We start from the raw sequence: 50,909 nt of genomic DNA, 5'->3' as shown, positions 1-50,909 counted from the left end.
ACTGTTGCCGATAAAGAAAATAAGAAAGCCGTTGGTGGTCTATTATTCTCTGTTGCACTAACAGCGTTCCTAACTGGTATCACTGAACCAATTGAATTCACATTCTTGTTCTTGTCTGCACCTCTTTACTACTTCATTCACGTGCCATTAGCTGGTCTATCATTCATGCTAATGGATTTACTTAACGTGAAAGTGGGTATGACATTCAGTGGTGGTTTCATTGACTTCTCATTGTTTGGTATGTTGCCAGGTCTAACGGGTACTGAGAACCATTGGTACTACATTCCACTATTAGGTCTAATTTACGGTCCGTTATACTTCTTGTTGTTCCGTTGGTTCATTCTGAAGTTCGACGTGAAAACACCTGGTCGTAAGGGTAGTGCGGTTGCCGTTGTTCGCAAGCAAGATTACCATGCATCAAAAGCTGCTGGTGGTTCTAATGACTCTCAAGCTGATGAAATGATTGAAGCTCTTGGTGGTAAAGACAATATCGTTGATGTAGATGCATGTATCACTCGTTTACGTATCACTGTTAAAGATGGTGATTTAGTAAAAGACAACCAATACTGGACTGAGCATTTAGGTGCAAAAGGTTTAGTGAAAATCGGTAATACAGGTATTCAAGCTATCTACGGTGCACAAGCTGCAGGCTTTAAAGCACAGATTAACGCTAAACTAGGTAAGTAAGAACGCGAATGGGCTTTACATTGAAATACCGGCGCATCGGTACCTTCATGATTGATATGGCAATTGTGCAGATGTTCGCGATGGTTGGTCGCAACATCTATCTTGGAGTGATTGCTTATATTTCAAAGGGTACAGGGATGACGCTTTCGTTAAACGATAGCATCGCTTTACCGGCATTATTACTGTTGTTTATTGGTTTAATGTTGTTATTTATTGGTGTTTTTATGGGTTATCAATGGATCTGTTATCGCTTATTAGGCACGTCATTATCACGTTATCTACTGAGTGTGCAGGTGGTTTCGACAGATGATAAGCCATTGACGAAGCAACGTTACTTAAAGCGTGAGTTTAATAAAATTTACCTTTGTGTCGCAACGTTGGGGTTATATCCACTTTATTGTGGTGCTCAATATTTGGCTTTTTCAAATCCACCTATGCATGATCGTACCAACCATACAACGGTTGTTGAAAGTTGATTTAATGCGTACTTAACCTTGGTGATAGGTATATAAACCGCAGCTATTTCACATTGTGAAGTGCTGCGGTTTTTTTGATCTAATGATGCTAGTAGTAGTTTTAACGACCGTGAATATTTGCAGTGAGCACTGAGAATGAATAGGTGGCCAAATTTGCAACTGGCATAAAAAAGCCAGCACTAGGCTGGCTATCAATGCAGAGAGTCGGTTTATAAAGAGATAAAGAACAGAATTAAAACCGGTACTAATAAACTTAAAATAAAGCCACTGACAATCGCTATTGGTACACAGCGGATCCCGCCACAGTTTTGAATAACTGGTAAGGTAAAGTCCATCGCGGTCGCGCCAGCATAACCAATCGCAGTGTTTGGATAACGGTTAATTAATAATGGGATCATGATCAGTGCTAGTATTTCACGTAGCAATTCATTTAAGAACGCAGCCCCCCCATAAATACTGCCCAAACCATCACCAATAAGAATTCCAGCCAATGAATACCACCCAAATCCAGATGCCATGGCTAAGCCGTTATTAATTGGAATATCGAGTAGTAGTGCAGCAATAACACCGCCTAACAATGATGTTATTAAGATCACCGTAGCAATAATAACCCCTTTCTTATTGAGTATAATTTGCTTGAGGGTCATGCCGCTATTGCGCAGTTGAATACCAATAAAAAACAGTAGCAGTAGTAAAATATTTTCACTGGCTTGTTCTACCCACGACAGATCAACATTGAGCAGTAAGCCGACGATTAATCCAAGCGCCACCACAACCACTAATTTAGCAGATTCCAACCCCATTTTTATAAGTGGTAATTTACGCTGTACATGCGAGGTTGGCGTTGGCCATAATCGATCAAGCCAAGGTAATGCGAGCAGATTACATACCGAAATAGAGATAAAAAAAGTGAAGGTATATAAAAGGATTTGGCCTAAATTCTGACTAAGATTATCAAGTCCTGCCAAACTTAGTCCCATCAGAGCTAAGATCACTAATACTAAACGGCTGGTTTGGGTATTAATAAACTCAAGGATATTGGTTTTTTTTATTGGGATTAAATACCCCAGCACCAATGGTAGAAAAATCAGCAGAATTCCCGATAACATACTTATCCCTATATGTATAAAACTGCGTTGAAATTGTGGCGAATATAACATAAAGCAGTAGAAAGAATATAGATATCAATGGGGAACAGTAGAGGGAAAAGTGTCGAAAAGTGTATATATATGTGTCAATACGAATCGTCTAATCAATGTATTAGACGAACGTAGAGATCTCATTCAAAAATGGTGAGAGTATTAGATACCGCTGCTATTAATAATCTGTTTTAACTGATCATCAAATTCAAATTGTGACATATTAGTTAATTCATACATTACTTCCGCACCTGCAAGATCTAATTCCACTTCATGCTCATCGATGGCGGTATCGTTGGCTTTAAATAAGAGGAAGTGATGTGCCATACGGGCTATAGTTAAATAGCTCATTTCACTATCATGGTGAGTGGTGATTGGATTGGTTGCCACTGTAATATAATCACTATCAAACCCCCATTGCGTCAGTACTATTTTACTGGCCAATGCGCAGTTATCCTGAAAAATATATTTAGCGATATTAAAATCTAAATAATTACCTTGTTTAATAAAATTTGCATATTCGTTAATCAGTCCAAATAAACCAATATCAGCTAATAGACCTGTTAATAAAGCTTTTTCTGGTTCAAGTTTTAACGGTTTATTACTGTGGTTATGCATTTTTTGGCAAATAAGTGCCATTGTTGCCGCAAATTGACGTGAGTGAAAAGCGCTATTTGTAAGTAATTGGTTACATTCAATGTTTTCAATGGTGGTGTTTTTTAATGAATATATAGTTTGAGCTGTAATGATATCTCTAATTCGAAAAATACCTAAACGTGATACTGCCGTGAGAATATCATGACAGGTAATATTACGCCGATTAAAAAGGGTAGAGTTTGCGGTACGAATAATATTAGCTGTTAATACCGGATCATCAATAAATAAACTAGCTACGTCATGGACTGTTGTTTCAGGGTTTTTACATAACCGATTTAGGGTTAATAGTGTATCTGGAATGGATGGTAAGGTTAATCGGTTATAGCGTGCTGCTTTTTTTATTGAATGACAAAGATTCGACTGAATAGCACGAATATGGTGGTGGTTATTGGGTTCCAGCCAAAAAAAGGATAAATGTGGCATTTAATAATTACAGTGTTAAGAGGTGTTATCAGTGTACGCATTGTTGGCAAATGAACAAAGCAGCAGCTGTTGTTTTTTTGACGCAGTTAACGCTTGATTCACTGATAATGACATTATTTTAATTATTAATTAAGTGATGGTTTGCAACAGTTGTAATAAAAAACGGATTGTCATATTCGCGGTTGGATGATGGATTAAAGATTGTTTATATTTTATATCTATCGGTATTACTTCTAACCATCGTTGGCATACCCAAGTTGCATTGTTATAGCTAGTTTTTTGATAAATATTGCTAATTTCTGGTGTTGATTCAAATAAGAGCTTGAGCTTATCCGCTAATGGTTGGCTATCATGATTGATGCTAATCGGTGCCCACTGTACACAGGGCTCATAGGTGGCAGTCAGAAGATTATCATAGGCCATTGTGAGGGTTGAAACAGAAATTGTGTCTATACCTTCCACGATTATTTCTAATAAGCCACTATCTTGGGTGTTAAAATCGATGATCGATACAGTTGTGGCGATAGCGGGAATATGACTAATTGTCTCTGGTTTATGATTTGGCGCAATCATGCCTAGTGCGAATGGTCGTTTGTCTGTCATAGCCTCTGTTACCATTCGAATATCACACACTCTTGAGATAACCAATTTAAGTCGTCCTTCGGGCAATATATGCTTGCTATGCGGTAATAATGCGATGGTATTCATAGTTTATCCTTGTCGTTTTAATCCGTTTACAAAAAATAATAATAAGGTTAGCACGATATATTTAATTGAGAGCAACTATAAAAAAAAGCTAATTGTTAATTTGTTTCATAAATTTTCGATTAAAAATATGGGAGTAATCTCATATTCGAATGCTTGCAGTATCATCTATTGTTGCTATGAGCATAAAATGGCTCGTCAAATCATTGACACTGAAGATGATAAATATTGGGTATGTTTTTAGTTGTTATGGATAATATCTGGAGCATGAGTTATGGCGTCAATAAAAGATGATTATTTAAATTATTTATCGAAATTTGGACCTCAAGAAAAAAGATCTATGTTTGGTGGTACAGGTGTTTTTATTAACAGTGCTATGTTTGCTATTGTGACGCCGTTCTCGATGTATATTCGTGGAGGGGATGCACTTGACGATAAATTAACAGCTGTGGGTTGTGAAAAGTTTAGACATATAAAGAAGAGCAAAACAGCAACAGTAAATTATTATGAAATTAAAAATCTATTTTTGACCGATCAAGCATTATGTAATCAGTTTGTTGAAGAGTCGATTGCCTTTTCTTGTCGAGATAAACATTTTAAATCTTCTGAATCAAATCGTCGTTTACGTGATTTACCTAATATGCGTTTAACCCTAGAGCGAATGGTAAAAAAAGCAGGGGTGCAGGATGTTGATACTTTTTTTAATGTTGGTGCTGTGAATGTATTTCGTCGCGTGTGTGAACACAATGGCCAAGAGTTAGATCATAAATTATTATGGATATTTGCAGGTGCTATTCATGGTGGTCATTGGCAATTATTGAGCGAAGATCATAAGCAACAGTTATTAGATGAGTATCGCCAACAAACACTATAAATTTATAGCTGACTAATAATAGAAGTCTATTTAGATGATGTAGCTGAGAATAAACAATTTTTTTGTTATGCTAGCAACAATTATGTTGTCGTGGCTAAATTATGCAATTATCGAAATTGTCAGGTTCTATTCTTTCTGGATTACATTGTTTCTTGATTGCCGCTGATCATATGAGTTTTACGCGTGCTGCTGAGACTTTATGTCTAACTCAGAGTGCCGTCAGCCACAAGATTAAAAACCTTGAAGAAATATTAGATGTGCAGCTATTCATTCGGCAACATCGAAAGCTAGTATTGACTGATGAAGGTCAGCGTTTAAAGCAAGTCCTAGCATCGAATTTCGGTGATATTATTCATGAAATTCGTGATTTAAAAAGTGCTGAATTAAGTGGCGATTTGACAATTTCAGTGCCACCAACTTTTGCACAAACATGGTTAGTTCCCCGTTTAGCTTCTTTTATAGATAAATACCCTAATGTACGTATTCATTTAAGAACGCGGAATGATTTAGTTGATTTTCAAACAGAAAGTTATGACTGTGCTATTTATTTTGGTAATGGTGAATACCCTAATTTAGCTGTCGATAAACTACTTGAAGAAAGAATGTTTCCTGTATGTAGCCATGAGTATGCGATTAAATATCAGCTCTATCATCAGCCTGAAAATTTAATTCATTGCCTATTGCTGCATGATGCGGCGCCGTGGGCGAGGGCTGGGCGTAATGATGAGTGGCAATTCTGGGCGCAACATTTTAAGGTTGAATTACCTGATAATGGTTGTACTTTTGATCGGGCTGATTTGGCGATTAAAGCGGCAACAACAGGTATGGGGGTGGCGATGGCAAGACAATCTTTTGTGGCAGAACAACTCGCGAGCTCTCGTTTAGTTTCTCCTTTTGATATGACTGTGAATTCTGCGCACAGTTACTATGTGGTTTGCCGTAAAGATATGCAGACCTCACCTAAAATTAACGCATTTAAAAATTGGCTGTTTAGTGAAATTAATAGTTAATTATTAGTTTGATAGCAATGTTCAAAAAAGGCGCATCACGCGCCTTTTTTTGTTGTCATGCGTTATATGCATTTAATGTTTTATTTTATCAGTTCATTGCCAGATAACTCACCTTTTTCAAAGCTTGATAAGTTTTCTAATGTTGTTTGTGCAATGCTACCCAGTGCTTCTTCAGTTAAGAAGGCTTGGTGACCTGTAAATAATACGTTGTGGCATGATGATAAGCGGCGGAAGACATCATCTTGAATTATGTCGTTAGATTTATCTTGGAAGAATAAATCTTTTTCGTTTTCGTAAACATCGACTCCTAACGCACTGATAATACCACTTTTAAGTGCTTCAACAGCATCTTTAGAATTGAGCAAACCACCACGACTGGTATTAATAATCATCATTCCGCGGCGCATTTTGGCAAATGCTTTGTGGTCAAGCATATGGTAATTTTCTTTGCTCATTGGGCAATGAAGAGTGATCACATTTGCTTGTGCATATATTTCATCGAGTGTGCAATAAGTCACGCCTAATTCAATCGCAATTGGATTTGGATAAGGGTCATAAGCAAGAATATTCATGCCGAGCCCTTTTAAAATGCGAATTGTTGCAATACCGATTTTACCGGTACCGATAACACCGACAGTACGACCGTGGAAGTTATAACCAGTCAATCCTTCTAGAGAGAAATTTGCATCACGTGTGCGTTGATAAGCACGATGAATACGACGATTAAGGCTGAGCATTAGCCCTAATGTGTGCTCTGCAATAGATTCAGGTGAGTAAGCTGGAACAGTAACAACCTGTAAATTTAGCGCTTTTGCTGCTTCAAGATCGACACGATCAAAACCAGCACAACGCATAGCGATAATATTCACCCCTTGCTCGGCTAATATTTTGAGTACAGGTTCGCTAAGATCGTCATTGACAAAGGCACAAATAGCATCAAAACCTTCAGCCATTTTAGCAGTGTGATGATTGAGCTGAAAATCAAAATAAGTGAGCTGTTGATGGAATTTTTTATTTGTATGAGCAAATGATTTTTGGTCATACCCTTTGGTGCTAAAAACAGCTATTTTCATAATATCACTCCATAAACACTGTTTGTTATTCAGTCATTATTAAGTATAAAACGTTAATATCTGACCAACATACACGATTATTATGTGATCACGATAACAACTTTGTTGCAAATAGCAAACCATTTGTATGACAAAATAGCCGCACTAAAATAATGGTTATTGTTATACTGCTGTGATTTAGTGGTTCATGCTATGATTTAGGTTGTTTATTGCAACTTACTTTATTTTGGGATTCAATATGTTGAAAAAAATTCTTGCCGGTGCAGGCGCTGTTGCGATCATTGCTTGTGGGCCACTCGCTACAGGCCAAATTGGGCAGAGTATTTATACTGGAGCGGTAAAAAATTATCATAGCCCTTATATGTCGATCACAACTAAAAGTTTTGAGCGTGGGTATTTATCCTCAAATGCTGTGTCTCGTATTGAGCTTAAAAATCAATTAAAAGCAGAGTTTGCAGAGCAAGGATTACCAACAGTATGGCTAGTAAAGCATCATATTGAAAATGGCTTTCTTGGTGTCAAATCTACCAGTGAGTTTGTGATTGATAAACAAGCAGCCCCATTAGTGAATCAAATTTGGGGTAAAAATGTTGCACCAATGCAAGTGGTTACAGATTCTGGTTTTACTGGAACGACCCACTTTACTCTGACTGTTAACCCAATGGATTATATTCATAAAGAGGGTGGTAGTGCTATCAGCGATAAGTTTGTCGTAACGGGTGAATTTGATCCTGAAAATAGTAAGAGTCAATTTAGTTACAATCTACCTGCATTAACTATCACTACTGCAGATAAAGAAAGCATGGTCGTTAATAATATTAACGGTGAAGGTCAAGGCCAAATGCAAGGTAACTTTTGGATTGGACATCAAAAGTTTAGTCTTGAGAAAGCAAAGTTTACCGCGGCAGATCAGCAGCATCTTATTGCCATTGATGGGGTGAATGTAGCCATGAACAACAGTTTGAGTCAGCCAAGTGGTGAGAAAAAGCCAACAGAAGCAACTCAGCAAGTCACCAATACCAATACTATTCAAGTAGCTAAATTAACCACCCTTGATGGGCAACATTACCAAGATATTGCCTTTAAATTAGCACTTAAAGATCTAAATTATAAAGCGATTAGTCAATTAGCGTCGATGGAACAATCACCACAAGCAGCACAAGATCCGGCGCAAATTAAGCAGGCGATGTTAGCTTTAGATTTATTGATTGCTCATGGCGCAAGTATTGATTTATCACAGCTAAGCGTTAAAACGCCACAGGGAACAGTGAATGCTCAAGTATTACTAAACGTTAAGCCAGGACTAGAGCATGCATCAACCAATCTGACTGCTGTGACTGATCAATTAAGCGGCAATATTAATATTGTTATTCCAGAAGCGTTAGCTGCTAAAGAGCCATTATTAGCGGCCAAATTACCGGTGTTAGTGAATCAAAAAATTGTCACTCAACAAAACGGTAATTATCAGCTTGAGGTGAAAATTGTTGCTGATCAGCTAGAGTTTTCTTCAGGTGCCAAACTACCATTAGCAATGATGGCACTATTACTGCATTAATTTTAATGTAGTACGTGAGTTAGATAAAAACGCTTGCTATTTAGCAAGCGTTTTTATTTATATGAATTAAACAATAATTATCATCGACTTAGGTTTTTTTATTATAAAAATGTTAAAAAATGAAGGTTGATATTTAGTAAAATTAAATATTTAGACTTAACTTAATATTATCAGTACAGGTTTATTTTAATTAAGATTTCAAGGGATTAAACCTGAACGACGACAGAATAACGTACGTGGGGGAAGGTATGGAATCATTAAAAGTAAAAGACTACATGAATGTTCGTCCTGTTACATTTACCGAAACGATGCCACTATCTGGAGCACTGGATAAGCTACTTACGGCTAAACAAATTGGTGGACCTGTGGTTAATGAACATAAGCAAGTGGTGGGCTTTATCTCTGAACAAGATATGATCCATAAATTGCTTAAAGTCGGTTATCACTGCCAAGATAGCCATACCGTTAGTGAGTGCATGCGCACTGATGTATTGACCGTTTCTGGTGAAGATACAATCATTGCGTTAGCTGAAACTATGATAGGGCAAAAGCCTAAAATTTATCCTGTTGTTGACGATGGTCGTTTAATTGGTGTGATTACGCGTCGTGATGTATTAACGGCGATTAGTAATCAAATTGGCGCTTGCTTTAAGCATCCATTGTGATCAAGATAGCAACGAATTTATTAATAATAGAGGCGCCTTGAGCGCCTTTATTTTGGGTTATCATGTGCGTTTTTAATGGCATGGTAATGTTTGTTTGGAGACTCTGTGAACAAAAAAAACACCACTGACAATAATCAAGCCAAATTCTTAACCGGTTCGACGATGCGACATATTATTGTTATGTCAGGCACCGGTGCTATTGGTTTAATGGCATTGTTTTTAGTCGATTTACTCGATATGTTTTTCATTAGTATGTTGGGGCAAATAGAACTTGCTGCCGCGATTGGTTTTGCCGGAACCCTAGTCTTTTTTTCTACCTCTATTTCTATCGGTACATCCATTGCTGCAGGTGCATTAGTATCGCGTGCTTTAGGTAAAAATGATCGTCATTTGGCGCGAATGATGGCCAGTAACGTGATGATTTTTGCAGTATTAATTAGTGCTATTGTGGTTGGTCTAATGCTATGGCAGCTACCATTATTATTGAATTTGATTGGTGCTAAAGGCGCAGTAGCCAAAGCCGCGACTCAATATTTAGTGATTTTATTACCCAGTGCTCCTTTGATTGCGGTTTCTATGTCTGCTGGCGCTGCATTGCGAGGCGTGGGTGATGCTCGAAGCTCTATGGTCGCAACATTAATTGGCGGTGGTGTAAATGCAGTATTGGATCCATTATTTATTTTTGGATTATCAATGGGCATGCAAGGGGCAGCAATTGCCTCTGTTTTTGCGCGATTAGCTGTTATGTGTTTTTCTTTATATGCCGTGGTATATAAACATCGATTAGTTGCTAAACCTGATTTAAGCAGTTTCAAATTAGCGTTACCGACGGTGGCTAAAATTGCTCTTCCAGCGATATTAACTAATACCGCGACCCCAATTGGTAATGCTGTTGTTACCAGTAATATTGCCCAGTTTGGTGAGAGTTTTGTCGCCGGATATGCTGTTATTGGTCGTATCATGCCGGTATGTTTTGCTTTGGTCTTTTCACTATCAGGCGCTGTCGGGCCTATTATCGGCCAAAACTTCGGTGGTGAACGTTGGGATAGAATTAATCAAATATTACGTGATGCAATGCTATTTACCGCAGTGTATTGTGTGACTGTATCGATTATCTTGTGGTTTGGACAAGACTTATTGATCGCAATGTTTAGCCTTACTGGTGATGCCGCTGAAATTGTAGGTGTATTCTGTAGCTTTATTGCAATTACTTTTATCTTTAACGGCGCATTATTTGTTGCTAATGCCGCATTTAATAACCTTAATCGTCCGACATGGTCAACTGTGTTGAATATGGGTAAAGCGACGTTAGGTACGATTCCATTTGTTCTTATTGGTGGACATATTGCAGGAGCGAGTGGTGTATTGATTGGACAAGCAGTGGGCTCGGTGGTGTTTGGTATTATTGGTTTTAGTTTGGTTATTTATCAAGTTAAGAAAATGGGTCTTGCTCATGAACAACAGCCATTGCAGAGTAATGAAATTCTTACGCCATCAGTTCCTGTTGCACCATTTTGTTCTTCACGCACCTATATGGGGACAGAAGATGTGTTGGAAGAAACGTTGGCGACTGAAATGGAACCTAGTAATAATATAACGTCGTCGAAAAAATTCGATTAATAGTTCATATTGAGTGATATTTATTTTTGTGATTTTTGTCACGCTATCAATGTTCACTAATAGTTAAGCGACAATTTTTTGTCGATTCATGATCGCTATTTTATCTAAGTAGCGATTATTTAAGCGATTTTATTGATCTGAGATGATGAAAAAAGCCCCATAGCCAGAGACAATAATAATACTGACAACCATTTGTCTGAGTGGGAGCGTTGCGATTCTTGCAATTGACCACCAGCAACCAATGTTAGTTTAGCCACTTCACTTCACCTTTAGTTTAAGGAAAATAAAGGTGATGGCGTATTTATTGTTTAAGGGAATAATGTTCTATGCGTCAAAATCTTCGCTATATCATACCTATTCTGATCCCATTAATTGTTTTGTTATTACCAGCATCGGCTTTCCCTATTGAAGGGTTAACGGTGATTCAGCAACGTGTTATTGCTATTTTTTTATTAGCAGCATTGTGTTGGGTGATGGAGCCTATTCCCATTTATGCAACGTCCGTTGTTATTATTGTGCTGGAATTATTATTACTGTCAGATAAAAGCCTGTATTTATTTAGGCTTGATCAAGGACAACCTCATTTTGGTAACTTAATGAGTTATAGCGAGATAATGGCGACCTTTGCTAGTCCTATTATTATGCTGTTTTTAGGTGGTTTTTTCTTAGCGATGGCGGCGACGAAATACCGATTAGATGTCAACTTAGCACGAGTGTTATTAAAACCGTTTGGGCATCAACCTAAATATGTGATGTTTGGTTTAATGTTGATCACTGCTATTTTCTCGATGTTTATGTCAAACACTGCAACGACAGCCATGATGTTATCTATTTTAGCGCCTGTTATTACTCTATTTGGAGCAAAAGATCCCGGAAAAATAGCCTTTGCATTATGTATTCCTGTTGCGGCTAATATTGGTGGTATAGGTACGCCAATAGGTACGCCACCAAATGCGATTGCACTAAAATACCTTACCGGTGAAAACCTGATCACCTTTGGTGAGTGGATGTTCTTTGGTGTACCGTTCGTGGCGGTATTACTGGTATTTGCATGGTGGTTGATCAATAAACTTTATCCTGCCACGCAAGCATCTATTGAACTGACCATTCAAGGTAAATTTCTTAAAACGCCAAAAGCAATTACTGTGTATGTGACTTTTGCTGTGACTATTCTGTTGTGGTTGATGGGTTCTATGCACGGCATGAACTCTTATACCGTGGCGTTGATCCCTGTAGCTATTTTCTCTTTAACCGGCATCATCAATAAAGAAGATCTTAAGAAAATATCTTGGGATGTTTTATGGTTAGTGTCTGGTGGTATTGCACTTGGTTTAGCGTTAGATAAAACCGGCTTAGCCAAGTTAATGGTGCACAGTATTCCATTTGATGCGTTCTCACCGTATGTGGTGTTATTGGGTGCGGCAATGCTGTGTTTATTGATGGCGAATTTTATGTCTCATACTGCAACCGCTAACTTATTAATGCCAATTATGGCGGCATTGGGTACATCAATGGTGTCATTAACACCACTAGGTGGTGAAGTGACGCTAATTTTAGTGGTTACTTTTGCGGCATCACTCGGTATGTCATTACCAATAAGTACACCACCGAATGCATTAGCACATGCAACGGGTCATGTTGAGAGTAATCAAATGGCACGGGTTGGCATAGTAGTTGGTGTGGTAGGTGTTGCATTGAGTTTTGTGATGATTTGGGGCTTACAGCTGATCGGTCATATTTAATCAGTTAACACTAAATACTAAATAAAGGATGATGCCATGAATCAACCTAAAGCACTTAGACGGATAATTGATACCTACTTTCAAGATCCTGCGACGACGATTGCGGTTGTTGCGGGCACTGAAGTTTTGCGTCAAGAAGGTTATAACGACCGTCTATATTGGGTTAAAAAAGGCGAGTTATCTGGCTATTTAAAAAGTAAAGAAAATGGTTTGAGCGCTCAAGTGTTTGTGGTTAAAGAAGGGATGTTTTTTGGTGTCCATAGTTTCTTTGCGCAAACATTAGTAGCGTCAACCACCGTAGTGGCCGAAAAAGACAGTGAAATTGCGTGGATTGATTTATCCACTCAAGCGGTTGAACCTGAGCATTACGGATCATTAGCCGAGCAATTCATGCCCGTCATGGTGCATGAATTGGCAACGCGTCAAATGCTAACGGGCATTGCGGCGTTAGAAAAAGAAAAAGCCCTGCAAAAGCTCTATGCTACAGAACAAATGACAACCTTAGGTCAGTTAGCGGCTGGTATTGCGCATGAACTTAATAATGCGATTGGTGTTATCAGTAGTAAAACGGAAAAAATACAAACGGTGATAAGTTTATTTGTTGAGGATAATCAGCCGCAATTGACCCCGTTTTTACAACATGGGATCACTCACGGACAAACCATCAGTTCAGCGCAAGTTCGTGAGCGCACCAAAGTCTTACAGCAGCAATACCGTTTGACACGAGAACAAGCTCGAACCCTTGCGCGTGCATTGCCAGAAGGCGACGTACCCGCTAATTGGCTCGATGATATTGATGCTGCGTTAAATTGTTGGGATAGCGGCCGTGATTTACGTGATATTCGACTCGCTGCGCGACATGCTGCCAGTATTGTGCGTTCGGTGAAGCAATTAGGGGGCGGTGATCATGCACGTATTCCTGATATTGATATTAATGACACATTGCATAAGTCATTGTCTCTATTGCAAAGTAATTTGCGTTACGTAGAAGTGGTATTACGTCCCGCTATTTTACCACCGTTGACTGCAAGTGTGACTGAGTTAGTACAAGTGTGGGTTAATCTGATCAAGAATGCTTGCGATGCAATGGAACATACGCCAGCACCTCAAATTGAAATTGTTACTCGAAGTGTTAAAAACAAGTTATTAGTCACTATTACTAATAATGGCCCAATGATTGATGAAGTGACGCGACGTAAAATTTTCAATCCTAATTTTAGTACTAAAAAAGGCGGATTATCGTTTGGGTTAGGGCTGGGGTTGGCAATAGTGCAACGTATTGTGAATAGCTATGGCGGTACGATTGCTGTGAAAAGTGATCATCAGCGCACAACATTTAGAATCAAATTACCGATAACGTAAAGGACGGTTATTATGGAAAAAATTACGATTATTTGCGTTGACGATCAACGTGAAGTGCTAAGTGCAGTATTAAAAGACTTAGCACTATTTGAACCTTCTTTTTTATTGGAGGATTGTGAGTCTGCGGATGAAGCATTAGCCTTAATGGATGAACTGGATGCTGAAGGTCAGTTTATTGGGGTGGTTATTTCAGATCACGTGATGCCGGGTAAAAGTGGAGTCGAATTATTAACGGCAGTCGCCAATGATAGCCGCTTTATTCATACTAAGAAGGTGTTATTAACCGGTCAAGCGACCCATCAAGATACTATTGCAGCTATCAATCAGGCACGTATTGAAAGTTATTTTGAAAAGCCATGGGATGCAGAAGTGCTGGTGAACTGTGTGCGAACATTAGTGACAGAATACATTTTTGACATGGGGCTAGATTATACCCTATGGGGGGATGTGATTGATAACACAACAGTTTTAAGGCGTTTACACTAATTAAACTCTGCGGGTGTAAAAATATGCTTACTTGCTGATGATAATTATTATCACTTAAAAGTGGTGAATTATCACTATTTATCTTGACCTTGGACTTAACTCAAAGGTTTATAGTGATCAGTAGTAAAATCTCATAGCACCCAAGGAGAACGATGATGTGTGCTCAATGTCATAATAAAAAAGATCATATCCATACAACCAAATCAACGGTTGCTAATAAAGCGACCGTTACTGTTGTTGCCGCGACGACGGAGTGTTGCTCAAGCGTTACCTCTGAGTGTTGCTCTACCAATAAAGACTCAGAAGGGTATGGTGATAACGATACTGAAGGTCCCGCGGTAAGTGGTTGTTGCTCAACATCGGCCAATGATGCTGTTCATAGTGTCACTAAAAAACCAAGCTTTACCATTACTGGTGCTCATGTAGCTAGTAGTAATACCACAGTTGTAAAAAATAACCATCAAGCTGCTGATAATAACGGTATACATAAACATGATCATAGCGAGCATGTTCATAGTGGCCACTGTTGTTCAGCACCTACCATGAGTAAACAACAAGAATTAGCGTTAGAAGCTTCTCTAACCAATAATGCTCACGGCAAAACATTTAGCTGGAAAGTGTTAGGCATGGATTGTCCTAGCTGTGCCGCTAAACTTGAAAAAGCCGTAATATCACTACCTGCAGTCGATACAGCTAAGGTGATGTTTGCCACTGAAAAATTGATTGTTAATATTCATGATAATCAACAAGCAGATGTCGAAACGCTAAAATCTGAAATAGAAAATAAATCTAAACAAACGGGTTTTACATTAGTTTCTACAACCACGAAAACTGCCGACTTACCGACCCAATCTTTTTTAATTCAGCATTTATCAGTGATTATTATCGCATTGATGATGGTGATTTCTTTTATATTAAATAAAACTGTTTCAGCTGAAGCTGGGCTATTAGCCTTTACGTTGACGACAATTGTCGGTTTATTCCCTATATTGAAAAAAGCGGTTGTTTTAGCGAGATCTGGCACACCGTTTTCGATTGAAACATTAATGTCTGTTGCTGCTATCGGGGCGTTATATCTTGGTGAAACAGCAGAAGCCGCAATGGTGATTCTACTGTTCTTAATCGGTGAGCAGCTTGAAGGTTATGCAGCTTCACGTGCACGTAGTGGTGTAAAAGCATTAATGGATTTAGTGCCAGAAGAAGCAACTGTTATTTTAGCTGATGGAACGAAAACCAAACGGGCTGCTGCTGAATTAAAACCGGGTGATGTGATTGAAGTTGTGCCGGGTGAGCGTTTACCTGCTGATGGTCAAGTACTTGATGTTATAGCTAGTTTTGATGAAAGTGCATTAACAGGTGAATCTGTTCCTGTTGAACGTACTCCTGGTGAAAAAGTCATGGCCGGTAGCATGGCCTCTGATAAAGTGGTGCGCTTAACTATTATTTCAGCTCAAGGTGATAATGCGATCGATCGTATATTACATATGATTGAAGATGCTGAATCTCGTAAAGCACCTCTTGAACGTTTTCTTGATAAATTTAGTCGCTGGTACACACCAAGTATGATTTTATTAGCAGCATTAGTGGTTGTGATTCCGCCATTGGTGTTTGGTCAATCTTGGGATGAATGGATTTATAAGGGCTTAGCATTATTATTAATTGCTTGTCCGTGTGCATTAGTTATTTCAACACCTGCGGCAATTACATCTGGTTTAGCGGCAGCGGCACGTCGTGGTGCGTTGATTAAAGGTGGTGCTGCGTTAGAACAACTGGGTCATATTGAAGTGGTTGCGTTTGATAAAACGGGCACGCTAACGGAAGGTAAGCCTGTTGTTACCGACATGATTTGTTGGGATAACGATGACCATAAATTATTACGTCAAGCGGCAGCGATTGAAGCGGGTTCTTTACACCCACTGGCAAAAGCGGTGGTGAATCATGCTCAACAACAGCAGCTTGTGGTTGTTGAAGCAACTGAGCGTGAAACCTTAGTCGGGCGTGGTATTCAAGGTATAACTGAAGGCGATAAGTTCTTATTGTGTGCCGCTGATCGTTTACCACAAGATATTGTACTAACAGATGCGCAACAGCAGCAAGCAACAGCGTTAGAAAATGAAGGTAAAACCTTAGTGGTTGCTGTTCGTAATTTACAACCTGTTGGTTTAGTAGCGTGGCGTGATAATTTACGTGACGATGCGTTAATTGCGATTGAAAAGCTAAATAAGTTAGGCATTAAATCGGTGATGCTTACTGGCGATAATGCGCGTGCAGCAGCAGCGATTGCGAAAGAAATCAATATTGATTACCGCGCAAGTTTATTACCGGCTGACAAAGTCTCTGAAATTCGTAAGTTGAATGACGTACAGAGTGTGGCGATGATTGGTGATGGTATTAATGACGCGCCAGCAATGAAAACCGCAACCATTGGTATTGCAATGGGGGGCGGTACTGATGTCGCACTTGAAACTGCCGACGCTGCCATTACTCATAACCGTTTAGCTGAATTACCGGTAATGATTGAATTATCGCGAGCGACCTTAAATAATATTCGTCAGAATATCGGTCTGGCATTAGGTCTTAAAGGAGTATTCTTAGTGACTACTTTACTTGGTGTGACAGGGCTATGGGTTGCGGTGTTAGCTGATAGCGGTGCCACCGCTTTGGTAACATTAAATGCGCTGCGATTATTGCGTTTTAAGCCAAAGCAATAACGGGATCCATCGACGACAATAATTAGCATAATAATGATAAGCAGAATAGGTAAACACTATTCTGCTTTTTTATTGTATCGTTAATTGGTCGTGTAATCGACAAGCTAAACGTTAGGCGAACGTTGCTAAATTTTTGTGATGAGGTCGATAGGAAAACGTTTTACTGTGATCTAGATCTTGTTAATTTGTAACGAAAAATTTCATTGCTTTCATTTAATGTGATTTAACTCACTAAAAACAGTTTCAGCTTCCGTTATCGTTACAATAGTTTTTGACAGACGTTGTTGTTATGTTGCGTATTACGTTTGCTGTCAAATAATAAAAATTAACGATAATTATCCATCTCTGTGCCTACAACAGAGCGGTTAAATTTAAAGGGTATCATTATGTCTGACAATAAAGTGTTCCACCTAGGTGTTAATAAAGCCGATCTAAATGGCGCTGAATTAGCGATTATCCCTGGTGATCCTGCTCGTGTAGAAAAAATTGCCAACCTAATGGAAAACCCTGAGTTCTTATCAAGTGCACGTGAATACACCGTATACCGTGCGCAACTAGATGGTAAGCCTGTAGTCATTTGTTCTACGGGTATTGGCGGTCCTTCAACTTCTATCGCAGTTGAAGAATTAGCACAACTTGGTGTGACGACTTTCTTACGTGTTGGTACAACTGGCGCTATTCAACCTAATATCAATCCTGGTGATATGATTGTAACTACAGGTTCTGTTCGTCTTGATGGCGCAAGTCTTCACTTTGCACCAATGGAATTCCCAGCAGTTGCTGATTTCACTGTCGCGACAGCGATGAAGCAAGCATGTGATGATGCTGGTGCGACTGTACACACAGGTGTAACCGCTTCTAGTGATACTTTCTACCCAGGTCAAGAGCGTTACGACACATTCTCTGGCCGTGTTGTACGTCGTTTCCAAGGCTCGATGAAAGAGTGGCAGGAAATGGGTGTACTTAACTTTGAAATGGAATCTGCAACACTATTAACTATGTGTGCAAGTTCTGGTTTACGTGCAGGTTGTGTTGCGGGTGTTATCATTAACCGTACTCAAAAAGAAATCCCTGATCACGCAACACTAAAAGAAACTGAAGCTCGTTCAATTAAAATTGTTGTTGAAGCTGCGCGTCAGATGCTTACTAAATAAATATATACGTACTAAATGTAATTAATAGTACAGATATAGACTCTAAAAAACCGATGCTTATTATGAAGTGTCGGTTTTTTTCGTTTTAATTTTATTCGTAACGTGGATGTTATAATGTTGAATGTGAACAATTAATAACAGAAAATAGCCACTGCCATTATTAATTATAAATATATTAATTAGTTAGGAATTTAACCATTCATTTTTATTTAATGTAGAATAGTTCTTCGTTTTACTGAGTGAAATTATAGATATGATTGATTATAAAATTACCTTTCCGAATGGACATCAAGATACTGTGGCATTGCCTATTTCTCCTGTATTACAGATGAAAATTGCTTATTTAGGTGATGTGTTTGTTGTAAGAGATATTATTGCAACAGTGGGTGAGAACACGACGACGGTTACTTTAGTATTAGATGACGGTCAACATCACTCGCAGAAACCACAAGCTGCTGGGATTGTGTTTAATCGACTTGGATAAGTGGTATTAAACAGCATCAAGCGAGAATTAATATTTGATTTAAATAAAAGGCCTTTCAAGAAGGCCTTTTTTGATCACAGTTCTTTTTATAACAATTTATTACGCTGGATTATGTGCTTCGCCGCCGGCACCTTTAAGCCAATCATAAAGGTGAGTATATAGATCACCAAGTTGATCAGGACCAATAATCGCTAAGCCTAAATCTTGTGCGCGGACTAAATCGTGATGACGTAAAGGACGGAAACTGACAAGCATTGCGCGTGCTTGTAAACCACCAAGCAGATCTCGTAATGATTCTAGCTTGTATAACGTATCATCACCATCATCACGCATACCTTTAGTTTTACACTCAATGATATGAAGCTTATTGTTAACGATGGTTGCTACATCAAGTTCATTTCGTACTTCACGCTCACCAATTTTACGATAAACTTGCACACCTAAAGAGTGATCTTGAATGGTTGGCAGTTTATTTTGAATAGCGCGAACAGTGCTATGAACCAGACTTTCTAGCCACTCGCCATTAGCAAATCGACGTGCTTCTTCATGCTTAAATGTCAAAATACCATCATGGTATGTCGCCAGACCTGTTTCTTCTAAATCTGTCAGTAATGTACCGAGTTCTTTATAGCCTTGCTGTTTTTCACTGAGCTCAACATGCAATATTTGTTCTTTACGGCATGTTGTTGCAAGGTAATTAAGTGTTGCTAAGCCTGGGCCTAATTCTAATGCAGAACTCGCCCAACGTTGACCTAATTCCCATAACTGGTCGTTAAGCGATTCTGGCATTGGATTATCAGATAACTCACAGCGAGCACCAAAGATTGTTAAATAGTCAGTAATTTGAATACGATCTTGAACTTGTTGTTGTTCTCGGTCATTAGGGAATAACCAACACATTTCATCACTGAAAGGTTCTATGACGTAGATAGGCCAATGGAAAGAGCGGAAGACTTCATAAGCAGACAATAAGCGGTGACGTAAACCACAACTTGCATTGAACCATACATCGCGGCTGTCTTGTTTTAATTGGTCAGCTAGTTGGTTAAGGCGTTGTCGAATTTGGGTGACATTGATAATGTCGGGAATGATGAAAAATTCAACAATAATGTTTCGTGGAATCAAAATAGAAGCGAGGCGATCGTATTGTTTTTGTTGTTGTTCAGTACCAATAAACACCATTTTATCTGCAGGTACTGCTTCGTCTAATAATGGAGTGATCAGACGGACTGGATCCTGATCAATAATGCCAACGTGAGTAATCATAATAATCCTTAATGCGCCCAACATATTGGGCGTAATATTGTGGTGCGCATTAAATAAAAGAAATGAAAAGGTAAGCGTGCGCAGCACATCTATAAGGTATGTATATGAGGTTTTTTAGTGTGAAATTCAAGTCAAATTTTATAGACTAATTATTCTCATATAAATTTAGCTTGTTACCTATTCATTTATTTCCTCTAATACCCTATTTTTAGTCATTTTTTTTTAGATATATAACGTATTTTATAAAAATGCCACTGCAATTAATGGCATTTTTTGTTGGAAACATAGTTATCAATAATAACTTACATACTTGGTGGTGTCGGTAGTTGTGACGCTAATAACCAAATAGCAAGAACAAAGAATATTAATCCCATGAATTTATGTTGGTTATTGCGGAATTTTTCATTCTTTAATAATGATTGTCCAAATACACCGATAGTCGTTACTAAAAATAGATTAAATAATAACCCTAAAACATTTAACAATAGTCCAAGTACTAGCATTTGCTCGCCAGACGATGTCGCTACGTGCGTAGAAACAAACTGTGGTAAAAACAGTACAAAGAAAATCAGTGCTTTTGGGTTGAGTAAATTAGTAAACACCGCGCGGCGATATAGCGTTGATGCCATTTTATTGCAATGTTCTAGTTCTTGAGGTGCGTCATCAGGATGAGTACGCATACAGTCCCAGCCCATTTTTAATAAATAAGCGCCACCGACTAAACGTAAAACATGCAATGCGATTGGATTCATTGCAATCAGTGCAGATACACCCAGAGCGGCTAAAATTGTTAATAAAATACCTGAGGTAGCGTTACCTAAGCTTGCATAAATACCGACTTTTCGACCGTAAGTTAAACTTGAACTCGCAATGAGTAACATGTCTGGTCCAGGAATAAGCAATAAGGCGATCACGGCAGTGAGGTAAAGCGGTAATATATTTAAATCAATCATGGTAAAAACAAAGTTGGAGTGCAGAAGACTATATTTTACACAATAAACAGTTTCATTCTATGGCTTATAAACAATAGCTGGTGTTTTTTGCTTCATTGTGATGTTCTTGTGTATTAATTGTCTGTTTTTGGTTATTTGAAGGTAGGCTGATTGGTATGAGTACGGGGTTTTAGAACAACAAAGGTCAGCAATATGTAGCGAAATAAAAAACTGATCATTAACAAGTGCTATTAAAGCTCAAATGTAATGATCAGTTAGTGCCTGTTTTTAAAAATTTTTTGTCTGGTTTTTATTATGCTTTATTGCGGTGGAAATGAAATCGCTCATGAAAGTAAGCTTTTAAATGTTCTTCCATGCTGTGGACTTTATTATCAATCGCTTCACATAAAACGGCATCATTGTTCATTGCATTAACGCGGTTAATAACCATTTCTTCAATGGCTGATTTCTGTGCTTCTGTCAGTTGTGGTTGAGTCGTCATTATTGTTTTTATCCTTATTATCACGATGAATCAGTAAAATATATTAATGGACTCATAGTATCGATATTTATTCAAAGAAGGAATATTTGAATAAATTGTTTGCAGATAAAAAGTAATTAAGGCCTATTGCAGGCTGTGATTTATCTCCCAAAATTGGACTTAATCGCCCTCACAGGTAGAATAGCCACTCACAAGATGAGTACGTTTTTTTAAGGCACGGTTATAAATGGGTCATAACGCGATGAGAAGTAATTTTGAGCTATTAGCTCCGGGTGGCGATATAGAGTCGATTAAAGCGGCAATTGTCGCAGGTGCGGATGCTATTTATTGTGGCCTAGATAATTTTAACGCCCGTAATCGTGCAACCAATATTACGTTTGAAGATTTAAACGGTATTGTTCGCGTAGCGCATCAACGTGATTGTAAGATCTTTCTTACGCTTAATATCATGATTTTAGAAAGTGAAATTCCAGCGGTTATTCGACTGCTAAATAAGTTGGTCAACACTAAAATTGATGGTGTTATTTTACAAGACTTAGGGCTATTTCACTTAATCAAGCAGCATTTTCCAACGCTTGATGTTCATGCATCTACTCAAGTTAATAGTCATAATGAAGGTCAGATTTTATTTATGGGGCAGCTTAACGCTAGCCGTGTAAATTTATCGCGTGAACTTAATATTAAAGAAATAAAACATTTAGCGCAGTTTGGTCATCAGCATAACGTACTGATGGAAGTGTTTGTGCATGGTTCATATTGTATTGGCTTTTCAGGCTTGTGCTATATAAGTTCGGCTAAAAATGGTAATTCAGGTAACCGTGGTCGTTGTAGTCAGCCTTGTCGTGATCAATATCAGACAACCGCGGCGGGAAAAGATTACCCGCTTAATATGAAAGACAATTCAGCATTTTCAAATTTAGAAGCCCTGGCAGATGCTGGCGTATATTCATTAAAGGTCGAAGGGCGGATTAAAAAATCTCACTATGTGTATACCGTGGTGGATAATTGGAGTCGTCAGTTAGATAATTATTGCAAGCAGAAGCCATTATTGGCAGATACGCGTGAGTTATATACTGTATTTAACCGTGATTTTTCAAACTCATATTTAATGGGTGATATCAATAAAGCGATGTTTATTGATAATCCTCGAGATAACTCTGTTGATCACTTTGCACAGATTGCTGATGCTAAATCTGAGACAGAAATTCAAGCGGTTAAGCAAAAGTTATATGATGATAAGACTACTATTATTCAAACTGTGGAAGAGCGAATTGCTGATTTAGATATTAGCTTATTAGCCTTAGAGTTGACGATTATTGGTCAGGTAGGACAACCACTGATTATTCGCGTAACAACGCCATTACAGCAGTTTGAAGTAGCATCAACATCGTTATTACGACAGTCTGAGAATACGGTGCTTGATAGTGATTGCTTTGAAAAACGTTTCCGTAGCTTAAATAACGGCGAATACTTGCTAACACCGATGAATTTAACCCAGTTAGCAAATAATGTAGTGGTGCCGTTTAAAGAACTAACGATAATGCGCGATCAGATTACGTGTGTATTAAATGGCAATCAGCCGCTGGTGGAGCCGTTTGAATTACCAAAAGCTGTGCGAGTGCCACAACCATCACTGACACCGTCGTTATCTGTATTGATTGCTAATCCTGCTGATATTGACGCAGTTAGTCAGCCAAATACTGCAGTGTATTATCAATTGCCTGAAGCGATGGCAATGGAAGGGCTAAAGTTAGTTGCTCTGTTCCAACAAAATCCACATTTGATCCCTTGGTTCCCAGCAATTTTGATTGGTGATAATTACCAAGCAGCAGTGACGTTCCTAGAGCAAGTAAAGCCATCACGTATTGTGACTAACAATAGTGGTGTCGGTTATGCTGCACATCAATTAGGTTTGGCGTGGATAGCTGGCCCACAGATGAACATCAGTAATGGTTTGAGTCTTGAATGTTTACAGCAGGAGTTTGGTTGTGTCGGGGCGTTTATTTCAAATGAGATCAAACGTTCTCAGATCAAACCAATAACAGTACCGACTGGATTTGAGGTTTATTACAGTATTTATCATCCAATGATGCTGTTAATGAGCCGTCAATGTTTATTCCATCAAACCGTTGGCTGTAAAAAGAAGCGTTTTGACGATAAATGCTTACGTAAATGTGATAAGTCTGCATCGATCATTAATCTTACTGAAGCATCATTTGTGGTGGATAAACAGCGAGGAGATCATAATGCGCTATATAACCCTGAGAACTTTTTAAACTTGGATATAGTGGCTGAGGTTCAGAATAAGTTTACTGGCTTTATGGTGGATTTACGCGATATTAAAACCGATACCCAACTGACAGTATCAAAAGCGGAATTGACGACATTATTTAATCAGTATATTGCGGGTAATAATGAACTTGCACGTAGTGAAATTGAAGCCGTTATTATTGGTCATACTTGTAATCAGTACACCAAAGGCTTGTAATAAGTTCGTTGAACAATAAGTAAGCTTTTACAATAAAAAAGCCCCGCAGAACATATATTCTGCGGGGTTTTTTGTTAGCTAACTAATAGCGAACTATTAATTACTTTTTAGCGTTGTCTTTTAGGAAATCAAGTACCAGCTTGCGATCTTTTTCGTTTAGACCTGCGCGTGGGAACATACTATTAGTAATACCTTTCCACTGCTTGTAAGTGAAGTCGCTAGGGTGCGGTGCTGCGTGACAAAGAGTACAGCTACCGTAGAATAACTTCTCACCCGGTGACTGAGCAGGACCTTGTTCTGCGGCTACAGCTTTCAGGCGCTTACCTAATTGTAATGACCAGATATCAACTTTAAAGTCTGATTTCACAATCTTAGGCGGCATGTAAGCTTGGTTTGGTGTTTCCGCATCAGTACATTTCTTAAAGTAAGCCAAACAAGTATTAGCACTGGTTGCTTGTGCTAGACCACTGGTTGGTTGACTACTTGTTAGCATGTTGATTGAACCTGAGTTACAACGGCCTTTGCTATCAAGTTGTAGCCATGCACCTTCGTGAATGTAGATAACGCCAGGCATTGCTTCATCAGTGATACGCGCACCAGCAAGCAGAGTACCGCGGTCGTTATATACTTCAACTACATCGCCATCTTTCACGCCACGTTCTTCAGCGTCTTGTTTGTTAATAAGAACGATTTGACGTCCATCAACAGATTCATAGCTGTTTACATCAGCATTCGCCATTTGTGAGTGCAGACGCATCCATGGGTGTGGACTTAGTACGTGAACTTGACCTTTTTTAGCATTACCTAACCATTCAAATGGTGGAATCCATTGTGGCATCGGTGGGCAATCTTTCGCTTTAAATCCAGCCAGTGTTTCACTGTAAAGCTCGATTTTACCACTTGGTGTATGCAATGGGTTTTTATCAGGATCTGCGTAGAAATCACCATGACGAACAAAGTTATTTGCTGCATCAGGTGTTGATACGTGAGTGATACCATTTTGCCAGAATGTTTTAAAATCTTCTGTTGCATCAGAAGCTTCATAAGAAGCTTTAACATGTTGGTACATTGTTTTACCGTCGGTAAATTCTTTATGTACGTTAAACATGAAAGCAAGACGTGAGAAGATTTCGTAGTCATCTAAGCTTTCACCTACAGGCTCAATAACCTGACGCATTGCGTAGATTTTGTTGTTGCTGTAAGTACCGCCAGATGAAATATCATCACGCTCAAGAGTGGTAGTGGTTGGTAATACGATATCAGAGTATTTTGCTGTTGCACACCACCAAGGTTCATGACAAATGATGGTATCAATATTATCGTTCAGCGCCTTGATTAACTCGTTAGTGTCTTGTTGGTGAGACAGTAAGTTATTACCCGCGTTGTAGATAAGTTTAGCTTTTGGCAAGGTGAGGTTTGAACCATCACGGGTATACGCTTTACCTGGGTTTTTCAGCATGTCTGAAACCATAACCACAGGACATGTTTTAGTGATTGGGTTACGGCCTTGTGATAAACCGATAGGCATACGCTTACCAGATGCTGGCATGCCGCCGTTACCATAGTGCCAACTAAAGCCTGCACCTTCACCTGGTTTACCAATTTTACCTGCAATGGCTGCAAAGTTGATAATAGACCAGTGGATCATTTCACCGTGGTCTGCACGCTGTAGTGCCCAACCAGCTGCAATTTGTGTACGTTTAGTTACACATAATTCAGCAAGCTCTTTAATTTTCGCGGCTGGTAAACCTGTAATTTCTTCGGCCCATTCTGGTGTTTTAGCAACACCGTCTTCGTCGCCAATTAAATAAGCAAGGTATTTATCAAAGCCAACGGTATATTTATCAATGTACGCTTTATCGTGTTGGCCTGTTTTATATAAGTGATAAGACATTGCAGTAAATAGAGCAGTATCCGTATTAGGACGGATATTGATCATTTCACTACCAACGGCTTTATCTGTTTGGGTTTGTTGTGGGTTAATAGAGATAAACTTAATCCCTTTAGCCTTAAACGCTTCCCAATGTTTTTGCATTGAGTGATCAGCTACACGGAATTCTACACGGTTTGTTTTCCAAGGGTCACAACCAATAAATAGCACCGCTTCAGTATTTTTTTCAACGATTTCCCATGCGGTTTGTGGAGAGTAAACTTCCATGTCACCGATGACGTGTGGAAGGATAACTTCTGAAGCTCCTGCAGAGTAGTCACCCGCACAAATACTTTGACCACCAATAAGGTTAAAGAAACGACCTTGTAGTGTTTGAGGGCGGTTAACACCACAATGTGACCAACCACCGTATGAAGAACTAAACAGTGCCTCGTTACCGTGTTTCTCAACTGTACGAGCGATACAGAAAGCCGTTAATGCAATCGCTGTGTCCCAATCGACACGGACAAAAGGTTCTTTACCACGAAGATGAGGATTGTGATCGCCTAATGGATCTTCCAATAGTGATTTACGTACCATTGGATATTTAATACGTGTATCGCTGTAAGTACGGCTTAATACACCTTTTGTTAACATTTCTGTTGGAAATGGGTCAACATCGTTAATCGGTTGAACACCAATTAATGTTCCGCTTTTTACGACTGCTTTAAAAGGACCATAGTGTGTTGCAGATGGAATGGTAATTGTATCAGATGCAAATACCTTCCCTGCAGGGAAAAGGGTAAGTCCGTTAGCAGCTATGGCTGTTGCTACCGAACCTTTTAAAAAATTACGACGTGATAGGGTCATGATTGTATTCCGAGACAAACCGAATGATTAACTATTTAAGTAACATAAGCACAACTTAAATAGTAGACGGTATAGTGATCTATTATTTTAGTATTTCTTGATAGGCTACACGGAAATACAAAATATATTAGGTTGCTAAATGGAAAATAAGTTTTCACAAAAAACCATAATAGACGCTAATGTTTAATGTTCAATGTAAATAAGTAAATGGTTAGCACAATAATCAAAATACAATTGATAACTATTCTCGATAGTCGACTATCTGTATAAATTTTACAGTATAATATACCATAAAGATATTGCTATCTTGTTGTTATGATTGCATTTTATCTTTTGATTTAAGCCGTATGGTGTATTGTATTTATTATTGTAAAAGACTATTTAGGTTATTAATATAATTAGTGAACTAACTAATTTTTTTTTTGTATCGTTTTGCAGAAACAACTATGATCAATTGTGATATTAATATTTTTATATATTAATAGCGTCCATTGCCCTGTTAACATTCAAATGTTAGTTTGTGCTTAACATTTTTTTTAACGTTGTTTTGACGTTTAATTCATTTTGGACCATCCATGAAGAAGCTATGGCGTTTTTTAGTAAAGCCAAGTAGTCGCTATTCTGTATTAGCGATTGCTGTTGTCTGTGTGATTATCACATTAGCTGGTGTGTTTACCTTTCACGAATCGATAAAGTTTAGTTCGACTACTGAGTTTTGTACTTCATGTCACTCAATGAAAGAAAACTATAACGAATATAAAACCAGTATTCACTACAAGAATGCTTATGGCGTGCGCGCTGAATGTCGTGACTGTCATATCCCAGAAAATAACCCGATTGCTTTTATGAAAGCAAAACTGGGCGGTGTGGGCGATATCTATAGCGAATTCATCAGTAAAGATATTGATACACCAGCGAAGTTTGAAGCGAACCGTTTACGCCTAGCACAAAATGTGTGGCGTATGATGGCTGAAACAAATTCAGCAACATGTAAGAGTTGTCACTCATACACAGCAATGGATCACGCGAAGCAATCGCCAGCAGCAGCAGCAGCCATGACTGGCGCAGCAGCAAAAAATATGAACTGTATTGAATGTCATAAAGGTATTGCGCACCAGTTGCCACATATTAATAATGACTTCCAAGCAACATTTAAACAGTTAACAATTAACTCTGGTGAAGCGCCTGCAACGAAAACGCTTTACACATTAGCATCTAAGAAATTGTATACCACTGACTCTGCATCAGGCGATGAACAAGGTCAGTTATACCCTGCATCAGAAGTGCAAGTGTTAGGTACAAGTGGCGACATGCTTAAAGTACAAATTACTGGTTGGCAGCAACAAGGTTCAACAACCGGTATGTTAGTACAAGACATGGCGAAGCAGATTCAGACCGTATCACTGAATGCCGATCTACAAAAATCAGCAACTATTCTAAATACAGTGAAAGCTGAAGATGGTCAGACATGGCAGCAACTACAAGTATCAGTATGGATCACACAACGTAATATGCTAGCAAGCATTAAACCAATCTGGGCTTACGGTAAAGAGATCTTAGATGCGAGCTGTGGTCAGTGTCACGCAATTCCAGATCCAAAACACTTAACTGCAAATGGTTGGGTTCAAGGACTGAAAGCGATGCAACAGTACTACATGCTGAATAAAGACGAAGAGCGTACCTTGCTGAAGTATCTACAAGATAACGCAAAAGATGCACCTGCGGCGGCAGGGCAAGCAACTGAGTAAATCACTCGTTGAAAAATAGATAGCTTGCGTTAAACACAACGTCAAGAACCGAAAGGGGATCTGAGAAATCAGGTTCCCTTTTTTTTGTATTATACAGTGTGATGCTCTGTAATTTAGTGAGGGATCTACCATGAAAAAAATGAGTTTAACCTTATGCAAACTCAACAAAGAAAATAACGTAAAATGCATGTGGATAAAGCTAAACAGTGTAGTAAGTTAACATACATTCTTTTGGGCTCTGGACGAGATGGAAATGCGCGATCTTATCAAAATATTGGTGTCAAAGATGAGCTAGTGCGTGGCGGTGAAGTGATAACAAGAAATAATAAATACTATATTGAATTAACCAATGCTTCTTGTTTAGTTGAAAGCATAGTGTAAGAGAGTATTGGTTAAATTTTTATTGATGAATATACAAAAGACTGAATATCACTATTCAGTCCTTTGGTTTATCTCGCTAACTTACCTTATGCAGTCACTTCTTGTTTTTGCACTTGAGGCGCAAGCTGATCTGTCAATTTATGCATTTCAGGTAACATACGGTGGATCAAGTGAAGTTGCTGTAACACCATACGTACCGAGGTGCAGTCTTCATCTCGCCATTGTCCTAAACGCTGATCCAAATTGACATCTAACGCTGGCGCTCTTTGACATGCGTTACCTGATAATTGCGTCGCTAAACATTCTAAGTGAGTGTGAATAATGCGGTGTGCTTCTGACACTAACTGGTGAGTCTTATCATCATCAAGTTGTGTTCTGTGAGCCCCTAATGCCGAAATATAACTTAGCATTGCATGGTTTAAGGTTAAGAAACGGAAACTTTCATTCGCATCAATTTGGTAACGCTCAGGCTCTGCCAGCATATTACTGATTGCCGTATTTAAATGAGCATCAGTATTGTGGGCATCTCGGCGTGAAATACGGTAACTTAAGCTATCACGTTTACCGATACGGTACTGACCAATAATTTGTGCTAAGTAATCTTTATTGGCATTAATTGCTCCAGACATTGCCTTGTGTAAACGCTTAGATTCCCAGTCTGGCAGAATAAAGGTTACCGCTAATACTGCCAGTAAACAGCCAATCAAGGTATCGCCTAAACGAGGCAGAATAACCGCATAACCTTCACCTAGTTGGTTAAAACAGAACAGTACTAGCAAGGTAATAAACGCTGTTGCCCAACCGTATTTAACCATTCTAAACGAGAAGAACAGCACACCAGCCACCACCATCAGCACTAACTGACCTTCTTGTCCCGGAAATAAATAAAGCAGGGGAATACCCGCTAAAATACCGCCAATAGTACCTATCACACGTTGGCGTAATTTTTGGCGGGTTGCACTGTAGTTTGGCTGACATACAAATAGCGTGGTGAGCAAAATCCAGTAACCACGTTGCAAATCGAATACTTGAATACACCCATAGCCGACGGTTAATGCAATCGCCATACGAATAGCGTGACGAAACAGCATCGAATCAGTATTACATTGTGCACTGATACGTTTTACTAACTCTTTAACACCATGGGCTTCGTTATCAGCTAATTGGATATCATTTTCTTCTTCTACATGCGTGGCATCAGGGTTATTGATATTCATTAGCTGACGTTCAACAGTTGCCAAGTTATTAAATAGAAAATCAAGCTGGATCAGCAACATCTTCCACTCAGGCTTATTTTGATCATGTAAATATTGCAGTGAGTCTTGCAGCTCGTTTAATGCTTTGAGGCTCTTTTCATCGTGGGTATAAGATTTTCCCATTGCTAACGCCGTTGAAATATCACGGCATGCAATAGCTTGTGAGCGTAATAAACGTTGAAAACGGAACAGAACATCGCTGCGGTTAAAGTTGGCGGCGAGATCTTGATAGCGATAGTGTGAAGAGCTTGCACGCTCATGAATATCTTGTGCCATAAAATAAATGGTCAAAAAACGATCACCTGTAGTATTGGGTTGTCCACGGCGAGCACGATGCAATAGGGTAGCTTTGGCTATGTTTAAGGCATTTACCACCCGCGCATTTTGGCTTGCTGCTTTTAAACGTAATGGTTGAGGCACTAAATCAGCGACAGGTTCAAAAAGCTGACTTTTATGATCAAGGTAATCAGCACATTCACTAAAGACGTTAGCAAGGCTTCGTTGTACTGGTTGGTTAGGCCACAAAATATGCCATGTTAATGATAAACAGCCATACCAGAATGCGCCGCCAAGGAGTAGCATTGGTTGATACCATAAGTTCACACTATGATCGGCACCAAGCATGGTGTAAACCGCTAGTAATAGTGAAGCAAAGGCAATGCTGGCATAACGTGCCCCCATCGCACCAAGCATAATAAAGCCAAATGTTGAGCAAAATAGACCGATTGCAAAGAAAATGGGGTAGTCAAATAAGACTTCAATAGAAAGAGATGCAATCAAAAAACAAATTAGAGTAATGGCTAGGCCTTTAATGCGGCCGGTTAAATTATCATCAGATTCTGCCAGCGCCGCAGCAATTATGCCAAGTACCAAAGGGGTAACAGCATGGTTTGCCTTGAGGTACCAACATGGTAATACAACACCAACAAGAGCAATAAACACGCGAATAGAGTAATTTATACGATCATTGACCCAGTAGTGGCGAAAGTTTACATGTAAGTCTTTAGTTTGCATGGATATTAACAATCTTCTGATAATAATGAATGGAGAAAACGATAGAATTCTCTAACGTTATAAAAACGTCACTAAAGATAACAGAAATATAGTTATTGCTGATCAAAAAAATTAACGTTACTTCGTGGAATAATATTTAACCAAATAGACGTTTCAATACTATGGCTACACGAGAGTTATTGATATTCTAAGCGACATTATCCCGATAAACGGGTGACAAGTAATGATTCAATCGAGGTTGAGTAACTCGGTTACCGGCCAGTAATGAGTATTACAGCCTAATTAAAGCATGGAACAATTGGTGGAATCACAATGCAATTAAGTGCCAGTCGACTAGCACAATGGTTAGTTCAAGGTGATTATTACAGTATCGCTTTAGACGGTAATAGCTTGGTATTAGATAGTCAGACCACGTCTGATGTTATCAGTTTTGATGACTGGGATGGGTCAGTTGAAATCCATCGCGGTGTATTATGGGGTGCGCTTGAGCTGACGTCTTCTAACCAACAATACTGTTGGACAGTTCATGGCTTGCCTTGGCACGAATGTAAATCTTTCGCTGCATTTTTAGTCCGTAGTTATCAGGATTGGGCACAAAACCGAGTTGATAAACTAGATGCAATGTTGCCTGAAATGCTGCAACGAATTGCATTGTTTTCAAATAAATCAGGCTACTTGCGTCATTCTGAACATCATGAATTACATCAGTTTCTTAATGATGTCTTACAAGATTCAGATCTAAGCCCTGAGCTTGCTGCAACGTTTAGACCCCGTAGTTTTGAAACAATCTCCCCTTGGTTGGGTGAACATCAGGCATGGGTTGAAGAGCATAATCAACAATGGTTAGTTCAGCAATCACAGAAATGGGGCTCATGGTTTGATAGCTTTGAGAAATCGCCATTAAATGAATCGCAACGTAGAGCTGCTCTGATTAACCAAGACTATAATTTGGTATTAGCGGGAGCAGGTACGGGAAAAACCAGTGTATTAGTTGCTCGTGCTGGTTATCTTATTGCTAGTCAGGCAGCAGTGCCAGAAGATATTTTGATGTTATCGTTTGGGCGTAAAGCAGCCGAAGAGATGACTGATAGACTAAAGCAAAAGGTCAGTGATCGGGTTAAAGTTGCCACTTTCCATAGCCTTGGTTCACAGATTATTCGTGATGTTGAACATGATAAACCCAACGTAGCTTCTATTACATTAGATGTACGTGCCCGTAGTGCATGGGTGGCAAGGATGTTAATTGAGCAATGGAATAACTCAACAGCAGCCAGTAAATGGCAACGTCATCTTACTCAATGGCGAGTACCTGGATTTAGTAAAGAAAACTCAATGGAACAACAAGCTGAAAATGAACAATTACAGGCTTGGATATGGCGTCATATTGAGTTGCTTGGTCAGTCGGGCATGAAAAAAGAAGCGTTGCTTGAGGCGATTGTAAATAATAATAATCCAGCAATGCGACCACGAATGAAAAGTGAGTTAACGTTATTATGGCCATGTTATCAAGCCTATTTACAACACTTAAAAGTGAAAAAGCAAATAGACTTTAATAGTATGATTGAGGTCGCTACCGAGTATGTTAAAACAGGTAAGTTTGTCTCGCCGTGGCGTTATATTATGGTTGATGAGTACCAAGATATTTCACCACAACGATTAGCGTTAGTTGAAGCGTTATGCCATCAGAAAGTGACGGGTCATACGACACCAACGTTATTTGCTGTTGGAGATGATTGGCAAGCTATTTATCACTTTGCAGGGGCTGACGTTAATTTAACCACTGATTTTGAAGGCCGTTTTGGCAATAGTAATATTAGTGAGCTTTCAACAACATATCGCTTTAATAGCATGATTGGTGAAGTGGCTAATGTCTTTATTCAACAAAATCCAAGTCAAATTAAGAAGCAATTAACCAGTTTTACTAAGCAGAGTAAGAAAGCGGTCACTTTATTAGCAACTGATTTATTACCACAAGAGTTAATTCGTCTAAGTAAACATTATGAGAATAAGACCACGACTGTGTTGATTCTTGGTCGAAACAATAAGCAGAAACCTGAGAAATTTGAAACTTGGAAAACACAATGGCCGCAGCTTAACTTGAAATACATGACATGCCATTCCAGTAAAGGGCGTGAGGCTGATTATGTGTTTATTGTTGATGTTAATAAGGGGATTTTCCCATCACCGGATCGTGAAACAGGTTTAGCGGCAATTATGCAATCGCGTACTGAAACCTATAATGATGCGGAAGAAAGACGCTTATTTTATGTGGCTTTAACACGAGCGAAAAAGCACGTGTGGGTGTGTGCTAATCCAGATAAAACATCACCGTTTATTAATGAATTAATTGAAGATAAGTACCCGGTTAATAATAAAATTAAACGTACTAAATAAACACGGTTGATAAAATAAAGCTCCGCTATTAAATGTCATTTATGATAGTGATAACTAATAGTGGGGCTTTTTTTATTAAAAATTTGATGCTATGTGCTGATATGCACCACTATTTTTCCTGAATGGGTTTGTTTTTTTAATTCAGTCAGTGCCTGTACGAGTTTGTCAAAAGGGACTATCTTTTCAACCATACTTGATAAGTGTCCATCGGCGACTAAATTACTTATATTATTGCCAATATCAGCAAGGTGACTGATATGCTCTGGCGTACCATGAGCATAGGTGCCCTGTAATGCGACTTCATGAATGCTTAATGCTTTGGTTGTCGCAAGTAACGGCACTTGATCAAATTGATTGGCGATCATGACGATATGACCGTTATAACGAATTAGCGCGCTCATTATGCTACCTGATTGCGCAGATATACAGTCAATAACGCCGTGTAATAGTCTATCTTCGGTCCGGTTTATCAGCTCAAGGGCAACGTTTTGTTGAGGACTGATAACAGCATCAATACCATAGCTAAGTAGTCGAGGGTGATGTTGTCGTTCAGCAATAGCGTAAACATGCGCGCCTGCAAGTTTGGCTAATTGTGCTGCAAAGCCACCGACACCGCCTCCCGCTCCGGTGATAGCAATATGTTGGCCTGCTTCAACTTGTAATTTATCGTGTACCGCTATCCAAGCACTATAAGCTGCGCAGGGTAAGGCGGCTGCATCAGTAAATGAGAGTGTTAATGGAATACGACTCACTGCGATAGCTTTTACACATACATATTCAGCAAAACCACCGGCAGAGCGAGGATCGGCAAAGAACATCACTCTATCGTTAATTTTAAATTGGTGAACATTGGCGCCGACACTATCAATATTACCAGCAACATCAAGGCCTATTATTTGGGGGTAATTCCATGTTGCATAACCCCATTCGGTGAGTTTGTAATCAATTGGATTGAGGCCTACTGCTGCAACTTTTACACAAATTTCATCAGCGGCAGGAATAGGTTTAGTCGCTGTTGTCAGTGATAAGGCTTGCAGCCCATCTGGTTGTTGTAACATCCAAGCTTTCATAGGCGACTCCTTATTAGACTACTTATAACCATATAATCAATTGTTCATTTTGGCTTAAATATATTGTCTAAATCATGATAATAAAAAGCCTTCGGTATTAGCGAAGGCTTAGTGATTTCATTGATTATAAGGCCGAGATAGTTAATCTAGGCGCTGCTTTAGGTAAGCATCGTAATCTGGAATTTCGATAGCAATTTCTTTATCAAGCAAAGGAGACGTGACGATAAAGTTCGCACTGGCACGGTTTGTTGCAACGGGAATATTCCATACCGCAGAAATACGTAGTAATGCTTTTACGTCAGGATCGTGTGGTACTGCATTGAGTGGATCCCAGAAAAAAATCATCATATCGATTTTACTTTCTGATATTAATGCCCCCAGTTGTTGATCGCCTCCCATCGGGCCGCTGATTAAACAAGTAATTGGTAACCCTGTTTCTTTTGCGAGTAAATGGCCGGTTGTGCCCGTTGCATAAAGGACATGATTAGCTAACTTTTGTTGGTGTTCTTTCACCCAGCGCAGTAATGCCGTTTTGCAATTATCATGAGCAACGAGAGCAATGTTCTTTTTAGCTGCCATTGTGCGAGTAGTAGTAATCATGAACGTCCTTTTAATCTCAAGTAAATCTTGATGAAGCTAGGTGATAAGACTTATAAGTATCAAAGACTAGACAGGGTGTAAATCAGATTAGGCTAAAAATTAGTGGTGGCCCATAAATTATTGATATTAATCTTTATAGGCCCCAGTTTATTTAAGGTTATCGGCTGATATGATGGTCATTAACATAGAATGATGGGCGGAACTCAGCGGGTGATAATGAGTTACGAATCACCGTTGCAGGTAAGTGTTGAGGGGTTAAATCAACAATTAATGGTGATATATCGAGTACCATTGGCTTTTTCTCGAGGTAACGCACGGTTTGATCTATTGATAATCGCGCTTGCTCTGCCATTTTATCAGTGGGCGCAAATAAAATTTTATGGCGACGTAAACCACGGTAAACACCATGACTTAGATATGTCGATACAATTTTAATATCGGTAATATGATTAGTACGTAATTCACTGATTGCGACTTCAGCTGCAACGGCACCACCAACAATATAATCAATGTTTTTATAGTCAGTAAATAATTGCTGTAATAAATTACGTTGTAGTTCTTTACTGTTGTCATCCCATAATGTGGTGGCGATCTCAATATCGCTATTGGCTATCGCGGCTTTAAAACCTTTAGTAACAGGTTTAGTTCCGCCACGTAATTGTGGCCCAGGAAGCCAAGCAATACGTACTTTACCAGAACCTTTAGGATGTAATTTAGCAAGATAAGTCCCCGCAGCTTTACCCATATCGTACCAATTAACCCCAACTTTTGCTTTTACATGCTGACGAATATCAGGATCAGAAAAATCAATATTATTGGTCATTAAAAATACCGGAGTATTACCAATTAGAGAGGATAACTTACCGTTATAGGCTTGCGCATCTACCGTGCCTAAAATAATGGCATCAGCCCCCCACTGGTGACAAGCTTTTAGTTGACTCTGTTGTTTATCAAGGTTGCTATAACCGCCAGCTTCAAGCACTTTTAGGGTAATACCGAGTTTTTTTGCTTGCTCAACCATTCCATAATTGATCGACAACCAATAAGAATCTTTTAAATGTGGGTACACTGCACAGACTTTCCACGGTTTTGTGACCGAGGTTAAAAAGGAGTATTGAATTTTTGTCGGTTTTTTGTCCGTTTGAAAAGGAGGTTGATATGAGATCACCTCTAGCGCAAACACCGATTGAGTGGATAAAATCATTAAAATAAAAAATAAAATGCGCATTGTTACCAACATTATTTAGGTCTAAAGCCATATCGCTGGCAAAATAGTACCGTTTTATTGTGTTTGGTGAAATAGCCAGTATTGCACAAGCCATATTTAGCGTGGCAATTCACCATTCTAAACAAGATTTATGAGATAGAGACTATTTATGACGTTTACTCGAAAAGGTATCGGAACCAAATTGTTGTTGGCCTTTTCTGCTATGGCTGGCTTGATGATCATTGCCGTTATGATCGGTGTAGCAGGCTTTTCGTTAGTTGCTCAAACTGAGCGTACCGTGATTAATTCCGCAGTACCTGCTTTAGCTGAAGCGAGAAAATTATCGGATTTGAGTTCGCGGATTATTTTTAATGCTCAAGTATTGGCGAAATCGAAACTTGAATCAGAACGGATGCAACAAGGGCGTGCCTTAACGATTCATATCGAAGCTCTAAATCGCAGTTTACGCGCACTGGAAAAATACTCATTTGATCAGCCGTTAATGGTGAAATTAGAAGGTGATGTAAAGCGCATTGTCGATAATTTAGCTTTACTTGGGTTGCTGGTGGGAAGACAGATAGATTTACAAAGTCAACTGGATCAGTTAACAGCGGCAATGACTAAGGCGACACATCAAATTGATAACTTATCTCAATCGCAAGTGGCGAATGCAAATACGATTGCTGTGGCGAACGTGTCACGGATTTATGATTTAGTCGCCGCTAATAATAAACCGGCTGTTTATAATGCCCTTGATAGCTTAGTTGAAGTCGATATGGACTTATCTGAGCGGTTATTTGAATTGCGATTTTTATCATTACAAGTGATTAATATGTTAGATGAATCTGAACGTATTATTGATATTAAATCGCTAGTGGCATTAAAAACACGCTTTAATAATGCCGTTAATATTATTAGTCATCGGGTTAAATCGGTTGAGGATCCTAGTCGTTCAGAACAGTTAATGAAAGAAACCGCTAAGCTTGAGCGCGGTGATTTACTGTTTAGTGTTGGTGAGCAATTAATTTATGCGAAGCAGGATGTACAGCGATTAGATCAGCAAAATTTAGTGTTATTTCAACAGTTAAATAATACTGTTGATGAAATAATAGCAGCAGCTAATGTCAATACTCAACAGGCAGTTAAGCAAGTTGATCAGACTCTCACCGTTGCCCGTAATACGCTGATTGTCATTTCAGCCATTGGCTTATTAGCATTGGTGTTGATCATGTGGCGTATAGTGTACATGCAGGTTATTTGTCGTATTAACCGTTATAGCCGCGCTTTATTATCGCTAACTCGAGGGGATTTATGTATTCAACTTGATGTTGATGGTGATGATGAGTTAGCGCAAATGGGACGAGCGATTTTAGTGGCGCGTGATACTGCTAATGAGCGTTATAGATTAGCACAAGCAGAAGCTAAAATTAGACAGGAATTACAACAGCATAAAGCGAGTTTAGAACGATTAGTGGCTAAACGAACTGGTGAGTTAGAGCTGATTAATAGTCGTTTAAACGAAGAAGTGTACAATCATTATAAAGCTCGCGATGAGGCAGAAAAAGCCAATCGAGCTAAATCAGCATTCCTAGCAACCATGAGTCATGAAATTAGAACGCCAATGAATGGTGTGTTAGGAACTGCGTCTTTGCTCGCCGATACAGATTTAAGTAGTCAACAAAAACGCTATTTAGATGTGATTAACCGTAGTGGTGAAAACCTGCTTGATATTCTCAATGATATTTTAGATTACTCTAAAATTGAAGCTGGGCATTTAGATATTAGACCAAGCGATTTTGCTTTAAAACGTATGGTTGTTGATGTGTTTAATATGCTTCATGGACGTGCTGTAGCAAAGCGAATTGGGTTTGAATATCATATTGAGCCAGAAGCTGATGCGATTTGGTTTGGTGATGAAAGCCGTATTCGACAGGTACTAGTGAACTTAGTCGGTAATGCGATTAAATTTACAGATACTGGTAAAGTCACCATCAATGTGCAGTCACACCCTGATATGCCTGATGAAATACTGTTCTCAGTTCAAGACTCAGGGATCGGTATTGATACCAGTGAGCAAACGCTATTATTTAATGCCTTCCAACAAGCAGAAGCGGGGCGTAAATCGATTGAAGGTACAGGACTTGGCTTAGCCATCAGTAAACATATCGTGGCTGCGATGGATGGCGAGATTGGCGTTGATTCAGTCATTGGTGAGGGAAGTTGCTTCTGGTTTGCTTTACCTTTAGAACCTGGCGAGGCAGCATTAAGTACCGATGCTAATCAAGTTATTGTACCTGCAGCACATATTCTTTTGGTTGAGGATAATCCAGTGAACTGCATGGTTGCAGAGGGATTTCTGAAGCGATTGGGTCATACTGTGGTTATTGCTGAAGATGGTGCACAAGCTGAGGCATATTATCGTAAAGAGCAGTTTGATTTAGCGTTACTTGATATTAATTTACCGGATACTGATGGTATTACGTTGTTACATCAATTACGCCGTATCGATAGTACTAACAATGCGTCGTGGCAAGAGCCGACCCCGATGGTGGCATTCTCTGCCCATGTATTTAGAGAGGAAGTTGAAATTTATCTCAATGCTGGTTTTTCAGGATTTTTGCCAAAGCCATTGGTTGAGCAGCAACTTATCGAGACGATGAACAGTATTTTAAAAGGGGATAAGCGAGTGGTTATTGAAAAAGGTGCTGGTGAAGAAAAACCACAACTTACAGAAATTGACGAGGCGTTACCCCTTGTAAAAGAATCTGTTTTAGGCAGTGATTTACAAGTACTTGGTGCAGCACAAGTAAAGCAGTTAATTAGCTTATTTGGTGATTCGGCAAGTAAAACGCTGGTAGCGTTACAACAAGCTATTACAAATAATGATTTACCAGAAGTTGCCAAACAAGCCCACACACTTAAAGGTGCATCAGGTACGATGGGACTAATGCAATTACATCAGCTATGTTTAACGTTTGAAAAATCAGCGCAAGAAGGCTCAATAGAGAGCTTAGCGGTTGCACCATTACAGCAAGTGTTTGATGCTTCTGTCGCAGCGTTAGCCACAACCTTTCTTGATGATTAATACTGCTCGCACATCGTGAGATAATAAAAAAGAACGCCGCGGCGTTCTTTTTTATGCCAACAGATTAAGTGTCATAAACGTGCTATGAGGATCTGGTTGATAATCAGCAAAAGGTGGGCATTCAATAAATCCATGTTTAGTGTAAAGCGCACGTGATGGTGTAAAGAAGTCCATTGAACCTGTTTCTAAGCTTAGTTGCTGATAGCCATGCATTTTTGCATAAGTAATAATATGTTGCAGTAATAGTGAAGCTACACCTTGGCCTCGAAATGCAGCAGCTGTTCGCATTGATTTTATTTCAGCCGTGGTTGTGTTTAAGTGCTTTATTGCACCACATCCAGCCAATTGGTGTTGATCCCAGATAGACCAAAAAGTCACATCCTGGTGCTGAAGTTGGGTTAGATCTAATGCATGCACACTTTCTGCTGGTGCAGTGGCATTCATATCGGTTAAGTGTGCTTGTAATAACGCCTGAACTGCAGGCCTTTGTAAGTCATCAATAATGATATTCATAGATGTCGTCATTGGTGAAAGCATTACTTTACGATTAAGTGAATTTTTTACCTAGTAATTTTAGCGATAAAGCTGATTGTTATAATGAACGAAAGTGTGGCTTAACCTTGTAGTGAAGGGAAGTGATGAGGCTGTACAAGGAAGGTAAAAGAGGGGAGGATAAGTTATATAGATCAAAAGTACCGATAAAAAATAACCCCGAGAACAAAGTCCTCGGGGTTAAGGTATCACTTAGAGTAATTAAAAATTACTTCTTAGCGTTACGCTCTTTCTGCTCAGCGATTACTTTTTCAGAAACGTTAGCAGGACAAGGTGCGTAGTGTGAGAACTCCATAGAGAACTGACCACGGCCTGATGTCATAGTACGTAGAGTACCGATGTAACCAAACATTTCTGAAAGTGGTACGTCAGCTTTAATACGAGAACCAGTTACGCCAGCAGTTTGGTCTTTGATCATGCCACGACGACGGTTAAGGTCACCGATAACATCACCAACGTGATCTTCTGGAGTAAATACGTCAACGTTCATGATTGGCTCAAGAAGTTGCGCACCAGCTTTAGGCATAGATTGACGGAATGCGCCTTTCGCTGCGATTTCAAATGCTACTGCAGATGAATCGACTGCGTGGAATGCACCATCAAGAAGCTCGATTTCAACGTCAAGAACAGGGAAACCAGCTAGAACACCAGTGTCCATCATGCCCTTGAAGCCTTTCTCGATTGCAGGCCAGAATTCTTTAGGAACGTTACCACCGATTACAGATGATGTGAACTTAAAGCCTGAACCTACTTCACCTGGCTTCATTACGTAGTCGATCTTACCGAACTGACCAGAACCACCAGATTGCTTCTTATGCGTGTAGCTATCTTCAACTGGCTTCGTGATAGTTTCACGGTAAGCAACTTGAGGTTGACCAACGATTAGGTCTACGCCGTATGTACGCTTAAGGATATCAACCTTAATGTCTAGGTGAAGCTCACCCATACCTTTAAGGATTGTTTCGCCAGTTTCTTCGTCAGTTTCAACTTGGAAAGATGGATCTTCTGCAACCATTTTACCGATCGCGATACCCATTTTCTCAGAACCGCCTTTATCTTTAGGCGTTACAGCAATTGAGATTACTGGAGTAGGGAAGATCATTGGCTCAAGAGTACACTCGTGCTTAATATCACAAAGAGTGTGACCAGTTTGAACGTTCTTCATACCAACGATAGCGATGATATCACCAGCTTGAGCGTAAGTAAGTTCGTTACGGTCGTTCGCTTGCATCTCAACCATACGGCCGATACGCTCAGTTTTACCAGTAGCAGAGTTAAGGATGGTGTCACCCTTGTTTAGCTTACCAGAGTAAATACGAACGAAAGTTAGGGCGCCGAAACGGTCGTCCATGATCTTAAACGCAAGTGCGCGGAATGGTTCGTCAACAGATACTGTTGCAACTTCACCAGTTGGCTCACCAGTTTCTGGATCAGTTAACGGCTGTGGGTCTACTTCTGTTGGAGAAGGTAGGTAATCAATTACCGCATCAAGAACAAGTTGCATACCCTTGTTTTTGAATGCTGAACCACAGAACGTTGGGAAGAAAGTACAAGTACGAGTACCAGCACGGATACAACGCTTGATGTCTTCGATAGAAGGCTCTTCACCTTCCATGTAAGCTTCTAGAAGGTCGTCGTCTTGCTCAAGAGCAGTTTCGATCATTTCTTCACGGTAAGCTTCAACGTCGTCAACCATGTCTTCAGGAACTGGTAGAACTTCGTAGTTTTCTGGAAGACCTGAGTCATCCCATACAAATGCTTGACGGTTTAGAACGTCAACAACACCAACGAAATCATCTTCACGACCGATTGGAAGTGTCATGATAAGTGGAGTAGCACCTAGTACCTTCTTAACTTGATCTGTAACGCGGAAGAAATCTGCGCCCATACGGTCTAGTTTGTTAACGAAGATGATACGAGCAACTTCTGATTCGTTCGCGTAACGCCAGTTAGTTTCTGATTGTGGTTCAACACCACCAGAACCACAGAATACACCGATACCGCCATCAAGTACTTTAAGAGAACGGTAAACTTCAACTGTGAAGTCAACGTGTCCAGGAGTATCGATAACGTTGAAACGGTGATCTTTCCAGAAACAGCTTACTGCTGCTGACTGGATAGTAATACCGCGCTCAGCTTCCTGTTCCATGAAGTCAGTTGTTGACTCACCGTCATGAACTTCACCAATCTTGTGGATTTGGCCAGTTAGCTTAAGGATACGCTCTGTAGTAGTAGTTTTGCCCGCATCAACGTGCGCGAAAATACCGATGTTTCTGTATTTAGATAAATCTGTCATTGTTTTTCTCTATAAACAATTACTGTCACATGTGAGGTCGCGGATTATAGCACTAGTTGTGCTAATCAGAACATAGCCATGTGTAATAAAATAGTTATTCGCTTGCTTTTTGCCCTAGGTAGCATACCTGTTGACGAAGATCCGAGCAAATAACGGTGATAAAAACCAAGATTAGCCGAGGTTGATTATTATTGTAAGTCGATTTGAGGATATTTTAGTGAACTTTTAATGCTGCAGAGTTAAATAGTAGTGATGTTTAAGTGTCAATAAAAATGGACAAAATGGATTTTTTACAGCTTAGATCTGAAAAAATAGTAACTAAGCTGGAATCTATCATTTGTTTCACTTTATGTTTGGTAGTGAGGTAGAATTTAAGTCAGTTCCTGTTTTATTATTTGAGTGTACAAAATGTCTGAAGAAATAGAAGTAGAAGCGCTGGAAGTTGAAGTCTCTGTACAACCAATTGAACTTTATAAAGTGCTTAAAATTGCCAATCTGGTCAGTGGCGGTGGGGAAGCTAAATATGCTATATCCGAAGGTTATGTTGCTGTAAATGGTGAAATTGAATTACGTAAGCGTTGTAAAATCTATGATGGTGACGTGATAGAGTTTAATGGCGAATATTTCGTAGTTATTTGTGATCAACCGGTGCAAGAACCTCAAGTTAGAGAGCAGAAAACATCTCAAGTAGCTGTTATAGAAAAACCGGCTAAAAAAGATAAAAAAACACCAGCGGTAAAAGCTAAAAAAAATAAAGCCACCCCATCAACCAGCAAGAATCGCTCGGTGACTAAAAAAGAAGCAGAAAAAGCCAATAAGAAAGCAGATACAGCAACGGGGCGGAAGCCTATCAGCTTTTAATGTATTGATACTCTATTGATAGGCGTGCAAAGGCACGTCTTTTTTATCACTATTTTATAGACAGGCCTTCAAAGATGATCATTTCTTATCGTCATATACCGATGATGTTATTGGTGGCAGCTACAGTAAGTACCACTTTTTCAGTCAGTGCTGCTCAAATTAGTGCGATATCGACAGCTGAATGCCAAGCGATGACCAAAGCTGGCGTTATGGCTGCGGCGGCACCAGTGCCTTGCCAACGACTTAAAAAAGTTACCTTCAATTACCGTGACTTTACTGGTAAAGCGCATGCCAATGGTCAATTGGTTGTAATGGATGCTGTTGCACCGTATGTGGGAAAAATATTTGATGCTTTATATCAGCAAGGTTTTCCTATACATAAAGCAGTACCTATTGAAATCTATGGCGGTAATGATACTCGTTCGATGACCGCTAATAATACCTCGGCTTTTAATTATCGCCCAGTCGCAGGCACGGGCAACTTATCCTTACATGCTTATGGTGCTGCGATAGATATTAATCCACTGCAAAATCCATTTGTGACGTTTAGTGGTGATGGCAATGCTAAATTCAGTCCAACCCAAGGGACGCGTTATGCCAACCGCGCCAGTTACCGTTTTAGTAAGCCAGATAGTCGAGGTATGGCTGAAGTCGTCATTGATATTTTTGCCCGTAATGGCTTTCAATATTGGGGCGGATTTTGGGACTCTCCCATTGATTATCAACATTTTCAGTTAACCAAAGATATGGCGTTAACCATGAGTAAAATGACGCCTGCGCAAGCGGCATTATTTTTTAAGCGTTATGTCGCATGGTATGAGAGTTGCAGCAAAATGTACCCGACCGCTTATAGCCATTATAAATTCAATGATTACACTGAATATTTAAAAAGTAAGTTATCAGTCAAATCATTAAATAAAGCTTATAGTGCTGATCCAAAGCGGGTGATGAGTGCGATAAATCTTCAACCTGTTCGCTCTGCTATTTGTGTTAAGCGCTAAATTAGCAAGGCATTTATTAATAAGTTGCTGCCTAAGTCATGATTTTTAGTTTGCAGACTTTGTTTTTAATAAATGTGTTTGCGGCTGTGCATGGAGGCTTCTAGGATGGTCGCTAATCAGCATTAATTAACAACGGATGGTTTCAATGGTTAATCAAGTGACAATGGTTGCGCAGCAATTACAATTTTCAGAGTTAGTGCAAGGCTATTGGCGTTTAGCTGAATGGGGCATGACAACACAACAACGATTGGCTTTTTTAGAGCAACACCTTGAATTGGGGATCACCACGATTGATCACGCTGATATTTATGGTGGCTATCAATGCGAAACGTTATTTGGTGAAGCATTAGCATTAAAGCCAAGCTTGCGTCAGCAATTACAAATAGTGACCAAATGCGACATAAATTTGTGTAATACTAAATACCCTCAACGTCGTATTAACCATTATGATACCAGTAAGTTGCATATTACTGAGTCAGTTAATAACTCATTGGCTAATTTACAGATTGAGAATATTGATTTGCTGTTAATTCATCGTCCCGATGTGCTTATGGATGCCGATGAAGTTGCAGCAGCGTTTGCTGAGTTAAAGCAACAAGGAAAAGTGAATAATTTTGGGGTATCAAACTTTGCTCCTGCGCAATTTGATTTACTGCAATCACGACTTGATCAACCTTTAGTGACCAACCAAGTAGAAATTAATCCACTTAATTTTGAGGTGGCACATGATGGTACGCTTGATCAATTGCAAATGAAGCGTATTCGTCCAATGGCATGGTCGTGTTTAGCTGGCGGTGATATCTTTAATGGTAGTAGTGAACAACATATTCGAGTTCGTGCGACGTTAACTGAAATTGCGGCTGAAATTGGTGCTGATAGTATCGATCAAGTTATTTATGCTTGGATTCGTTGTTTGCCATCACATCCAATAGCTATTATGGGATCGGGGAATATTGAGCGAGTAAGATCTGCAGTTGCAGCCCTTAATTTTAGTTTGTCACGTGAGCAGTTTTATCGTGTTTGGGTGGCGTCAAAAGGTCACGGCGTGCCATAAATTATATCAGTATTGTTAACGAGTTTAAAAATGGCAGGCAATACAGCGATTGTTTAAGGCGTATTGCACTGCCGTTGTTGTATCTAGTGGGCTAATTACTTAGTGCACGCTTGCAGGAGTAATAGGTCCTTCTGCGATTGGATTGTTTTTATTGGCGCTCCATTGATACCAACCGCCATCGTAAACACTGATGTTTTTCCAACCGAGAATATGAGCAAAGAAAAATGCTTCTGATGCTCGCCAACCTGTACCACAGAAAAATGCGACATCCTGATCTGGTTTAATGTTCCATTTTGCCCATTGAGCAGTAATTTCATGACCGCTTTTCATAGTTTGATCGGGATTAAGATAATCTTGCATATGGTAAGAATCTGAACCTGCATGCCCCCATTTAGCTCCTTCAATACGGCCTTTAGGCTTAATGTAATCATAACCACTGGTTTCGCCAATATATTCTGGCCATGTACGAACACTAACAACAGATTGTTGATTAACGGGTTTTTTCAACAATGCTTTCACTTGCGCAGTATCGATTAAATATTGTGGGTTTGCTGGAATTTTTTCACCAAATGCAACCGGGGTTTTATTGTAATTAGGTAAATGCTCTGTGGGATAATCAGCTTCAGACCATGCTGTCCAGCCACCATTTAATAATCGCACGTCTTTAACACCTGCATACATTAAGAAGTTAGCAAAGCGTGCAGCCGACATATTATTGCGAGCATAGAGAATAACCGTGGTGTCATAACGGATACCGAGATTTGCAATAACTTGTGCCAATGCTTGGTTGCTTACCTTATTCCACCATGGTTTGGATTCGATAGTGTTGGTATTTACGTATAAGGCTCCAGGAATATGATCGAGTAAATATTTCGCTGGGGGGCCCCATTCTACTTCAACCACTTTATAACCATGCTTTGGTGCATAGCGTGGGTGTTTGCCAGTAATAAGATCATTTAACCATGATGCTGGCACCAGCTGTTGAAAGTGAGGTAACGCAATAAGTTTACCGTGGTAGTCATCGAGTGGTTGATCAATCGTGGTTAGTGAGTGGTAACCTTGATTCTGTAAGGCAGTAGTTAATTGCTGTGCTTTATCTGCTGAGCAATATAAGTATGTTGGCAGGTCAGATTTAAGGTGTTTATCATGCAATAAGGTTTGAAAAGCTGCAGTATCTAACGTTTTTAGCCAATTCGCATCGATGTTAACAGCACCTGAAATGTGGCCTCCATTTTGTTGCTGGGCTTCTGGCCAACCGTTATAAAAATTGCTGTTACGACAATCAATAATTTGCAGTGGTGCTGTTTGTGCTTGCTGCTGAGCAAGTTGTTCAAATGTTGCGGTTTTTAAGGGAGAAGATGGACTGGCAAATGAAACACTTGATGTTAGTAATAATGTCGCTATTGCAGTTATTTTAATGAGCATGATTAAACCTAATCACCTTGGTGATCGTCAAAAACAAGTGCGCATTTTAACGATTTAAAAAGGTAATACAATTGGATTTTGGTTATTTATAAGCTATTCGACTTCTAAGAGCTGTATAAAAATACGATGTTGATATCTATAAAGGAACTATTATGAGTCTTTTGTGTCAGAAATATATTACAGCATCATCGATCGATGAGATATCGTGTTAATGTATTAAAAAGGAACATCTATGAAACGTTTTATCTCTGTATTTATGAGTCTATTTGCTATTTATAGCTCAACAATAATGGCAGCAGAGATAACAACATTAGGTTCTCATGTTATCGAATTACAACAAAAGCCATCTTCCTCATTAACTACCTATACCACCGATCTTAGGCCGAGCAGTAACGACCAATCATTCGATTATTCCTTACCTGTGTTACAGCAGGCTTATTATCAAGGTATTGATTCAATTGGTGGTACTGTTCATTTACGACAAGGCTTGTGGGCAGGTGAACCCTATCAGCCTGGGGGGAATGTGATGCCACAAGTGATGTTATTAAATGATTTGATAGCGATAGGCCCTTTAACTGCGAATAATGATCCTATGGCAGTAGTGTTACTTAATTATTCACCAGGGGGAAGTGGTCAATATTTATATATTGCTGTAATGGCTTATCAACATAATAAGCTCGTTAATATTGCCACCCACTATGTTGGTGATCGAGTGCGTGTTAAAGGATTGATGATTAAAAACCATCAAATAATTGTCGATGTTATACAAGCAGGAAAGAATGATCCAGCTTGTTGTCCTGGTGATGTCGCTCGTCATATTTGGATATTAAAACAAAATAAATTAGTCGAAACTCCCAGCCATCAACCGATCGTGAGATTGACCCCTGCCATATTAGCCAACACTGAATGGCAGCTTGAGAGTTGGCGTTACGGTGATCCGGTGTCAAATAGCAGCAAAATAAGTTTACGTTATATCAATGGTCATTTTGTTGGTATGGTTGATTGTAATAACTATACCATCACGGTTAAGCCGTTATTACCGCCAGGTTCAATTAAGGTCTTAGGCCAACATGCGGCCGTAACAACACGGACGTGTAGCGCTCCTTTAGCTCCACATTACCAAAAACGTTATTTAGAACAATTAACTAATGTGACTCAATTTACTTATTTTGCGGGGAAATTGGCTCTTACATATCAAGTAAATCATCATACCGGAGTGATGATCTTTTCAACACTAAAAAAGTAGCCGTAATTTTTAGCTGTTAGCATGATAATTTGTTCTATTTAAAAAACCGCAGCTGAGTGTTGTCTCTTTTCTCGTTAAAGTATATTTATCTGCGGTTTTTATATGATAGTTATAATTATCCTTTCGCTAACCACTCAAGAATAAACTGGCAAATAGCGTGTGGATTATTTAAATCTAATTGCGGTAAATCACAATCCATAGGTGCGGGGTGATCACTTGCAAACGCCAAAATAGTGTTATCCGTTGGGTAAAGTAATGGTTTACCGTAGCTCGGACGATGAATTTCTATTTTGGGAAATGGTTGATCACGAAAACCTTCAATTAAGACTAGATCTAATAAGTCATGATTTAGCTGACTTAAGCAATGAGTTAATTCAGGATCTTGGCGCTCTGCCTGCGGGTATTCAAAATACAGCATATGACGTGATTTGGTGGCGAGTAAGGTTTGACTGCAACCAGCATGGCGTAAACGATAGCTATCTTTTCCTGGTACATCGGGATCAATATCATGATGACTGTGTTTGAGTAATCCTATCCTTAAATGGTGTTGTTTAAGTAAAGGGATAAGTTGTTCAAGAAGGGTGGTTTTTCCTGAGCCACTAAATCCAGCGAAACCCAGTATCGGTGTAGGAGATGTAATCATTATGAGACCCGTTGATATTGATTCTTTTGCTATTATATACCTTACAAAAGTGAACACCTATTAACAGCACGTATTTATTGATATGTAAGATATTTATCCAAATAAACATGATTTATAACCGTTGAATAAAAAAATTAACCTCGTATTTTTTGGTGATAATGAGCTAACGGTCTACATTTAGCTTGTATTGAGCTTTTTGTTATTAATAAATACTATCAAATTCATAGATACAAGTGATTAATATGATATTCCTAACAGGGAGTGTATATGTGGGCTACGTTAGATTTTGAAGCATCAGGATTATCCGAATTTTCTTATCCAATAGAAGTAGGATATTCATTGCCTAGTGGTATCGATAATAGTTTGTTGATTAACCCTTTATCTGCTAGCGATGAGTGGGTGTATTGGGATGCTTTTTCCGAGTCACATATTCATAAAATCCCCCGCTCTGAATTAGAAACTAATGGTAAGCAAGTGGTTGATGTTTGCCGACACCTCAATGCGGTACTTGGGCAATATGAGTTGGTTTTTTGCGACAGTGAATGGGATTTATTTTGGTTAGGTCGGTTGTATCATGCTGCACATATGCGACCTTCATTTATGCTGACAGAGATTTGTTGTTGGTTAAAGCAACATAATGGTATTGAGCGTGTGCATTTTCAATTAGCGCTTGAGCGACAAGGCCCTGTGCGGCATCGAGCAAGTCATGATGCAAAACAAATTCGTTTGGCATTAAATTCGTTAGTCGGTAATCGTTAGGCTTATTTAGCGTAATCATTGGTGTGTTTGTTATTGGTTGAATGAACAATGGCTATTACAATATGTGTAATGAAAGTATAAGTATATGAGAATGTTAAGTGAAATCTGTATCTAATTATCAGTCATTACTTCGTGTTGCAATGTTTAATATTTCGATGTCTGATACAGAGTCTGAAAAAATATTAGCGATAACCACAGGCCTTAATAATCCACGTTTACGACGTTTAGCTGCCATTATTCAGCATGCTGCACCTGATGTGATACTACTATGTGAGTTTGACCATCTTGGGGCCGGAGGGGATGATGGAGCTTTGGCTAATTTCTGTGATAATTACTTATCTATAGGCCAATATGATCAACATCCTATCGAATATCCATACCGCTTATGTCCTGCAACCAATACTGGATTGCTAACAGAGGTTGATTTAAATAATGACGGTGTCATTTCATTACCTGCAGATGGAATGGGATTCGGCCATTTTCATGGAAATTTTGGATTTGTATTATTGTCTAAGTATCCAATCCAAAATGAAAATATTCGTTCATGGCAACATATGTTATGGAATAAAATGCCTAATGCATTAATTCCCCGTGATTTTTACAGTGATGAAGCCATCGATATATTACGATTATCTTCTAAAAATCATCTTATTGTACCTATTGAATGTGATCAGCAAATAATTAATCTTGTGTGTTGTCATCCGACGCCACCGGTATTTGATGGGCCGGAACGGCGTAATGCCAAACGTAATCATGATGAAATTCAATTAGTTTGCGATATTCTCGATAATGCTGATTATTTAGAAGACGATAGTGGAAATCGTGGTGGTTTAAGCCATGAGCAAGCATTTATCGTATTAGGTGATCTTAATGCTGATGTGGTTGATGGGGATGGTTTAAAAGCGCCGATTAAACATTTGCTTAATCATACTCGTATTTATCAACAAGTGAGTCATGGGCCGTTAACGCCTAAAAGTGTTGGTGGTAGTGAATATCAACCATGGCAGCGACGTAAAGGAAGGAGTAATGAATGGACGCATTTAGGGGGTATGCGTTTAGATTATGTGTTGCCTTCAGCTAATTTAACCGTATTAAGCAGCGGCGTGTTCTGGCCTTCAAAAAAGCACCCATTACGGCAATTGATAGTTGATGATAAAGGTCGCGAGAAGCCAACAGCCGGCTCTGATCATCGTTTAGTATGGGTTGATATAGAATTAAGTTCGATTGCATAACCGCATAATGTCAGCAACGAGTGACGTTATACGTCAATATTATTGCTAACTAAAGATGATCGGCTGTTGTTCTTTCCCCCAAACGTCAATGATAGCTTTGGGGGTTATGCCTACGATTGATAATCGTTTGTTACCTAGGCTATGAAAGTTGATTTCAATTGCGGTAATTTTGCTATCAGGATAATCAAGTAATTCTGGTGGGCTAGTGCTATTTTGTGTCATTAAGCCTTTTGTTCTAAATTGCTGAAACTCACCATTGTCATAATGAATTTTAATTTTATTAACAGTGCCTTGCGTGCAAGTAAGGCGAAGGTGGTTATAGAGTAAGCGCATC

The 50,909-nt window shown here is 39.2% G+C and carries 41 protein-coding genes and 1 pseudogene; 24 read left to right on the top strand and 18 right to left on the bottom strand.

Features of this window, described 5'->3' with window-relative positions:
* Together BTN98_RS07685 and BTN98_RS07680 are read left to right on the top strand one after the other, a co-directional pair.
* A partial coding sequence (locus tag BTN98_RS07685) for a glucose PTS transporter subunit EIIB (RefSeq protein WP_167390203.1) occupies nucleotides 1-687 on the top strand: 687 nt, incomplete at its 5' end.
* Nucleotides 688-695: 8 nt separating this feature from the next.
* Nucleotides 696-1,163, top strand: coding sequence for an RDD family protein (locus BTN98_RS07680; protein ID WP_061000071.1), 468 nt, complete (start codon nucleotides 696-698; stop codon nucleotides 1,161-1,163).
* A 209-nt stretch (nucleotides 1,164-1,372) separates the two neighbouring features.
* Here the strand turns inward: BTN98_RS07680 and BTN98_RS07675 are convergent, their stop codons facing one another.
* The 3 genes from BTN98_RS07675 to BTN98_RS07665 form a co-directional block, all read right to left on the bottom strand.
* Complete coding sequence (locus BTN98_RS07675) at nucleotides 1,373-2,272, bottom strand: LysO family transporter (RefSeq protein WP_061000073.1); 900 nt, start codon at nucleotides 2,270-2,272, stop codon at nucleotides 1,373-1,375.
* A 192-nt stretch (nucleotides 2,273-2,464) separates the two neighbouring features.
* Nucleotides 2,465-3,382 carry an HDOD domain-containing protein gene (locus BTN98_RS07670; protein ID WP_061000075.1) on the bottom strand — a complete coding sequence of 306 codons (918 nt, stop codon included), beginning with the start codon at nucleotides 3,380-3,382 and terminating at the stop codon, nucleotides 2,465-2,467.
* Nucleotides 3,383-3,511: 129 nt separating this feature from the next.
* Complete coding sequence (locus BTN98_RS07665) at nucleotides 3,512-4,090, bottom strand: LON peptidase substrate-binding domain-containing protein (RefSeq protein WP_061000076.1); 579 nt, start codon at nucleotides 4,088-4,090, stop codon at nucleotides 3,512-3,514.
* A 271-nt stretch (nucleotides 4,091-4,361) separates the two neighbouring features.
* On the opposite strand from BTN98_RS07665, the gene BTN98_RS07660 reads away from it, so the two are divergent.
* Both BTN98_RS07660 and dsdC read left to right on the top strand, forming a co-directional pair.
* The gene (locus BTN98_RS07660) at nucleotides 4,362-4,961 is read left to right on the top strand and encodes a TfoX/Sxy family DNA transformation protein (protein ID WP_061000077.1); all 600 of its coding nucleotides are present in this window, start codon (nucleotides 4,362-4,364) and stop codon (nucleotides 4,959-4,961) included.
* 101 nt (nucleotides 4,962-5,062) lie between these two features.
* Complete coding sequence (dsdC, locus tag BTN98_RS07655) at nucleotides 5,063-5,971, top strand: DNA-binding transcriptional regulator DsdC (protein WP_061000078.1); 909 nt, start codon at nucleotides 5,063-5,065, stop codon at nucleotides 5,969-5,971.
* 80 nt (nucleotides 5,972-6,051) lie between these two features.
* On the opposite strand, the gene BTN98_RS07650 is transcribed toward dsdC, so the two are convergent.
* The gene (locus BTN98_RS07650) at nucleotides 6,052-7,044 is read right to left on the bottom strand and encodes a 2-hydroxyacid dehydrogenase (RefSeq protein WP_061000079.1); all 993 of its coding nucleotides are present in this window, start codon (nucleotides 7,042-7,044) and stop codon (nucleotides 6,052-6,054) included.
* Nucleotides 7,045-7,282: 238 nt separating this feature from the next.
* Here BTN98_RS07650 and BTN98_RS07645 point away from each other — a divergent pair, with 238 nt between their 5' ends.
* From BTN98_RS07645 to BTN98_RS07635, 3 genes are all read left to right on the top strand, one after another.
* The gene (locus tag BTN98_RS07645) at nucleotides 7,283-8,599 is read left to right on the top strand and encodes a DUF945 family protein (protein WP_061000081.1); all 1,317 of its coding nucleotides are present in this window, start codon (nucleotides 7,283-7,285) and stop codon (nucleotides 8,597-8,599) included.
* Nucleotides 8,600-8,847: 248 nt separating this feature from the next.
* Nucleotides 8,848-9,264: a CBS domain-containing protein gene (locus BTN98_RS07640; protein ID WP_061000083.1), complete on the top strand. Its 417-nt coding sequence runs from the start codon at nucleotides 8,848-8,850 to the stop codon at nucleotides 9,262-9,264.
* Nucleotides 9,265-9,444: 180 nt separating this feature from the next.
* A complete protein-coding gene (locus BTN98_RS07635; RefSeq protein ID WP_231730728.1) occupies nucleotides 9,445-10,884 on the top strand; it encodes an MATE family efflux transporter in 1,440 nt (479 codons plus the stop codon).
* Nucleotides 10,885-11,003: 119 nt separating this feature from the next.
* On the opposite strand, the gene BTN98_RS20300 is transcribed toward BTN98_RS07635, so the two are convergent.
* A complete protein-coding gene (locus BTN98_RS20300; RefSeq protein WP_156451844.1) occupies nucleotides 11,004-11,141 on the bottom strand; it encodes a hypothetical protein in 138 nt (45 codons plus the stop codon).
* A gap of 69 nt (nucleotides 11,142-11,210) precedes the next feature.
* Here BTN98_RS20300 and BTN98_RS07630 point away from each other — a divergent pair, with 69 nt between their 5' ends.
* The 6 genes from BTN98_RS07630 (at nucleotide 11,211) to BTN98_RS07605 (ending at nucleotide 18,823) form a co-directional block, all read left to right on the top strand.
* Entirely contained in the window at nucleotides 11,211-12,626 is a 1,416-nt protein-coding gene (locus BTN98_RS07630) for an SLC13 family permease (protein ID WP_061000089.1), read from the top strand.
* Between the two features lie 36 nt (nucleotides 12,627-12,662).
* Nucleotides 12,663-13,988: an ATP-binding protein gene (locus BTN98_RS07625; RefSeq protein ID WP_061000090.1), complete on the top strand. Its 1,326-nt coding sequence runs from the start codon at nucleotides 12,663-12,665 to the stop codon at nucleotides 13,986-13,988.
* 12 nt (nucleotides 13,989-14,000) lie between these two features.
* Nucleotides 14,001-14,474 (top strand): response regulator, encoded by a 474-nt coding sequence (locus tag BTN98_RS07620; protein WP_061000092.1) that lies wholly within the window; start codon nucleotides 14,001-14,003, stop codon nucleotides 14,472-14,474.
* A gap of 155 nt (nucleotides 14,475-14,629) precedes the next feature.
* A complete protein-coding gene (locus BTN98_RS07615) occupies nucleotides 14,630-17,185 on the top strand; it encodes a zinc/cadmium/mercury/lead-transporting ATPase (RefSeq protein ID WP_061000095.1) in 2,556 nt (851 codons plus the stop codon).
* A 386-nt stretch (nucleotides 17,186-17,571) separates the two neighbouring features.
* Nucleotides 17,572-18,339: a uridine phosphorylase gene (udp, locus tag BTN98_RS07610; RefSeq protein ID WP_061000097.1), complete on the top strand. Its 768-nt coding sequence runs from the start codon at nucleotides 17,572-17,574 to the stop codon at nucleotides 18,337-18,339.
* A gap of 253 nt (nucleotides 18,340-18,592) precedes the next feature.
* Entirely contained in the window at nucleotides 18,593-18,823 is a 231-nt protein-coding gene (locus BTN98_RS07605; protein ID WP_061000099.1) for a hypothetical protein, read from the top strand.
* 99 nt (nucleotides 18,824-18,922) lie between these two features.
* Here BTN98_RS07605 and BTN98_RS07600 read toward each other — a convergent pair whose 3' ends face one another.
* The 3 genes from BTN98_RS07600 to BTN98_RS07590 all read right to left on the bottom strand — a co-directional run bounded on the left by BTN98_RS07600 (nucleotide 18,923) and on the right by BTN98_RS07590 (nucleotide 21,523).
* A complete protein-coding gene (locus BTN98_RS07600) occupies nucleotides 18,923-20,089 on the bottom strand; it encodes a Card1-like endonuclease domain-containing protein (protein WP_061000102.1) in 1,167 nt (388 codons plus the stop codon).
* 302 nt (nucleotides 20,090-20,391) lie between these two features.
* Entirely contained in the window at nucleotides 20,392-21,042 is a 651-nt protein-coding gene (locus BTN98_RS07595) for a LysE family translocator (protein ID WP_061000106.1), read from the bottom strand.
* A gap of 292 nt (nucleotides 21,043-21,334) precedes the next feature.
* Entirely contained in the window at nucleotides 21,335-21,523 is a 189-nt protein-coding gene (locus BTN98_RS07590; RefSeq protein WP_061000109.1) for a hypothetical protein, read from the bottom strand.
* 241 nt (nucleotides 21,524-21,764) lie between these two features.
* On the opposite strand from BTN98_RS07590, the gene BTN98_RS07585 reads away from it, so the two are divergent.
* Complete coding sequence (locus BTN98_RS07585) at nucleotides 21,765-24,011, top strand: peptidase U32 family protein (RefSeq protein WP_061000148.1); 2,247 nt, start codon at nucleotides 21,765-21,767, stop codon at nucleotides 24,009-24,011.
* Between the two features lie 100 nt (nucleotides 24,012-24,111).
* On the opposite strand, the gene BTN98_RS07580 is transcribed toward BTN98_RS07585, so the two are convergent.
* The gene (locus BTN98_RS07580; RefSeq protein WP_061000112.1) at nucleotides 24,112-26,751 is read right to left on the bottom strand and encodes a molybdopterin-dependent oxidoreductase; all 2,640 of its coding nucleotides are present in this window, start codon (nucleotides 26,749-26,751) and stop codon (nucleotides 24,112-24,114) included.
* 575 nt (nucleotides 26,752-27,326) lie between these two features.
* On the opposite strand from BTN98_RS07580, the gene torC reads away from it, so the two are divergent.
* Nucleotides 27,327-28,499, top strand: coding sequence for a pentaheme c-type cytochrome TorC (gene torC, locus BTN98_RS07575; RefSeq protein ID WP_061000114.1), 1,173 nt, complete (start codon nucleotides 27,327-27,329; stop codon nucleotides 28,497-28,499).
* Nucleotides 28,500-28,688: 189 nt separating this feature from the next.
* Nucleotides 28,689-28,880: a hypothetical protein gene (locus BTN98_RS20475; protein WP_146107008.1), complete on the top strand. Its 192-nt coding sequence runs from the start codon at nucleotides 28,689-28,691 to the stop codon at nucleotides 28,878-28,880.
* Nucleotides 28,881-28,966: 86 nt separating this feature from the next.
* Here BTN98_RS20475 and yccS read toward each other — a convergent pair whose 3' ends face one another.
* On the bottom strand, nucleotides 28,967-31,150 hold the full coding sequence (yccS, locus tag BTN98_RS07565; protein ID WP_061000118.1) for a YccS family putative transporter: 2,184 nt from the start codon (nucleotides 31,148-31,150) through the stop codon (nucleotides 28,967-28,969).
* 312 nt (nucleotides 31,151-31,462) lie between these two features.
* On the opposite strand from yccS, the gene helD reads away from it, so the two are divergent.
* A complete protein-coding gene (helD, locus tag BTN98_RS07560; RefSeq protein WP_061000120.1) occupies nucleotides 31,463-33,544 on the top strand; it encodes a DNA helicase IV in 2,082 nt (693 codons plus the stop codon).
* Between the two features lie 89 nt (nucleotides 33,545-33,633).
* Here helD and BTN98_RS07555 read toward each other — a convergent pair whose 3' ends face one another.
* The 3 genes from BTN98_RS07555 to torT form a co-directional block, all read right to left on the bottom strand.
* Nucleotides 33,634-34,614, bottom strand: a complete 981-nt coding sequence (locus tag BTN98_RS07555; protein WP_061000124.1) for an alcohol dehydrogenase catalytic domain-containing protein — start codon at nucleotides 34,612-34,614, stop codon at nucleotides 33,634-33,636.
* 141 nt (nucleotides 34,615-34,755) lie between these two features.
* A complete protein-coding gene (locus BTN98_RS07550) occupies nucleotides 34,756-35,214 on the bottom strand; it encodes a methylglyoxal synthase (protein WP_061000126.1) in 459 nt (152 codons plus the stop codon).
* Nucleotides 35,215-35,371: 157 nt separating this feature from the next.
* On the bottom strand, nucleotides 35,372-36,442 hold the full coding sequence (gene torT, locus BTN98_RS07545) for a TMAO reductase system periplasmic protein TorT (protein ID WP_061000149.1): 1,071 nt from the start codon (nucleotides 36,440-36,442) through the stop codon (nucleotides 35,372-35,374).
* A gap of 148 nt (nucleotides 36,443-36,590) precedes the next feature.
* Here torT and torS point away from each other — a divergent pair, with 148 nt between their 5' ends.
* On the top strand, nucleotides 36,591-39,506 hold the full coding sequence (gene torS / locus BTN98_RS07540; RefSeq protein WP_061000128.1) for a TMAO reductase system sensor histidine kinase/response regulator TorS: 2,916 nt from the start codon (nucleotides 36,591-36,593) through the stop codon (nucleotides 39,504-39,506).
* 51 nt (nucleotides 39,507-39,557) lie between these two features.
* Here torS and BTN98_RS07535 read toward each other — a convergent pair whose 3' ends face one another.
* Nucleotides 39,558-40,019: a GNAT family N-acetyltransferase gene (locus BTN98_RS07535; RefSeq protein WP_061000131.1), complete on the bottom strand. Its 462-nt coding sequence runs from the start codon at nucleotides 40,017-40,019 to the stop codon at nucleotides 39,558-39,560.
* A 247-nt stretch (nucleotides 40,020-40,266) separates the two neighbouring features.
* Nucleotides 40,267-42,354 (bottom strand): elongation factor G, encoded by a 2,088-nt coding sequence (gene fusA / locus BTN98_RS07530; RefSeq protein ID WP_061000133.1) that lies wholly within the window; start codon nucleotides 42,352-42,354, stop codon nucleotides 40,267-40,269.
* Between the two features lie 408 nt (nucleotides 42,355-42,762).
* Here fusA and BTN98_RS07525 point away from each other — a divergent pair, with 408 nt between their 5' ends.
* From BTN98_RS07525 to BTN98_RS07515, 3 genes are all read left to right on the top strand, one after another.
* Entirely contained in the window at nucleotides 42,763-43,215 is a 453-nt protein-coding gene (locus BTN98_RS07525; protein ID WP_061000134.1) for an RNA-binding S4 domain-containing protein, read from the top strand.
* 74 nt (nucleotides 43,216-43,289) lie between these two features.
* Nucleotides 43,290-44,216: a M15 family metallopeptidase gene (locus BTN98_RS07520; RefSeq protein ID WP_412779395.1), complete on the top strand. Its 927-nt coding sequence runs from the start codon at nucleotides 43,290-43,292 to the stop codon at nucleotides 44,214-44,216.
* Nucleotides 44,217-44,361: 145 nt separating this feature from the next.
* Complete coding sequence (locus BTN98_RS07515; protein WP_061000135.1) at nucleotides 44,362-45,270, top strand: aldo/keto reductase; 909 nt, start codon at nucleotides 44,362-44,364, stop codon at nucleotides 45,268-45,270.
* A gap of 99 nt (nucleotides 45,271-45,369) precedes the next feature.
* On the opposite strand, the gene BTN98_RS07510 is transcribed toward BTN98_RS07515, so the two are convergent.
* Nucleotides 45,370-46,695: a rhodanese-like domain-containing protein gene (locus tag BTN98_RS07510; RefSeq protein ID WP_061000136.1), complete on the bottom strand. Its 1,326-nt coding sequence runs from the start codon at nucleotides 46,693-46,695 to the stop codon at nucleotides 45,370-45,372.
* A 232-nt stretch (nucleotides 46,696-46,927) separates the two neighbouring features.
* Between BTN98_RS07510 and BTN98_RS07505 the strand changes: the two genes are divergently transcribed.
* Nucleotides 46,928-47,941 carry an META domain-containing protein gene (locus BTN98_RS07505; protein ID WP_061000138.1) on the top strand — a complete coding sequence of 338 codons (1,014 nt, stop codon included), beginning with the start codon at nucleotides 46,928-46,930 and terminating at the stop codon, nucleotides 47,939-47,941.
* Between the two features lie 115 nt (nucleotides 47,942-48,056).
* Here BTN98_RS07505 and mobB read toward each other — a convergent pair whose 3' ends face one another.
* Nucleotides 48,057-48,584: a molybdopterin-guanine dinucleotide biosynthesis protein B gene (gene mobB, locus BTN98_RS07500; protein WP_061000140.1), complete on the bottom strand. Its 528-nt coding sequence runs from the start codon at nucleotides 48,582-48,584 to the stop codon at nucleotides 48,057-48,059.
* 267 nt (nucleotides 48,585-48,851) lie between these two features.
* Here mobB and BTN98_RS07495 point away from each other — a divergent pair, with 267 nt between their 5' ends.
* Together BTN98_RS07495 and BTN98_RS07490 are read left to right on the top strand one after the other, a co-directional pair.
* Nucleotides 48,852-49,343 carry a hypothetical protein gene (locus tag BTN98_RS07495; protein WP_061000144.1) on the top strand — a complete coding sequence of 164 codons (492 nt, stop codon included), beginning with the start codon at nucleotides 48,852-48,854 and terminating at the stop codon, nucleotides 49,341-49,343.
* Nucleotides 49,344-49,441: 98 nt separating this feature from the next.
* On the top strand, nucleotides 49,442-50,575 hold the full coding sequence (locus BTN98_RS07490; protein WP_231730727.1) for an endonuclease/exonuclease/phosphatase family protein: 1,134 nt from the start codon (nucleotides 49,442-49,444) through the stop codon (nucleotides 50,573-50,575).
* A 45-nt stretch (nucleotides 50,576-50,620) separates the two neighbouring features.
* Here the strand turns inward: BTN98_RS07490 and BTN98_RS07485 are convergent.
* A pseudogene (locus BTN98_RS07485) lies at nucleotides 50,621-50,909 on the bottom strand (hypothetical protein); the annotation flags it as partial.

The sequence above is a fragment of the Photobacterium aquimaris genome, assembly GCF_002954455.1.
GTDB lineage: Bacteria > Pseudomonadota > Gammaproteobacteria > Enterobacterales > Vibrionaceae > Photobacterium > Photobacterium aquimaris.
Note: the sequence above shows the minus strand (reverse complement) of the source record. Positions and strands in the feature narration are given on the sequence as shown.

What these genes read in the sequence shown, in the direction of transcription:
- helD (WP_061000120.1), top strand. Translation starts at nt 31,463, where the DNA reads ATGCAATTAAGTGCCAGTCGACTAGCACAATGGTTAGTTCAAGGTGAT.
- BTN98_RS07670 (WP_061000075.1), bottom strand. Translation starts at nt 3,382, where the DNA reads ATGCCACATTTATCCTTTTTTTGGCTGGAACCCAATAACCACCACCAT.
- fusA (WP_061000133.1), bottom strand. Translation starts at nt 42,354, where the DNA reads ATGACAGATTTATCTAAATACAGAAACATCGGTATTTTCGCGCACGTT.
- BTN98_RS07620 (WP_061000092.1), top strand. Translation starts at nt 14,001, where the DNA reads ATGGAAAAAATTACGATTATTTGCGTTGACGATCAACGTGAAGTGCTA.
- torC (WP_061000114.1), top strand. Translation starts at nt 27,327, where the DNA reads ATGAAGAAGCTATGGCGTTTTTTAGTAAAGCCAAGTAGTCGCTATTCT.
- BTN98_RS07615 (WP_061000095.1), top strand. Translation starts at nt 14,630, where the DNA reads ATGTGTGCTCAATGTCATAATAAAAAAGATCATATCCATACAACCAAA.
- BTN98_RS07605 (WP_061000099.1), top strand. Translation starts at nt 18,593, where the DNA reads ATGATTGATTATAAAATTACCTTTCCGAATGGACATCAAGATACTGTG.
- BTN98_RS07680 (WP_061000071.1), top strand. Translation starts at nt 696, where the DNA reads ATGGGCTTTACATTGAAATACCGGCGCATCGGTACCTTCATGATTGAT.
- torS (WP_061000128.1), top strand. Translation starts at nt 36,591, where the DNA reads ATGACGTTTACTCGAAAAGGTATCGGAACCAAATTGTTGTTGGCCTTT.
- udp (WP_061000097.1), top strand. Translation starts at nt 17,572, where the DNA reads ATGTCTGACAATAAAGTGTTCCACCTAGGTGTTAATAAAGCCGATCTA.
- torT (WP_061000149.1), bottom strand. Translation starts at nt 36,442, where the DNA reads ATGCGCATTTTATTTTTTATTTTAATGATTTTATCCACTCAATCGGTG.
- BTN98_RS07590 (WP_061000109.1), bottom strand. Translation starts at nt 21,523, where the DNA reads ATGACGACTCAACCACAACTGACAGAAGCACAGAAATCAGCCATTGAA.
- dsdC (WP_061000078.1), top strand. Translation starts at nt 5,063, where the DNA reads ATGCAATTATCGAAATTGTCAGGTTCTATTCTTTCTGGATTACATTGT.
- BTN98_RS07550 (WP_061000126.1), bottom strand. Translation starts at nt 35,214, where the DNA reads ATGATTACTACTACTCGCACAATGGCAGCTAAAAAGAACATTGCTCTC.
- BTN98_RS07660 (WP_061000077.1), top strand. Translation starts at nt 4,362, where the DNA reads ATGGCGTCAATAAAAGATGATTATTTAAATTATTTATCGAAATTTGGA.
- BTN98_RS07515 (WP_061000135.1), top strand. Translation starts at nt 44,362, where the DNA reads ATGGTTAATCAAGTGACAATGGTTGCGCAGCAATTACAATTTTCAGAG.
- BTN98_RS07520 (WP_412779395.1), top strand. Translation starts at nt 43,290, where the DNA reads ATGATCATTTCTTATCGTCATATACCGATGATGTTATTGGTGGCAGCT.
- BTN98_RS07585 (WP_061000148.1), top strand. Translation starts at nt 21,765, where the DNA reads ATGAGAAGTAATTTTGAGCTATTAGCTCCGGGTGGCGATATAGAGTCG.
- mobB (WP_061000140.1), bottom strand. Translation starts at nt 48,584, where the DNA reads ATGATTACATCTCCTACACCGATACTGGGTTTCGCTGGATTTAGTGGC.
- yccS (WP_061000118.1), bottom strand. Translation starts at nt 31,150, where the DNA reads ATGCAAACTAAAGACTTACATGTAAACTTTCGCCACTACTGGGTCAAT.
- BTN98_RS07510 (WP_061000136.1), bottom strand. Translation starts at nt 46,695, where the DNA reads ATGCTCATTAAAATAACTGCAATAGCGACATTATTACTAACATCAAGT.
- BTN98_RS07635 (WP_231730728.1), top strand. Translation starts at nt 9,445, where the DNA reads ATGTCAGGCACCGGTGCTATTGGTTTAATGGCATTGTTTTTAGTCGAT.
- BTN98_RS07555 (WP_061000124.1), bottom strand. Translation starts at nt 34,614, where the DNA reads ATGAAAGCTTGGATGTTACAACAACCAGATGGGCTGCAAGCCTTATCA.
- BTN98_RS07495 (WP_061000144.1), top strand. Translation starts at nt 48,852, where the DNA reads ATGTGGGCTACGTTAGATTTTGAAGCATCAGGATTATCCGAATTTTCT.
- BTN98_RS07640 (WP_061000083.1), top strand. Translation starts at nt 8,848, where the DNA reads ATGGAATCATTAAAAGTAAAAGACTACATGAATGTTCGTCCTGTTACA.
- BTN98_RS07535 (WP_061000131.1), bottom strand. Translation starts at nt 40,019, where the DNA reads ATGAATATCATTATTGATGACTTACAAAGGCCTGCAGTTCAGGCGTTA.
- BTN98_RS07505 (WP_061000138.1), top strand. Translation starts at nt 46,928, where the DNA reads ATGAAACGTTTTATCTCTGTATTTATGAGTCTATTTGCTATTTATAGC.
- BTN98_RS07645 (WP_061000081.1), top strand. Translation starts at nt 7,283, where the DNA reads ATGTTGAAAAAAATTCTTGCCGGTGCAGGCGCTGTTGCGATCATTGCT.
- BTN98_RS07525 (WP_061000134.1), top strand. Translation starts at nt 42,763, where the DNA reads ATGTCTGAAGAAATAGAAGTAGAAGCGCTGGAAGTTGAAGTCTCTGTA.
- BTN98_RS07665 (WP_061000076.1), bottom strand. Translation starts at nt 4,090, where the DNA reads ATGAATACCATCGCATTATTACCGCATAGCAAGCATATATTGCCCGAA.
- BTN98_RS07580 (WP_061000112.1), bottom strand. Translation starts at nt 26,751, where the DNA reads ATGACCCTATCACGTCGTAATTTTTTAAAAGGTTCGGTAGCAACAGCC.
- BTN98_RS07600 (WP_061000102.1), bottom strand. Translation starts at nt 20,089, where the DNA reads ATGATTACTCACGTTGGCATTATTGATCAGGATCCAGTCCGTCTGATC.
- BTN98_RS07625 (WP_061000090.1), top strand. Translation starts at nt 12,663, where the DNA reads ATGAATCAACCTAAAGCACTTAGACGGATAATTGATACCTACTTTCAA.
- BTN98_RS07630 (WP_061000089.1), top strand. Translation starts at nt 11,211, where the DNA reads ATGCGTCAAAATCTTCGCTATATCATACCTATTCTGATCCCATTAATT.
- BTN98_RS07650 (WP_061000079.1), bottom strand. Translation starts at nt 7,044, where the DNA reads ATGAAAATAGCTGTTTTTAGCACCAAAGGGTATGACCAAAAATCATTT.
- BTN98_RS07595 (WP_061000106.1), bottom strand. Translation starts at nt 21,042, where the DNA reads ATGATTGATTTAAATATATTACCGCTTTACCTCACTGCCGTGATCGCC.
- BTN98_RS07675 (WP_061000073.1), bottom strand. Translation starts at nt 2,272, where the DNA reads ATGTTATCGGGAATTCTGCTGATTTTTCTACCATTGGTGCTGGGGTAT.